This window comes from Rhodococcus sp. IC4_135 (assembly GCF_011602025.1).
In the GTDB taxonomy this organism is placed as follows: domain Bacteria; phylum Actinomycetota; class Actinomycetes; order Mycobacteriales; family Mycobacteriaceae; genus Rhodococcus_F; species Rhodococcus_F baikonurensis.
The window spans coordinates 1-57,671 of record NZ_JAAOLG010000022.1 but is presented as its reverse complement, the minus strand read 5'-3'; the positions used below and the strand labels follow the sequence as shown (position 1 = coordinate 57,671).

Sequence of the window (57,671 nt, the reverse complement as noted above, 5' to 3'; positions counted from 1 at the left end):
GAGCGAGTGCCGTACTGAACAACACATTGTCGGCGGCGGTGATCGTGCGGCCCCAGTGGTGAGCGAAGACCTTTCCTGGCTCGAATTTCTCGAAGTAGGCACCGCGTCGACGTACTGGGAACTCTGCGAGGTTCGGCGTGCTTGAAGTGTCGGTCATGGACTTCTCCTGACGGTGGGCTTCATACCCACCATACAATGTTAGTAGTTAACTACCAACTATCATGGTGTAGGTGGAATTTACGTCGTGGCACCGACGTCCCGGAGGTCGACATCGTCGGTCCGGGGCAGGCGGAAGACGCAGTAACCCGCCAGCAAGCAGAAGACCACCAGCATGATGAGCACTGCCCTCAGTCCCAAACCGTTGGCGATGAGCAACGACGCCGCGACAGGGCCGAGTCCGCCACCGATCAGGGAAGAGAACTGATAGCTCATTCCTACGCCGGTGTAGCGAACAGCCGTGGGGAACAACTCCGAGTACAGCGCACCGATCGGCGCAAGGCAGAGTGAGTGGAACGTGTACACCAACGCGTACGCCAAGATGACGCCGGTGGTGGTGGCGCTGGTGAACAGCGGTACTAGAAGTAGCAGGTTCAAGGTGGCGAGTGTGACACCCGTAGCCAGGACGCGGCGGCGGCCGAATTTGTCGGCGAGTAGCCCCCCGATGGGAATGCCGATAAACGAGCACGCGATTCCGATGATCGATGCATTAAGTAGGAACGATCGACTCATTCCGAGTTCGGTTACACCGTAGGAGATGAAGAAGGTGCTCATGAGGGACTGAATCATGAACGGTCCGGCAAATACGCCCGCGGCGAGCGCGACACGTTTACCGTGCTGGCTGAACACGACCGTAATCGGCGGTTTGGTCGACTGTGCATTGTTTTCGACAGCCTCTACCATTACCGGACTTTCGGTGATCCGGAGCCGCATATAGATTGCCAGACCGAACAGGACGACTGTTGCAAGAAACGGCAGTCTCCAGCCCCAGGTGAGGAAATTCTCACCAGTTAGGGAAACGACGAGGGAGAATGCCGCAGATCCGAGGAGCACGCCGAATGCTGAGCCCATGGCGGTGGCACTTCCCATGAATGATCGGCGTTTCGTCGACGAGTGCTCGGTCGTCATCACCACCGCTCCGCCCCATTCGCCTCCGACCGAAAGGCCCTGCACAACACGCAGTGTCACCAGCAGAATCGGAGCAAGTGCTCCTACGCTCGCGTACGTGGGCAGCACTCCGATGAGTGTGGTGGCAACACCCATGAGGACGACTGTCGTGATAAGGGTGGTCTTGCGGCCGATCTTGTCACCGAAGTGCCCGAAGACCATCGCGCCGATCGGTCGGGCGACGTATCCTGCCGCCAGAGTGAGGAACGATAGGACCACTCCCACGGATGCTTGTGCCGGGCTGAAGAACAACGGGCCGAAAACCAACGCCGCCGCGGTCGCGTAGATGCTGAAGTCGTAATATTCGATGGCCGCGCCGATAAAGCTGGAGAACCAGACGCGCTTGGGTTGCCTTGCCGGCGGTGATGATTGTTCTACGATCTCGTTCGTGATCTCGGACATCAGGGCTCTTTCGCTGGGAGGAAATGTCGACCCGCCGCGGGAAGCGATGGCGTCGTTTCGGCGTATGAGGATCGACACGCCGGTTAGTTGTTAACTACCAACTTTTTCGGTGAGGCTGGAACCTTCGGCAGTTCAGGGTTGTGGTTGCGCCTCAGGCCGCGTAGCGGATTATCGATTCGGCGATGCACACCGCCTTCGTGGAAGAGTTCGAACGAACAGTAACTTCGACAACGGCGTCGACTGCTCCGGGCCGATCCACGATGTCAAGGATTCGCCCCTCGGCATGTAAGGCCGAATTCGAGGGCACCGCTGCAGGGAAGCGAACCCGATTGAGTCCGTAGTTGATCGATGCCGAGGCGCCGTGTACTTCGATCAGATCCGCCAAGAACGGCGCGAGCAGCGACAGTGTGAGAAAACCGTGTGCGATGGTGGTCCCGAAGGGCCCGGACGCTGCCTTGTAGGTGTCGACATGAATCCACTGACGGTCTTCGGTGACCGCGGCGAATTTGTCGATGCGGGCTTGCGATACTTCGATCGTGCGCGAAGTACCCAAGTCTGCGCCCTTTGATGCCTTGAGATGATCGACGGATGAAAAGACGGCCACCGCGTGGACTCCAATCTGTATCAACGACAGGTCCTGTTGGACGTGCCAGCTAGCAATAGGTGGTAGTGGAATGAAGATGGACCGCAGCGCGTGGAGCGCTGTTTGACCTGTAATTCGTCGGACGGCTCGCGTCTCGGCAATGTGCCCTAACATGCAACAAATCCGTGTTGGCGAGTGCTCTACGTGTCGTCCAGACGTAGTTCCAAGTGTGTGGACGGTTCGGGAGTCGCCAAAGGCGTGATCAATGAATTTCGCACTGCTTGCAGAAACAATTCTGAGGAGTTGGTCTTCCAGACGAAGTCTCGGGCTCCGGCGGCTTGCGCGTGACGTGCATCGTCTTGCCTGACTCCCAACGCCACAACATGATTGACGTCGATCCGTCGTATCAGCTCACAGCTGCTGGCGAGGTCAGGCAATCGCATGTCTACCAAGATCAGGTCGAACTGTGTCGTTCGTGCCTTGTTGAGTGCTGTTGCCACGTCGGACACTTCGACAACGGATGCGTGTGCGTGGCTTGCTTCGATAATTCGTGTGAGTGCTGAACGTGTTCTCCTGTCCGAATCGACAACCATGATCGAAGGCCCGGCAACCGGATCACATGTCACGAATTCAGCTGGCATAGCCATGAAATCCCCTGTCTCGGTGCGCTCATTTCATCCAAGCAGGTGTGATGCCAGTCACGTAGAGTCTCGGGACGCGAAACCGTCGAGTCAAATGTCTCGTCCTGCGGCGATCCTGCTGATTGACTGTTCCTCAACTTTGTTTCTGGCTAGGCTTGCAGCACTGAGTGATTGCGCTCGTACCTCTTTCGACTGTGTGTGCAACCGGTCGTCGCTGATCTGAATCGAAGGTGAAATCTCTGATGGCCCGTACTTTTCGTCCACGCCGGTCGTGCCTGGCAGTCCCAGGTAGCAATCCGAAGATGCTGACCAAAGCGCAGGGACTGGCAGTCGACGAGGTTTTCCTTGACCTCGAGGATTCCGTGGCACCGTCGGCCAAGGTCACCGCCCGCGCCAATATTCTTGCCGCTCTGCACGAAGGCGATTGGAGCGGAAAGGTTGTCGCCGTTCGAATCAACGACGCCGAAACACGTTGGGCCTATGACGATGTCATCGAGATCGTCCGAGGAGCCGGCAGCAAAATAGATTGCATCATGCTACCCAAGGTGGAAAAACTCGCGCACATTCACTGGCTCGATGTCCTCCTCGGGCAGCTCGAACGAGACCTCGACCTTCCCGAGGGCAGGATCGGCATCGAAGTGCAGATCGAGGGCCCATCGGGTCTCAGTATCGTCGATGACATCGCCGCGTCATCTGATCGAGTGGAGACACTTATCTTCGGTCCAGGAGATTTCATGGCCGCCATGCAGATCCCTACCCTGGTGATCGGCGAGAACAGCTATGCCGGACACAATCCGATCGACCCCGTTTTCATGACTCTGGCAGTGACGGCCCGCAAGTACGGATTGCAGGTAATCGATGGTCCCTACGCCGTGATCGGGGACACGGAAGGATTCGGCCGGGCAGCGGTGCATGCGGCCGCATTCGGATTCGACGGCAAATGGGTGCTTCATCCCACTCAGGTCGACGCGGCGAACTCGGTGTTCTCTCCCGCCCAGGAAGCCTATGACAAGGCCGAAACCATCCTTGAAGCCTACGACTACCATCGCTCTGCCGACGGAGGGGGACGGGGCGCGGCCATGCTCAACGGCGAAATGATCGACGAGGCAAGTCGCAAACTCGCCCTCGTCACCGCAGAAAAAGGACGGCGAGCGGGTCTGAAGCGAACAGCTGAGCTCGCTCGATGAGCGCAGATGATGGACATGCGCCCCTCACACAAGTGGCAACCGCAGCTGCCGAGCTTCAATTCGAGGACCTGCCAGAAGACGTGATCGAGGCTGCCAGCCGCAACATCCTCGACACGGTCGGTGTCGCATTGGCAGGAGCTGACGAACCTGTGACCGTAGTTGCCTGCAAAGCCTTGTCGGTGCAGGGCGCCGCCGGGACGGGCCGGTCCCGGGTCTGGGGAACAACTTCGACGGCCTCGGCCGTCGATGCGGCAACTATCAACGGCATCGCCGCGCACGCTTTGGATTTCGACGACTGGGCGCCAGGATCGGGAGTTCATCCCTCAGCTCCCATCCTGCCCGCTGTCCTCGCAGTGGCCGACGAAATTGGCAGCAGTGGCGCCGATGTGATCGCAGCGTATGTCGCCGGCTACGAGCTCCAGGAACGAATTGGGTTGGCTGTCGGGCCGAGCCACTACGAACTCGGCTTTCACACCACAGGGACAATAGGAACATTCGGTGCCGCTGCAGCTGTGGCGAATTTGCTCGGAGCCGATTCCACCCAGATGCTGACAGCTTTGCGCACGGCCGCAACGCAGGCAGCGGGACTCAAAGCGATGTTCGGTTCGATGGGTAAACCCCTGCACGCCGGCCGCGCCGCCGCCGCCGGCATTTTGGCAGCAAAGCTGGCTGTGAACGGTTTCGTAGCATCGAGTGATTCGGTCTTGGGAGAACAGGGGTTCGTCGCCACCCACACCAGGAGTGTCGATGAAACCTGGCTGCAGGCCCGATTCGGCGAGCCCTGGTTCGTTCTCAGTGCCCGGATAAAAAGCTACGCAGCATGTTTCGGGACCCATGGAGCCATCGGAGCAGCACTGCATTTACGTGCCGATCCATTCTTCGATATCGGGACGATCGAACGCATCGACCTCGACATTCCTCGGATCTGCGTCGGAGTGTGCACCATCCCGGAAGCGACCACGGTGCTGGAAGCCAAGTTCAGTGTTGCCTTCGTGGTTGCAGCGGCTCTCGTCCATGGATCTGCCGGCGTGCGGCAATTCACCCCGGCGTCCCTCTCAGATCCCGTCGTTCAGCGCTTGGCGCAACTTGTCCACCTCAATCCCAACGATTGGATGGACAAAACCAGGACGGATGTCGGTCTTTCGTGTGCAGACGGTCGTCACGTGTCGGCCTCGGCCGATGCCGGGCAACTCTGGACCGACTTGTCCGATTCGGAACGATTTCATCAGGTACGGAGCAAGTTTGACACTCTCGTCGCGCCTATCGTCACCTCGTCGGGTGCTGATCGGCTTGCCGACGTGATCTTGCACCTAGCGCAATGCCCAGACATCAGCGCTGTGACCGCTGCGCTGGTTCCGCAGCCGAGCGTATAAGGCCATGGGCCAGGCCCATATCCCGCCGCGCGTCACGAGTGACGGGATATGGGCCTTTGATGTCGAGGTCGACGCACGCGGCGATGGTAGGCGAGTTCGCAGCATGGGCCGTCGTCAGTCGACAGCCTGGCAGATCCATGGACGCGCGTATCTCTTCTACGGCTGCGGTATGATCGTTCTTCATTGGTAGACAGAGAAATTGGAGCTTTCGCGTCGACCTAGTCAGTCCGAGATACATGTAAAGCAGCGTCCGTGACGGGAGAATATCGTTCAACCAGTCGTGGCGGTCGAACCTTCGTCTCGATCCAGTTTCACACCGGTAGCGACTGATCAGAACCCCTAAACAGCGGCAATTTAGTCGATTTCGAGGCCTCACCGTGAAATTGGCTCCGCGATCTAGTGTACCGAGGGGCAAAGGGATGCAAGTCGAAACCCGTTGTTATGCATGTTCTCAAGACATCGGGGGCGTGGCCGATCAGTGTGTGATATTGCACGAGTCGTGTGTTTCGCAGTAGGTGGTAGCAGTCGATTCCGTCGGAGGGCGAAGTTCATCGCGGACTGCGCGAAGAGCCGATGCGATCACCAATCGTTGGGTAGCTACTGGCCCGAGATCGGCATTGGACGACTCCCCGGTTTTGCAGCGCTCGAACCTGGAAAGTTGGGCATCGCTGGCCGGTGAATTGCCGGCGTAACCTAAGGCAACAGCGGAACCCCACGCTCCCGGCGCGCCGCATGGGCGTCGCCAAGGGAGGGCGGGGTCTCGAGACACGAGTTACGAGCCACGAAGGGTGTTAACTCCGTCGATTCGACGGCGGGTCAACGGGGAGGACGCGGCAGTATCCGGTCGCTGATAATTTTCTGTTGAATTTGACTGGTGCCTTCGAAAATTGTGGTCAAACGTGCATCTCTCCAGTACCTTTCGATGGCGTGCTCACGTGTGTAGCCGTTCCCTCCGTGGAGCTGTAGTGCCAGGCCAGTGACTTCGACTGCCATTTCCGTCGCAAGGAGCTTCGTCATCGCGGCTTCCTGTTCGCATGCGACCCCGTTGTCCATCAATGTCGCGACATACTGATAAAAGGCGCGCGCTTGAGCAACCTTTGCGGCCATGTCGGCGACAGTGAATCGAAGGGCTTGGAAGTCGCCCAACGGGGAGCCGAATTGCACTCGTGTCTGCAGGTACTCGACTGTGTCTTCGAGAGCTCCCCGGGCGAGTCCCACAGCACGTGCAGCGGTCTGGACACGAGCAATATTCAGCCCGTTCTCCACGGCCTTGAAGCCCTTGCCTTCCGCCCCGGAGAACCCGAACGGTTCGACGAGGTCGGCACTAGTTGCGCGCACATCATCGAACGTGAGATTCCAACTGACGATCCCGTGGTATCCGATCTTGTCGATCGGTTCTCCGGTGATTCCTGCGGGAAAACTGTTGCGCGGCTTCTCCAAGACGAAAGTCCGAATCGTGCCGGGGTCATCCTCGGCCTCCTGTAACCGGCACATGACCAAAATGAAGTCGCCCTCATATGCGTTCCCGCACCACCTCTTGTGGCCATTGATGACATAGCCGTCGCCGACGCGACGAGCCACCGTCTGAATCGAGCCTAGATCCGATCCGGAGTCCGGCTCGGAGAATGCCGCCGCGCCGATCCATTCACCTCGTGCACTGCGTTTGGACGATGCGACTCGGCGGTTCGGATCGTCGAAACGCGTTCCGAGGCCCTGAGCGCGGGCAATGATCGAGGCCACGCTCATCCACGACCGTGATAATTCCTCCGAGATCATGGAGTACTCGAACACTCCCAGGCCGAGACCGCCGTATTCTTTTGGCACAGTGATCCCGAAGTAGCCTAGTTCGGCGAGTCGGTTCATCAATTCGGCTGGAATTGCCTTCTCGGTTCGGTCATGAGTATTCGCAACGGGTAGTACCTCGGTACTACTAAATGTTCGGACGGTGGACAACAGCTCAGCACGTCCGGGAGTGAACCAGGGCGGTTGCAGTTGCGGCGGTTGCACTGCAACGAGAACATCCTGACTCTGGTTTCGATTCTCTGACAACAATTTTGACTCACTTCCGATAGAGCTTCAGGATTTTTAGTGATGCGGTCACAAGGCCGGATCGGAGGCACAGAGCGACCTGTCGTCGCGGCTGACAGCCCGCGCGACGAACGCGTTCAGGTACCTCAGCGCTCGTTGTGACTCGGGGACCTTGGAGGCAAAGAAGGGAAAGATATGAATCATCTCCGGCCATACGTCGAGGTCGACGATGCCACCTGCATCCCGCAGCTTGCGTGCGAGGCGGAGCGAATCGTCGAGCAGTAGCTCGGCGGTCCCGCACTGAATCAGTATCGGCGGCAGCGAGCGTAGGTCCGCATATAACGGCGAAGCCAGGGGATTGGTGAGGTCCCCGTCTTCTCCGAGGTAGCGAACACCGTAGGAATGACTGCCTTCCGGGGTGACGATCGGATCTATGTAGGCCTTTTCGTGCACCGTTGCTCCGGTATGCGCAAGGTCGACAAGAGGGGAAATGCACACTGCCGCAGCGGGTAGCGCGATGGTGGCGTCGCGGAGCGCCACCAAGGTCGCCATGGTCATTCCGCCGCCAGCAGAGTCGCCGGCGATCACAATTCGGTCTGCCCGTATGCCCGTGTCGAGGAGCCATCGATAGGCGGTGACCGCGTCATCGAGGGCAGCGGGGAACCGGTGTTCAGGTGCCAGTCGGTAGCCCACTGACAGGACGGCCGAACGGGAACCTTCGGAGATGCGTGCGCAGAAGTCGCGATAGGCCGCGATTGACCCGATAGAGTAGCCGCCGCCGTGCAGGTACAGCACGACCCGCGAGTGATCGCATCCGGGCGCTCGTGTCCACTCGACATCGACGCCATTCGCGTTATCGGGTACGAATTCGGCGGCCGGTGGGTCGAAGAAGGACGCCGCGAACTTTTCAAAGTTTTCGCGTAGCTCGGGCACGGTCGTGGTATCAGCGCGAAACGGAGCCTGCCGTAGTCGTTCGACCAGCTCGGTGAATTCCGGACTGACCTCAAATGCCGTCATCCTACGGTTCCGTTGGTAGAGGCCGCCCGGACTTCGGTGCGCAAGGCGTCACCGTGCTCGTCAAGTTGAGGGGCTCGCACTCCCACGGTTGACGGAGTTCTACTGAACTTGATGGGTTGGCCGGCAACGATGGCCGTCTGGGTAGCGCCAGGATTTTCGATTTCGACAAGCATGTCGCGCGCCCATGCGTGAGGGTCTTCGAAGATGTCGCGGATGTCGTTGACGGGTCCGAAGGGAACCTTTCCACCCAGCTTTTCGCGGAGCTCCGCACGGGTGAGCGCACGCGTCCAGGTATCGAGTATCTGACGAATCTCGGAGCGGTGTTCAACACGGCGCCCTTCGTCTCGGAACCGAGGTGAGGTAATGAGTTCCGGCATTTCCATTATCCGACAGAGCGCTTCCCACCGCAGTTGGGTCGTGGCAGCTATCGCGATCCAACCGTCTTTGGCCTCGAGCACGTCGAACGGAGTGAGTATCGGGTGCGTGTTTCCGATGGGTTTGGGTACTTGGCCGGTATAGGAGTACTGGTACACCATTCGTTCACAAAGCGAGAGCATGGCATCGAACATCGACACGTCGATCTGTTGTCCCTCGCCGGTCTTCTGCGCCTCCCACAGTGCGGCTAGGACGCCTATCGTCAACATTGTTCCCGGGAAAATGTCACCGATGCCGGGGCCGATTTTGACTGGCTTCCCGTCCTCCGTGCCCGTGATGCTCAGGGCCCCTGCCATGGCCTGAATGGTGATGTCCATTGCGGGCCAATTGATGTAAGGGCTTTCGCCCGACCACGCTGCACCGAAACCTGTCAACGAGCCGTACACCAAGCGCGGGTTGGTTTTGCGTAGTTCCTCATACGAGATGTTCAGTCGTTCTACTACCCCTGGGCCGAAGTTTTCGACCACGACGTCGGCAGTGCGAACCAATTCCATGAGGTCCGCGTGCCCCTCCGGGGACTTGAGATCGAGAACGATGCTGCGTTTTCCGCGGTTGATGCTCTGAAAGTAGCCGCCGAGTGTTTGTTGCCCGCCGTCACTGGGCGGGTACGGTCCAACCCTGCGCGTGACCTCGCCTCCTGGGGGTTCGACTTTGATGATGTCGGCGCCTAAGTCGGCAAGAATCATGGTGCCGTACGGGCCGGCGAGCGCGGCGGTCAAGTCGATGACACGCACACCCGTAAGCGGGCCAGTCATAGCGTTCTCCTTTGTGAGCTGTCACTGTGGGCGACGGGATGCAGTCGCACAGTTTTAAACAGCTCTTTGATGAAGTGGCAGGATCGAAAGTTGCGAGCCAAAAAGTTCGTCTGGTGTGCGAACTATTCCCTCAGTTCAGTCAAGTCGTATGGCGCACCTCACAAAAGGGTCCGTGGACGCGTCTCGATCGAGACATCTGTCGTATCCACAACATCGCTGTGCTCCAGGTGGTACCCGCGCGCCAACGTCCCTGGACGGCGGTGGACTCGGGTTTGGGTGTCGGCGAAACATGGTCAGAGATGTTGAGCGGCCGGGTCGTCCTTGGAGAAAGCTTCCTGAAGGAACCGACGCCAGACAAGGTGTCGACCGCAAAGTTGCGGGGAGATCCTACGAGCAGTCGGAGTCAGGTCTTCGTCTTCAGCGGCTATTTGATCACGTCTCTTATTGGCAGTGGTCCCGGGGCAGATTTGCCCTGACCTCGCACATTGAAGTGTCGGATAGCGCATGCTTGCGGCATCAGTCTCGGGTGAACTGCAACACGCTTCTAGCTCGCTTTCGTGGAAACTGTTGTACGGCAGCATCTTACCGAGGGTTGGTGACGCTTCGTAGGTAGCTGGCGTGCCGAACTCGTCCGCATCGCGTTCGTTTGCGACGTGGAACTAGTCGGCTGCCGCAACAAGTTGGCAGTCCACCGCAACGGGATTCAATCCAGGTGTGTTCGCCGCACGGGTAGGGGAGTCTCGACTGATCGGTCAGAGGAGGTTCTTCTTGTGCTGCAAGAGATACCGACATTTGCAGAACCATAGAAGTGTGCTTGCCGGGTTCGATCAGTGTCCGATCTCGAATGCTGGGTGGTTTCGGTTTAGTGCCAGAAGGGGGCGCGTTGAAGTGCGGTGAGGGTTATGGAAGCGGTCGTCCGTTAATAGGTAATGGATGACTTCGAGTGGCGTCACGACACTTGGACCAGGCCTTCCCGTATCGCCCAGAGCGCCGCTTGGATCCGTGATGCCAACCCCAGCTTGGAAATAATGTGACTGACATGGGTTCGAGCAGTCCGCTCGCTGATGAACAGGGTGTCGGCGATTTCCTGGTTAGAGCTGCCCCGGGCAACCAAGACAAGTACTTCCCGCTCTCGTGCAGAAAGGACAACGCCATGACCGACCCGCATCGAATGCGCCAAGACTCGTGCCACAGCGGGATCCAAGTGAACTTGATCTTGCCTTGCCGAACGGATTGCCGCAGAAATCTCTGACGGATCCGAATTTTTCAGCAGATACCCCGTGGCACCTGCTTGCAAGGCGGCGTGCACGCGTTCTGTTTCGGAAAAGCTCGACAGAACCACAATCTTCAGATCCGGAAGGTCTTTGCGCAACGCAGTGATCGCCCCGACACCGTCCAGGTCAGGCATCATCAAGTCCATAAGCACGACGTCGGGAAGAGTCTGCATGGTTGCGCGAGCACGGAGTTCTGCGACGGCCTGTTTTCCGTTTTCAGCTTCACCGATGACCACGACGTCCTTCTGCGTATTCAGAAAGGCGCGCAGACCGTGTCGGACGAGGGCGTGGTCGTCAACGATGAAGACGGTGGTCTCGTTCATCCGTGTGATCCTTGTGATCTGGGTTCGGTTGCGATGACGCGGGCGGCAGGGGGCGAATAAGGAACTGTTGCGCAGACGGTGGTCCCGTGGTGGGGGTGACCTACTGGTTTTGAGTGGACAGAGAGATATCCGCCGTGCGCTTTCACCCGATCGTTCATCGACACCAATCCGAACGACTGATGATCGCTTTTGCTCTCGGTGATGCCGATTCCGTTGTCGATGACCGACAGACGGACAGCGGACTTGTCCAGCTGTCGGGTTATCTGAACTATCGCGCTGGTCGCGTGGGCATGCTTAACGACGTTGTGAATCGCTTCACTGACCACCATGAACAAATCTTCATCCAACGCTTCACCGAATTCGTAGAACTCGTCGTCACTTTCGACTGACAGGTCGATTGCTTCGCGGGCTGCGATTGCGGCGAGATGTTTCCGGATGGAGGGAATCAGCCCTTCTTCGCCCAGGGGCGCAGGCCGACGGTGCATGATCAGTGCTCGCATCTCGGCTTGCGCTCCGCACACCAACTCATGGAGCTGCTTCAGTTGTTCGACGAGTTCGAGTTTGTCGGCAGAATCGACACCGAGTTCGAGCGCTTTGGTTCGAAGCGACAAGGAGAAGAGCGCCTGAGTGACTGAATCGTGCATGTCTCTGGCCAACTTTCGCCGCTCTTCACGGGCGGCCTGGATCTCCAAACGGGCGAACATCCGTGCATTGGTCACCGCTACTGCGGCCTGATCGCCCATGGCCGCGATGAAGCGAATGTCATCTCGTCCAGGATCATGATCAATGTACCCGCCAAGGGCTCCGATCACCTTGTCTCGCGCTATCAACGGGACAACAACGTACGTATCCCAGTCAACTGTTCGGAGGATGGACTGAATCGGCGCAAATCGGGGATCAGTCAACATCTGCTCCCGCCATTTCAAGGCAACCACTACGCGGCGTTCGTTAATCGCCGTCATAGTGACCAGCGGTGCTCCGAGTTGACGGCAGGTTTCGAGTCGATGGGCGTAGTCGTCGGGAAGGCCGGCCTTACCGACGTGGTTCAACGCCCCAGTGATTTCGTCGACCAAGATAACGGCACACGTGGCCATTTCGACGGTTTCACGTACTTCAGCCGCCAGCTGGTCCAGGACGATGTCTAGCCGGGTCTCGCACGCCACTGCTGAAGCGGCTCGCGTGAATGCGGCGAGCTTACGGCGGTTCCGCACTGTGAGGTCGGCGAGCCTAAATCGCAATGCCCAACCTTTGGATTGCCCGGCGCACTTCAGGTGGCGCATTTCGAACTCCACTTCGGAGGTCCCGATCCACATGGAACCGCCGTGAGAGTGATTGCCGGACGGCGGGGCGACTTTCGCGACGAAAATTGAGCGCTGCCCTAGGATTTCGGATTCGTTGCAGCCGAGAATTGCACACCCGGCGGGGTTCACCGATAAATACCGACTGTCGGCGTCCAATACCGCCAAGCCTTCTCCGCTGAACTTTACGAGGGCGCTGTCCGGTGATGCCTCACCTGTGGTTGTCCACCTAGTAGTCATGGTTGTCTTCGTTCTTCCGGATCGCCCAGCAAGGTGAGCTGACGAGCAAGGCTGGCCAATCCGGCGGCGAAGTCGACCCGATCCTCATCGAGCATCCACCTATATGCCAGACCTCGCAGCGCATTAACTGCAAGTTCAGTGATCTCCGCCGGATCGACGCCATCACGGAGTCGTCCAGTTTGCAGTCCGTCGGCTACCTGCTGAGTGAGGCTACTGATGTAGTCGGCATGAAGATCAGCGACGAAGCCGTGCAGCGCGGGGATCGGTTTGAGGCCTTCGAACAGCAACGCGTAGAAGCCTCGCATCGACTGCGTGGAGTTGGCGGCGTCTTTTCCTATTTCTTCGATCACGGCTAAGAGCGCATCAATGCCGGTGCGGTGAGAAAGGGTTTCGGGTAGTTGGCCGTGACCGAACCTTTCGCTGAGCCGAGTGATGAGGGCTTCTACCAGGGCGGACTTACTGCCAAATCGTCGACTCACCATGCCGTGGCTGTATCCGGCACGTTTGCCGATCTCTGCCAATGTCGTCCGGTCGTAGCCGACTTCGGCGATGAGTTCGGATGTGGCTTGGAGGAGACGTCGAGTGGACAACCGTGAGCGTCTCGTCTGCTTGTTTTCCGCATGATCAAGTTCGGTCACTCCGTCGCCTTCCCCACAAGTTGGTTGCTACCTAACAACCATAGCTGTATTAGTCCCCGATCGGTCTAGGCGTCAGATATCGGCAGTCATTGACGGGAGGCTGCCACTGAGATCGCCGCAGGCGCCACACGGCACTCGACAGCAAAGTGTCCGCTATCTTCCCTGACGTACGCTCCGCGTGCTTGCGGATGCCACCGACGTGGTTGGACTTAACACGGGCCGGCCGGGCGCAGCAACGTCGCTTCGAACGCCAAACGCTAGCGGTCACTGTCGCCATCAAGCGCTGGCGGATCGGGACTCCCGTACCGGCGAGACGAGGTCAGCAGAGGCGCTACGGGAGCCTGTAAGAGGGTGGCTCTGGGTCTGCGAAAAATACTCCACGAAGGAAGGCTGAATCGCATGTAAGTGTTTGTAGTGGCCGGCCCGGGGCTGGCTGGCAGGATAGGTGTCGTCGCTACAACGCCGTGTGACTCATGAATCGCTTTGCTCTTTTTCGGATGCACTGGCCGGGGTTTGTCCACTCTGTTGTGGCGGCGACGGAAGGTCCGGTCCTGCTTCGGTGGCTTGATTAGAAGCCTGCCCGACCCCGTTGCCGCGAGGTCGTGGCCCGTTACAGGCCTGCCTCGAAGTGCTCTTTCCGGGCTGACGGGCGACAACGACGTCGCCCATCGGAAAGGACATCCGTCGCTATGCCTATCGCCCGTAGATAATTACGAGATCGTCATCGGTGTAGATACCCACGCTGCCGCCCATGCGCTGTGTGTTGTGGCCGCTGTAACCGGTGCTGTGCAGGACAAAGCAAGTTTTCCAGCAAGTCCAGCGGGTCTCGATCGGGCCCGCACGTGGATTACCGCACAGAGCAGGTCAACAAGCCGCCCTCGTCGTCATCGAAGGCATCGGCTCCTACGGAGCCGGACTCTCCGAGCGCGTTCTTGCGGCGGGACTCCCGGTAGCCGAACCCTCCGTGATGGGTTCGGCGGATCGGAGAGGAGTCGGTAAGACCGACGATCTCGACGCCGCTCGGATCGCCCGGTCGGTTCTGTCCGTCGACATCGATCGACTGCGCCGACCACGTGCGGATGGATCGCGAGTGGCGATGCGCATCTCTCGTGGTCGCTCGTGAGCAGATGACGTGCGAACGGACGCGGGCGGTCAATGCGTTGACGGCTCTGGTTCGTACCGTCGAACTTGGCGTAGATGCACGAAAATCAGTGACATACAGTCAGATAAGGGAGATCGCAACGTGGCGATCTCGGTCCGAGGACGCCACCACTGCGACGTGCCGAGCAGAGGTCGTGCGACTAGCCAAGAGGATTCGGGCGCTCGACTGAAGAGCTGATTGACAATCGAAGTCTCTCTAAGCATTGGCGGCGACCAATGCGCCAGAACTTCACTGCCGCGGTCGGGGTCGGCGCGGTGGTTTGCAGCGACTGTCCTGATCGCGTGGTCACATGCAGGTCGGGTGCGTTCGACAGGCTGCGTTCGCCTCGCTCGCCGGGACCTGCCCGGTCCCGGCTTCATCAGGTAACACGGTGCGCTACAGGCTCAATCGCGGCGGTGACCGCCGTCTGAACAGAGCACTGACCACCATCATCCGTCGTGAGGATGCGGGTTGATCCCCAAACTCGCGCCTATGTCGAACGTCGACGAACCGAAGGTCGCACAACCAAGGAGATCATGCGATCCCTCAAGCGTTACGTCACCCGGCAGCTGTTCCGGACACTCGCCACTGCACACCCAATCTTGGTGTCTTGACAGATATAGAAGCATCCCGGCGAGTCCGGAGATGATGTACCCCGAGTTTTCCGGAATTCGTTTGTTTTACTTCAGGCATTGATGCACCCGAGAGAGGTGGCGGTTTCAACCGGTCATCGCAACACGAGGTCGGTTTAGTTGGTAGTCAGTAGATCACGCAGGCGTTCGGCTGGGGTATCCCAGTCGAGCGTTTCGCGTGGCCGGCCGTTGAGTTGTTGGGCGACATGTTCGAGGTCGGCTGCGCCGTGGACGGACAGATCAATTCCTTTGGGAAAGTACTGGCGCAGTAATGGAATGGACCCCAAAAGTTGGACACCGAATCTAGGTATCCTTCTTCAGGGAGTAGTCAGATGTACTCGAAAAGCACGTTAAGCCACACCGACGCCGTGTCGGCGCTCGAACTGTTCGAGCAGGGCTACACGGCCAAGTCCGTGGCCATTTCGCTTGACCTCGCCCTGTCCAAATGTTGTATCAACGATGGCAACTACGGGGAGCAGGTGCGCTGGTGACGAGAGACCGAAGACAGTACGACTTCGAGACCAAACTCGAGATCGTGCGTCGCCACGTCAACGGAGAGTCCGGAAGGGCTCTGGCCGAAGAGTGCGACTTACCCTCGCCCACAATGGTAGCGAACTGGACTGTCATCTACCGACGCGACGGTGAGGACGGGTTACGCCCGAAGAGGCGCGGCAGGCCTCCAACCGATCGCGGGGATTCCCCTCCGAAAAGCGAGCTCGAGACACTGCGCACCGAGAACGAACGACTTCGCGCCGAAGTCGCGTACTTGGGAAAATTGCGGGCCTTGAGGTCGCAGGAACGACGCTGAAAGTTCAAGCTGTCGACGATCTCAAGGCGCAATTTCCGCTGGCACTCTTACTGGGAGATCGCGCACCTCCCCAAATCGACGTTCTATGACCATCGGAATCGACTCCGTCGCGCGGACCGCCATGCTGAGCTCAAAGGAGCCATTCGTGAAACCTTCGAAGATGCGAAGGGCGCCTACGGGCACCGACGCATCCTCGCTATCCTTCGACGGCAGGGACGGAGGGTGTCGAAGAAAACCGTGCTCACATTGATGCGCACCCTCGGACTGCAATGCCTGGTGCGTCGTCGCAAACGGTACAACTCCTTCCGAGGAGAAGTCGGCGAGGCAGCCGAGAACGTGTTGAACCGCCAGTTCGCGGCAGAGACGGCGCACACCACATGGGCAACGGACGTAACCGAGTTCAACATCGGCAGTTCCAAGGTCTACCTTTCGCCCATCCTCGATCTCCATGACAACCGAATCATCTCAGTGACGGCCGGGCCCTCTCCGAGCGTGAAGATGGTCACCGACAGCCTCCGCATGGCAATCGACACCCTCAACGCTGGCGAAAAACCACTTGTGCACTCCGACCAAGGATTTCAGTACCGTCACACCCTCTGGAGGGACACGTTGCGCGAAGCAGGGCTCACCCAGTCAATGTCCCGCAAAGGCACGTGCCTCGACAACGCGCGGATTCAACGACCCGGCCGAACGACGGTGGCGACGCCGAAAGGCGCCGCGGCTGATCTGGTTGGAAATCGGGGGCGACCACCGCCGGTGCCCATCCTCCGCGATCCCTCTCCCCGCCACACATGCGGCCACCGAGGACTTCTGGCCCACGACCCTCGTGGAGGGTTCGGAGACGCCCGTGTCGATCGGGGCGATCGCCGGAGGCTGTGTCGGTGGCAACCCCGGCCTCTCCCTGTGGAACGGGGCAGGGGCACGCGCCCGTGACTTGTTCTCAGGTGCAGGGAAATCGAACACGGATGGTGGCGGCAGGAACCAAGTCGACCCGACTGGCTGGATCGACGGCAGCGACATCGCGGGCGATGCAGAACGCCCACTCTGCGGACTACCTGTCGACCCCGATCGCCGCGATACCGGCGAATCTCGCGAACCCCTTCACCTCGACGTCGTGGAATGAGACAGGCGGAAATTCGTCGGCGAGCAGCTGAGAAGATGGACAGTCATCGGCATCTCGGCATAGGAGAATTTCGTGCAGCAGGGCGACCAAGTAAGAATCGGGACCGAAGGCGTCTCGGTGTTCACGATCGTCAGCGTCGACGAGGACGCTGACTCCGCAATCATTGAGTCCAGCGTGGATGCCCCCGGCAAGTACCCGTTTCCGGCGAAGCTGTACATTCTCGTGCCGGTTGCCTGACGGTACTGTCTGATCCAAGTAGTAGAGGATGCCGCCCGCTCACTACGTCTGCACAGTGCTGAGCGCGTCGAATACCTTGGGGTCGACCAGGGTTGAGGTGTCTCCGAGGTCGCGGCCTTCGGCGACGTCGCGCAGGAGTCGGCGCATGATCTTGCCGGATCGGGTTTTCGGCAGTTCCGGCACGATCGTGATCTGACGAGGCTTGGCGATGGGGCTGATGTCGGTGGAGACCTGAGCCTTGAGCTCGGCGATCAGAACCTCACCGGTGTTCTCGACGCCTTCGCGCAGGATGACGAACGCGACGATGCCCTGTCCGGTGGTCTCGTCCGCGGCACCGACGACGGCAGCTTCGGCGACTCCGTGATGGTTGACCAGTGCCGATTCCACTTCGGAGGTGGAGATGCGGTGACCGGAGACGTTCATGACGTCGTCGACGCGGCCGAGGACCCAGAGGGCGCCGTCGTCGTCGTACTTGGCGCCGTCACCGGCGAAGTACCAGCCTTCTTCGGCGTAGCGGGACCAGTAGGTGTCGCGGTAGCGGTCCATGTCGCCCCAGATGCCGCGGAGCATCGCCGGCCACGGCTCGTCGAGGACGAGGTAACCGTTGCCGCCGGGGCCGAGGGGCTTGGCGTCGTCGTCGACGATCTTCGCGGAGATACCGGGCAGCGGTGCCATCGCGGATCCGGGCTTGGTGGCGGTGATACCGGGCAGCGGGGAGATCATGATCGCACCGGTTTCGGTCTGCCACCAGGTGTCGACGATGGGGGCTTTGTTGCCGCCGATGACGTCGCGGAACCAGCGCCACGCTTCGGGGTTGATGGGCTCGCCCACAGATCCGAGCAAACGGATCGAGGACAGGTCGTGGGCGTCGGGGATTTCCCGGCCCCACTTCATGAACGTCCGCACGAGGGTGGGGGCGGTGTAGTAGATGGAGACGCCGTACTTCTCGATGATGTCGAAGTGGCGGTGCTCGTTCGGGGAGTTGGGGGTGCCTTCGTAGACGACCTGGGTGACACCGTTGGAGAGGGGTCCGTAGACGATGTAGGAGTGTCCGGTGACCCAGCCGATGTCGGCGGTGCACCAGTAGACGTCTTGTCCCGCTTTGTGATCGAAGACGTTGTGGTGGGTGTACGACGCCTGGGTGAGGTAGCCGCCGGAGGTGTGGATGATGCCCTTGGGCTTTCCGGTGGTGCCGGAGGTGTAGAGGATGAACAGGGGATGTTCGGCGTCGAAGGCCTGCGCTTCGTGCTCGGGCGAGGCCGCCGCGACGGTCTCGTGCCACCACAGGTCGCGGCCGTCGGTCCACTCGACGTCGATGCCGGTCCGGTTGACCACCAACACGTTCTGGACGGAGTCGGCGCCGGCGACGGATTCGTCGACCGCTGTTTTGATGGGTGCTGCGGCGCCGCGTCGCCACTGGCCGTCGACGGTGACGACGAGCTTGGCTTGGGCGTCGTCGATGCGCGAGCGTAGGGCGGTGGCGGAGAATCCGGCGAAGACGACCGAGTGGGTCAGGCCGAGGCGGGCGCAGGCGAGCATGGTGACGATCGCTTCGGGGATCATCGGCATGTAGATCGCGACGCGGTCACCGGCGACGAGGCCGAGGTCGGTGAAAGTGTTTGCGGCGCGGCTGACTTCGGCGAGGAGGTCGTTGTAGGTCAGGTCGCGGGAGTCGCCGGGTTCGCCTTCGAAGTGAATGGCGACGCGGTCGCCGTTGCCGGCGAGGACGTGGCGGTCGACGCAGTTGTAGGCGACGTTGAGTTTTCCGCCGACGAACCACTTGGCGACGGGGGCGTCGGTCCAGTCGAGGACGTCGGTCCATTTCTGGTGCCAGTGCAGGCGCTCAGCCTGATTCGCCCAGAAAGCCAGGCGATCCTTGTCGGCATCGGCGTACAGATCCGCCGTTGCGTTCGCCTGTGCTGCGAACTCGTCTGTCGGCGAGTGAGAATCGGGAAAGGGGCACATAGGATTCACTTTCGAAGGACGGGTCGAGGGGCCGCATTACTGTTCATGTCCCTCTCGGGGCATGCAGGATCAGCGCGTCGCCCCGCCAGCCTCCGCCGCACGGTGCGTGTCGAGACGCCGTTGATCGCGGAGATGTCCTCGAGTGTCCGTCCTTTGGTGCGTTCTCCGAAAACTCCGATGGTGACCGCGGCGAGGCCGGACGCCGCGGCCAAGAATACGAACACTGAGGTGAAGCCCAATTGGCCGAGGATTGCGCCGATTGCGAACATGCAGACGACTGTGGCGAGCCGTCCGACGCTACTCGGAATTCCTGTCCCCAAGGCGCGCAACTGAGTTGGGAAGATTTCAGGAATATAGGTATAAATGACCGCAGTGTTGCAGTAGAGCAACAGGCTGATAGCGACTCCGGACACAGCGAAGACCACGTTGGAATCGGTGGTGCCGAACACTACTAGCAGTACCGCCGTCAACAGATAAATGACCATGATGGCGGTACGACGTTCAACCCGTTCGATGAACAGAAACGCGAGAAGCGCTCCAGGGCAGGCTGCGACGGCGAGGATTGAGGTGTAGGTCAAGCTGCTGCCGGTGCTGAATCCGTGCTCGGTGAGAAGAATCGGCATCCATGAGTTGTAGCCGTAGAACGCAGAGGTCGCGAAGGCGAGCGTCAGAGACATGACCACCGCTCGCTTGAGATAGCCACTGCGCACCAGGTCGCGGGCGGTACCGGCTGGAACTGCCTGCGCGGTGACCGGAGCGGGAAGTTCGGCCCCTGTGATCCGAACCGACTGGCGTTCGATGGCGTCGACGATGTCTGCGCTTCGCGCGTCGACCGCTACGCCGGGATGTTGCTCGATCCATCGAACCGATTCCGGCAACAATCGTGAGGCAACCAGCGCGACGATCAACCCGCTGCCGCCGGCGACGAACACCCAGCGCCATCCATTGTCGCCCATCGGCACGACCCAGCGACTCAGCCAGGACATCAACGGGATTCCCAGCAACGCGACAGCCAACAACAGTGACTGCACCTTGCCTCGATGATTCCGTGGGAACATCTCGGCAACGTAGGCCAGTGCCGCAACTGTCACGGCGTACAGGCCCGCTCCGATGAAGAATCTGTACGCCGCGAGTTGCATGGGGCCGGTGGATGTCGCGGACAGTATCGACAGAACCGAGTAGAAAACCGTTCCCCACACCAACAAGCGTTTGCGACCGAAGCGATCAGCGAGAATTCCGCCGACCACTGCGCCGAGCGACATTCCGAGAAAGGCACTTGCGCTGATGAGCGCGACGACATCGACCGACAGCCCCCACTGCGCACGTAGCGTCGGGGCGACATAGGCAAAGGCGTTCAGGTCCGCCATCTCGAACACCAGCAGACCGGCGATGATCGCGCCCCAAATCTTATGGCGCTTCGTGAGAACCGGAATGCGGTTCAATCGTTCTGTGAGCGTGTACTCCGAGGTAGTCATTACCCGGCTCGACTTTCTGCCTGAGGAACTCGATGAAGGAGAGTTGAACTTGAAGGGATGACCCCATGGGCGATCATGTGCATGGGGTGAGCGCAGCAAGGTGTACGCACCGATCTCCGCGAAATCCGTCGAGGTTGTCGGGCCGAGGTCGCAGCCTCGGTCGGGCACGTGCTCGGGAGGCTCGCTGGGATCACTGTAGGACGAGATCAGCCGTATCTGTACAGGGGTGTAAAGTAGCTTCACTTGACATATAAGTCAAGAATTCAGCGCTTGTTGAAACCCTTCTCAGTCGTTTCTGCGTCCACTTTCAATCTTCTCGACTTCGTGTGGTTGTCGGTGGGGCAGTCTCAGCTCCCTGGATCGGAAAGTCGGCGATAGGTGCAAACCGGTGCTGGGTAATCAACCCTCAAATTGACGGTCTCTACCGTCGACGTTCGCCGCAGCGTGATCGTGGGGTTTGCCATTGCTGGTCTAGGCCAGACAGTGCACCGAACGCTGGGGCGATGAATTGCTTGGAATCCACGTTCTCAATTTTTACTGACTAGAGAGTCATCTTGCACGGCAAGTTGCTCCCGGTGATGAAACTGGAATCGTTGCTTACCAAGAACACGACAGCCTGTGAGATCTCATCAGGTTCCCTCATACGTGGAACGCTCTGGTAACGACCGAGTCATTGATTGTTTTTGCGGCGTCTACGTTCGACTCCATCGCCTGGCGCAGCATGACGGCGCCCGGTGGATGGCGTTGACGCGCACGCCGTACTTGCCGTAGTCGATTGCTGCGGTCATGGTCGGGCCGTTGATGTCGGCTTTCGTCGAGCAGTAGACGGAGAAATTCTCGTAGCCGATCAGCCCTGCGGCAGATCCGATATTGACGATCGAACCGCGATCATGTCCGGGATTACGGCCATTATTCCCAGGAAGCGCCCTTTCAGGTTGACGCCGATGATCCAGTCGAACTGCTCGGAGGTCACCTCGTGGAGCGGTGCTGGCAAACTCGACGCCCGCATTGTTCACAAGCTATATAACGGGACCGAATTTGCTCCGGGCGGACTCGGCCGCCTCGTTCCACGAGTCTTCCGCTGTCCATCGGAAGTGTCAGTCGAGGAAATTTTCGGGGTGGAGCGAGCGAGATTCGGCACGAACTCCAGATTCGAATGCGCCATCGGGTGTGCTCAATCGATTTCGGCGGGTCGACGTGACGTTTCGTGCGCTGTCGCTCGCTGTGCGAGGTCAAGTTGCCCACATCGGGCTGTGGTGTGCGAACCTGAATGCGTGGTCACTCCGTTATCGAACTCTTCGCGCCGCGCCGCAGAGCCTTCCGTCCTGCCACCGGACACAGCGGTGGCCCAACCGACAACTCCCCGCGGCCGACGCACGCGTAACGCTTTGGTGCACGCAGCACGCGAAGTATTCGAGGAACAGGGCTTTCACTCCACCAAGATCGCTGACATACCGCGGCGAGCGGCCATGGCCCACGGTACTTTCTACACGTACTTCGACTCGAAACACGCGATTTTCCGCGAGGTCGTCAATGCTGCGATGGGAGACCTGTTTCAGGCCACACGTTCGGGGTTGGGTGACGGCGGATCGCCGGTCGAACGCATCCGAGCAGCGAACACTCGATACTTCGCAGCCTACGCGCGCAACGCTGGTGTTCTCAGAGCCATCGAAGAGGCGTCGTTTCGCGATCCCTACTTCCACGACCTGCTGGCGCAGATACGTGCGGTTTTCGTGGACCGAATTACGATCGGCATCCGGCGTCTCCAAGATCAGGGGCTTGCCGACCCGAAGTTGGACGCCGAACGGGCCGCTGCGAGCTTGGGCGGTATGGCGGAACAGGCCGCGCGCCATGCCTTTCTATTCGGTGACTCGTTTGTAGAAGATCTGACCGTGGATACGCTCACACGGCTGTGGGCGCGCGGTATCGGGCTTGATCCTGATTCACACGACTGACGCTTGTTCGGCGCGATTGGTCCGCGCGCTCCACGGGCGAGTGGTCAGATATCGGGGTTCGAGTGCACGAGCGAATTCATGGCACCGAGCCAGCGGTCGGTATCGGTCGCACGGTTTATGTAGAAGCGATGCACGTCGGGGTGGGGCAGAATAAGGAATCGGTTGTCTAGAATTCCCTGATACGCCTGCTCGGCGACCTCTTCCGGGCTCAGAGTGCCTGTGCGTTCAGCGACCTCCGCGAGCGCGCCCAGTCCTCCCAGCATTTGGGTTCGCACTGCTTGTGGGCAGATAGCCTGCACCAGGATGCCGCGGTGACGATACGTCATGGACAGCCATTCGGCGAACGCGACCGCGGCGTGCTTCGATGCAGCGTAGGGCGCCGCCCCGGGCATGGTGAGCAACCCGGCGGCCGAGGCGGTGATGACAAACCGGCCGCCTCCGTTGTTGAGCCACAAGGGGACCAGCAGGCGAGCAGCTCGAACGTGTGCCATGACGTTGACATCCAGTGCCAATCGCCAGTCCTCCTCAGACGCATCTATATCGCCGACGCCAGAAACTCCGGCATTTGCGATGAATACGTCGACCTGACCGTATTCCCGAGTCGCACCGCCTAACAGTGCTGCGATCCCGTCTTCCGACGCGCAGTCGGCTGTCACTGCAATTCCACCTATCTCGAGCGCTACTGCGTGTGCGCCCGCAGCGTCGAGATCGTTGACGGTGATGTTTGCGCCGGCAGCGGCAAGTCTCACTGCCAACGCACGACCGATTCCACCTGCAGCCCCGGTGACGACGACGGATTTACCTGCCAAGGGGTTCGGCTGGGGCTCTGTGGGCATAAGGCATCTCCAAGTTTGTACGAGTTGGCTGAGTACAGACACTTCCACAGTCGACATAAGAGTCAATAATCGAACCGAGTTGCGTTGGTGCGAGACCGCGAGTGTTGCCCAGCGTGTGGACTTTGTCGAGCTTGTGGCTCCATGAGAATTTCCCGTAGATATTGACAAAGCAGTCATGTTAGTGATGCGATGTGATGGTCGTCACCGCCAAAGCTGCACAGATGCTCGGCGAGATCGGTGGCACCCGATTCACCAGCGGCCAGCGCCACGATGTGTGCGCGGCAGAACAGGAGCAACCAGCCATGACTGTGGACCATGGGACGAGACCAGCGGGCTCAGAGAACGGCGATCGAACGTCGAACAACGCAGAGACAACGGTCGACGCCGTCATCGTCGGGGCGGGGTTCGGAGGACTGCGCGCCCTGCACGAGATGCGCGGCCTCGGCCTCTCGTCGATCGTCATCGAGGCGGCCGACAACGTAGGTGGCACGTGGTTCTGGAATCGCTATCCCGGTGCCCGTACCGACAGCGAAAGCTGGGTGTACGCATTCCCGTTCCCGGAGATCCAGGACGAATGGGACTGGACCGAACGATTCCCAACGCAATCCGAGGCTCTCGGTTACTTGAACTTTGTCGCCGACCGCCTCGATATGCGTCGAAATATTCAGTTCGAGACCCGAGTCACGTCAGCCGAGTACGACGAGCAGCGCACCGAGTGGATCGTCCGCACGAATACCGGCGATACGTTCCGGTGCACGTACTTCGTCCCGGCCGCCGGTCCACTATCGGTGCCCTACAAGCCGGACTTCGCCGGCCTGGACGACTTCCGCGGGGAATGGCACGTGACCGGACGCTGGCCACACGAGGGGGTCGATTTCTCAGGCAAGAGGGTCGCAGTAATCGGCACCGGTGCCACCGGCGTGCAACTGATACCTATCGTCGCCCACACGAGCGCCGAGGTGACCGTATTCCAGCGGACGCCGAACTTTGTTCTCCCAGCCCGCAATTACACGCTCACTGCGGAGGAGCGACAGGGTATCCGCGCGAACTACGACGGAATCTGGGAAAAGAGCAGGAAGCATTTCTTCGGCTTCCCGATGGACCTCGCAGGGCGAACAATCAACGACGTGACCCCGGACGAGGCTCAGAAGATCCTGGAGTGGGGATGGGAGATCGGCGGATTCCATTTCGTCTTCGAGACGTTCGACGACATTATGGTCGATGAGAAGTCCAACGAGGTCGTCGCAAACTTCGTTCGCGACAAAATTCGATCCATCGTCAAGGACCCCCAGACCGCAGACCTGCTCTGCCCGGACGGGTACCCCTTTGCGGGCAAGCGCCCCCCGCTAGGTCATTTCTATTACGAAACTTTCAACCGCGACAACGTCAATCTCGTGGACGTCAGCGAGACTGCGATCACCGGTATCACCGAGAATGGTGTCAGAGTCGGCGACCGCGAATACGAGGTCGACATCATCGTCTTCGCCACCGGGTTCGACGCGGTGACCGGTAGCTACAAGGGTCTCGACATCAAAGGCCGAGACGGCAGGACGTTGGCCGACGCCTGGACCGACGGCCCGCGCACTCAACTCGGCATCAGCGTCGAGGGATTCCCCAATATGTTCATGATCGGTGGTCCGCAGACACCGTTCGCGAACATTCCAGTGGTCATCGACGGTGTCGCGGAGTGGATCGGTAATGCAATCCGGTTCATGCGCGACAAGGATGTCGCGACCATGGAGCCGACTGCGGCATCAGTCGAAATTTGGCGTCAAACCGTCAACGCCATCGTCGACGCGACGGTTCTGTCGCAGGGCCCGCATTCCTGGTTCCTCGGCGACAACATACCGGGCAAGCCGAGGGCAGCGCTGTTCTACTTCGGTGGAGTCGGTGCTTTTCGAGAGGCGTGCGAGCAGGTCGCGCTTGGCGGGTACGACTCGTATGTCTTCGAGCCCGCACGCCCTGTCGCCATCAACAACTAAGTCCGATTCACTGAAGGAGCCTGCATCATGGGAATAGCTCAGCCGAACGCTCTCTACGACCTCTACAGCCAGATGGGGGTCCGGATGGCCGCCGAGCCGCCGATGGATCTTCCTACCCTCAGGGACATGCTCGAAGGTGTTGCGGTTCTTGCAGCCGAGCCCGCCAATGTCACGTACGAGGACGTCGACGCCGACGGCGTCCACGCTATTTTGATCACGCCGGCGGGTGCACAGACCGATCGCGTGATCGTGTACGCACACGGAGGAGGCTGCGTCACCGGCTCGTCGGCCAGTCACCGAAAGCTCGCCGCACACCTGGCCAAAGCTGCTGGAACCCGCGCGATCGTGCCGGACTACCGATTGGCTCCTGAGAATCCGTTCCCGGCGCAGATCGAGGATCTGATCACCGTGCACCGTTGGTTGCGCGATCAGGGTTACGCGCCGGGATCGACAGCTGTCGCGGGGGACTCGGCCGGCGGCAACCTGTCCATCAGCACGGTGCTTCAGCTGCGAGAGCTCGGTGAACCGCTGCCGGCGGCGATCGTCGCGTTCTCACCGTGGCTCGACATGGAAGTTTCCGGTGAGACGATGAAGACCAACGCCGACAGTGATGCCCTGATTTCGCCCGAGGTCAGCGGGATGATGGCAGGCATGTATTTGGGCGAGACCGGACCCACTACCGCGCTGGCGAATCCGCTTTACGCCGATCTCACCGGTCTGCCGCCGCTTTTCGCGTCCGTGGGTGACGCGGAGACCTTGTTGGACAATGCGCAGCGCATCGTCGAGCAGGCTCGTGAAGCCGGCGTCGAGGCGACATTGGAGGAGCAGCCCGGGCAGCAACACGTTTACGTATTCATGGCTGGCCGATCCAAAGAAGCGGACGAGACCATTAACAACGCCGGGGAATGGTTGAAAGCCCGGCTCAGTCGCTGAGCTCGGTGACACCCACATCTGTGGGTGTCACCGCTTTCGTGGCTGACCTGGCAGCTTGATCGTCTTGATGGGTCCGCGTCACCCAGACATCCACAGCTCACATTCGAAAACTCTGAGGGATCATTATGCAATTCACATCTGAGCACGACGCGTTCCGCAAGATGGTCCGTGATGTCGTCGAACGGGACATCGCTCCCCATCTCGACGAGTGGGAGAAGGCGGGCTCCTTCCCGGCCCACGAACTGTTTCCCAAACTCGGTGACCTCGGTCTGTTGGGCCTCGAATACGACCCGGAGTACGGCGGCCAGGGCGCTGAACACTCCTTCACTGTGGTTCTGTGCGAGGAACTCTATCGCGCAGGCGCAGCGGGGGTGCCCCTTGCGATAGGAGTGCAGGCCATGATGGCGACACCCTCTCTCGCTGAGTTCGGTACTGATGACCTCAAGCGTCGATACCTTGCCCCGGCTATTGCAGGAACTCAGGTCTGCTCGGTCGCGGTGACCGAGGCGGCTGCTGGGTCCGATGTCGCCGGTATCCGAACTCGTGCTGTTCGGGACGGCAACGACTGGGTCATCAACGGAAGCAAGCTGTACATCACCAACGGAACCCAGGCCGACTGGCTGTGCCTGCTGGCCCGCACTTCTGATGAGGGCGGCTACCGCGGTATGAGTCAGATCATCGTCGAGACGAAGACCCCGGGTTTTTCCGTCTCCAAGAAGCTGGACAAACTGGGGAACCGGTCGTCCGATACAGCTGAGCTCTACTTCGAAAATGTCCGCGTACCGGTGAGCAATACAATCGGCGAGATCGGGCGTGGATTCCAACAGCAGATGGCGCAGTTCGTGATCGAGCGGATGTTCGGCGCATACGGCGTCGTGGGGGCTTGCCAATGGGCTCTGGAACGAACCCGTGAATTCGTTCGGGAGCGAAAAGCGTTCGGGAAGTCTCTTGCCGACAATCAGTACATCGCCTTTCGCCTGACGGAACTCGCCGCGAAAGTCGATGTGCTGCAGTCGCACAACTATCAGTCGGCCGACGCATACATAGCTGGCGAGGACATCATCCGACAAGCGACCGTAGCCAAGCTCATGGCGGGTCGACTCGCGCGAGAAGTTGCCGACGTCTGCCTCCAGTTCCATGGCGGCATGGGCTATATGGAGGAGACGTGGACCGCTCGTTTCCTGCGCGACAGTCGACTCCATTCCATCGGTGGGGGAGCTGACGAGGTCATGCTTCAGGTGCTCGCCCGCAGGGACGGACTGATTGCATGACGAGTGATGCGTCGAGCCCGATTCTGCTGGTGAATATGACCGATGTTCGAACCAAAATCGTATTTTTACAGACGTGAGTGGAATGATGAAGCAGGCGAACATAGTTCAGAATGAAGGCGGTACTCATGCGTCCTGATGTTTCTCAGGTAGGTCAGTTGGACATGAACCTCGCCACGCGGATGTCGGTAGGCGACCTCCTGACTCGCAGTGCCCGCCTGTTCGGGCGTCGAACGGCTGTCGCCGATTCCCACGAGGAAGTGACCTACTCCCAACTCGACAGCGCAGCCGCAGCCTTCGGCCGTGGATTGCTCGATTCCGGTGTCCGCCGCCAGGAGCCAGTAGCCTTTCTGCTCGGCAACTCCTGGCGCTTCCTGGCCAGCTTCTTCGGCTGTGCAAAGGCCGGAATCGTTGCGTTGCCGATGAATCTCATGCTCTCGACCGACGACGTCGCGTGGATCCTGCAGGACTCGGGCACCACGACGGTCGTAGTCGATTCGGCCTACGTTCCGTTGTTGGAAGCAGCGCTGTCGTCCGTGCCTGCGGTCACGAGAATCGTGCTCATCGGTGACGAAGTTCCATCCACTATCTGTGGTCGCGAGGTCGTTCGCTGGGACGACGTCGCGGCCGACCCCAGCCCTCTCGAAGTGGTCGTGGACGATCGCGACACGATGCACTGCCTCTACACCTCGGGAACAACGGCACGCCCCAAAGGCGTACTGACGAGCCATGTGTCCGTATACGTCGCGCTGATGAGCAACGCTTTACAACTCGAGCATCGCCGCGGCGACGAGTTCAGCGTCTTTCCCGTCGTACTGCCTCTGTTCCACACAACGGCGTTGGACACTCTGACGTTGCCGATTCTGCTGACCGGCGGAACTGTTCTTCTCCCAGCGGGTTTCGAGGCGGAGTCGTTCTTGGATCTGGCCGAGAGTCGCGCCGCTACACACGTCATGCTGCTGCCCACCATGTTCAGCGCGGTGCTCGACTCGCCGAGTCTGGCGACGCGAAATTTGTCGTCGGTACGTATGTGCATCTATGCCATGGCCCCGATGCCGGAAGAGCGAATCGCCCTACTTGCCGCGGCGTTCCCCAACGCGAAGATCCTGTTGGGTTCAGGCCAGACGGAGGTCGTTCCAGCCACGGTGTTCCAATTCCCATCGCACCAGAAAACGAAGTCTGCGTCGTGGGGTCCCCCGGTTGTCACGGTCGATGCCCAGATCATGGACCATTCGGGTCGGCTACTTCCTGCAGGCGAAACCGGTGAAATCGTCTACCGAGGCCCGCATGTCATGTCGGGCTACTGGAACAACTCGCCCGCGAATGCAGCGGCATTCGAGCACGGATGGTTCCACAGCGGCGACGTCGGGTATGTCGATGAAGACGGCGTGATCTGGTTCACCGATCGTGTCAAAGACATCGTCAAGACCGGCGGTGAGAACGTCTCCTCCGTCGAGGTGGAGCGTGTATTGCTGAGCTGCCACGACGTCCTCGAAGCCGCCGTGATCGGCGTCCCGGACGACCGTTGGGGCGAATCTGTCACCGGTGTCGTCGTACCGGTCGATCCCGATATGGACGCCGAGGACCTCGCCGGTCGTCTGCTGGCTCATTGCAAGCAGCACCTCGCCGGATTCCAGGTTCCGAAGCGAATCGATGTGGTGTCGGGTCTGCCGAAAACAGCTACAGGCAAGATCCAGAAAGCTGTGTTGCGCGACAGCTTCCGCATCTGATCGGGCGGAATCGGTTCAACAAGAAGCTCGTAGGTGCGCCGGGCGTCGCGTCAACCGGCGCCCGGCCTCGATGTTGAGCCGATGTTGCTCCAACGCAACCTAATACAATAGCCAGGGTGCTGGCGCGCCAGCACGACGAGAAGGTCGATTGCCATGATTGTTGCCCACAGTACGTATTCGCGTCGCCTCGCCGACGAGGACAAGAGCCTGATCACAGAGCACCTTGCGTTTATCAAGCAAGGATTCGACGAGGGAACATTCGTCGCCGCTGGCCCCCGAAAATCCTCGATCGGCGGGGTCGTCGTCGCTCGCGGGATTTCCGAAGATGACCTCCGCGCGCTGATGCAGCAAGACCCGTTCGTCCGTGCCGGCCTCGTCGGCGAGTACGAGATGATGACGTTCGCCGTTTCGATGGCGTCGGTCGATGGACTGTTGGAGAAATAAGTCGGTTCTCGACGACAGACAGAGTAATGAGAACATTCGTGTCCGACGGATCGAACGGCCTTTTTCAGCCGATGAAAATCGGTGAAATCCCCGTGGGCAATCGCGTGATCATGGCTCCTTCGACGCGGCTGCGCGCCGAGCCGGATGGCCGGCCGGGGGAAATCGTTGCGCAGTACTACGCCCAGCGCGCCAGTATGGGGCTGATCGTATCGGAGGGCACTTTTCCCACCGAGGCGTCGCGCGGCTACTTGGGGCAGCCAGGTTTGGTCGACGATGTCCATCAGGCCGCCTGGGCTCGGGTTGCGTCGGCCGTCCATGATTCCGGTGGAAAGATCGTGGTGCAGTTGATGCACGCGGGCCGTCTCACGCATCCGGGCATAACGGGAGGCCGTGAGGTACAGGCACCGAGTGCGATAGCGGCCCCTGGTACCGCGCGAACCGAGGCGGGTAAGGAACGCTTTCCTGTGCCTGCGGCACTGACAACGGGGGCGGCGGCGGGTATTGCTGATCAGTTCGCCAGGGCGGCAAAGCGGGCCGTGGCCGCGGGTTTGGACGGGGTGGAGATCCACGCGGCAAACGGATATCTGCTTCACCAATTCCTCGCGCCGAACTCCAACCAGCGCACGGACAGATATGGCGGCTCACCGCGAAATCGAGCCCGACTGGTCGAGGAGGTTATCGACGCCGTCGGATGTGCAATCGGCCCAGGCCGGGTGGGACTCCGTATCTCACCGGGGCACGACGTGCAGGGAACGCTTGAGGTGGATCCGGCCGATGTGGTGGAAACCTACGGAACGCTCGTCGATCACGTGAGTCGCGCGGGCCTGGCGTATCTGTCGATTTTGCACGATGATCCAGAAGGAAGACTGGTCCAGGGACTGCGTCACCGTTTTGCAGGACCACTCGTTCTGAACAATGGATTCACTTCGGTCACAACGCTGTCCGATGCCTGTGACATGCTTCTCTTCGCGGGTGCCGATGCAGTAGCTGTCGGTCGCGCTGCGATAGCCAACCCTGACCTCGTCGAGCGGTGGCGCTACGGATGTAAGTTGAATGTTCCACGCCCCCAGACCTTTTACGTTGGCGGTCCCGAGGGGTACGTCGACTATCCGCGTCGTTGAGTGGACGCCGAGAACGAGGCCCGCACGATCACCGTGCGGGCATTCTCATGCCTCCGTCCAAACGAACGGTCTCGCCGTTCATGTAGTCGTTTGTCAACACCTCGTGTGCCAGTCGGGCGAATTCCTGGGCGTACCCGGCACGCTTGGGATAGACCGCACTTCTCGCCAACCTGTTCTTGTAGGCGTCGCCTTGCGGCAAGGAGTCGAAGATCGGCGTATCGAACAATCCTGGCGCGATCGAGTTGACTCGAATGCCGAATTCGGCGAGATCCCGCGCCATCGGCAACGTCATTCCGACTACGCCTCCTTTGGCTGCAGCGTACGGTGTCTGTCCGACCTGCCCCTCGAAGGCTGCAATAGAGGCCGTGTGCAGGATCGACCCACGCGTCGCTCCATCGGACGTCGGTTCGGACTTCGCCATGGCCGCGGCAGCGAGTCGAGCGCAGTTGTAGGCCCCGATGAGATTGACCTGAACTTCTCTCGCGAAGAAATCGAGCGGCAACGGGTCGAAGTTGGCAGATACGGTCCGGCGCTCTTGGCCGAAGCCGGCAGCGTTGACCAATGCTCGTAGAGGGCCCATCGTCACCGCGGTCTCGACTGCGGCCGCGACGGAGCGCTCGTCCGTGACGTCAGCTCGGCAGAAGCGGCCGCCGATGTCGCCGGCCACCGCCTCCCCCCGATCGGTTTGGAGGTCGAGAATGACCACCCGAGCCCCATGGTGCGCCAGCAACCTGGCTGTTGCCTCACCAAGGCCGGAAGCGCCTCCGGTGACAATGGCGGAAGATTCGCTGAGATCCATGACGCACGCCTCTCGATCAGTCAATGTAAGGCCAACTCTACGATCAACCTGACAGAAAAATCAACTATTTTTGTCAGAGGTTGCAAGCTGACATGCGGAGAGTAGACAGATTGGATAATCCATCGCGAATATTATGACTAAACAGTCAAGTTTCAACGCGGACGAGCCCTCGGAGTACTCGCTCGACTCGTACCCCTCGGATCGGTCTAGGGCGAGGCGAATCAGGTCTGCGATGCCGACGTGCTCGCGTCGGTGGAGGGTGAGACTCCGATTGCGCGCGCCCAGAGCTTTGTCAACGTGGTGACAGCACTCTCTTCGTCGTATTCGACACCGTGCACGAACCACAGGAGCGTGAAGTTTTCGACCATCCCACCCAGAATGCTCGCTGTGAGATCTGCGTCGAGGTCAGGGTCTGCGATTCCGCGTGACTGCAAGGATCGGATACCCGCTGCGTTCCTTCTCAGGAACGGCTCGCGTATCTGAAGTTTCAAGTCTCGAAAGTACGGCTCTCTGATAGCCATTTCCTCGATGACCGCAATCAATCGAGCGTTGCGCCTGGCGACGGCCAGATAGGTTCGATTGGCTTCCAGGATTCGGCTGTAGGGATCTGACGCGACATCGACGGAAGGCCTGGAGGCAGTGAACATTTCACCGGTGATGACGGTAAAGATTTCTCCGAGAATCTCTTCTTTCGTCTTGAAGTAGTGGTAGAACACCCCGTAGGACGTACCTGCCTGGGCGGCGATGTCCGAGATGCGGGCATCTCGAAAGCCCATCTGCTCGAACGTTTCACGTGCAGCATGGATCAACGCCGAACGGGTACGTCGGCCGCGAGCTGTGGACGGCGTTTGAACCGACGACGTCGACTGCCTACGGCTGACGATGGGCGACGGTAGCGGGGGAGAGCCGATTCGACGTGCCACTGAGCTCCTTCGGTTCGCGGCCCGTGGGTGTCATAATCGGCGTCGACGGGCGGGGTGGGCCGGTGTGAATGCTGCTGTCGATCCTAGGGTGTCGATAGTCGGGGCAGGACCACAAAGAGGGGGTCGTTCAGACGATCTCGAACAATCCGGCTGCCCCCATGCCGCCACCGACGCACATCGATACAACAACGTAGCGCGCGTTCCTGCGCCTACCCTCGATGAGAGCGTGACCGACCAAACGAGCGCCGGTCATTCCATAGGGATGCCCGACGGAAATAGCGCCGCCGTCGACGTTGTACAAGTCGGGGTCGATGCCTAGTCGATCGCGGCAATACACCGCCTGAGAGGCGAAGGCTTCGTTGAGTTCCCACAACCCGATGTCGTCGACGGAAAGGCCGTGCAAATCGAGCAGTTTCGGGATGGCCAGCACAGGCCCGATTCCCATTTCATCCGGTTTGCATCCGGCGACGGCGATACCGCGGTAGACACCGAGCGGTTCGATTCCTCGTCGCTGGGCCTCGTTCGCCTCCATCAGCACCGCTGCCGACGCGCCGTCCGAGAGTTGAGAGGAATTTCCGGCGGTCACTGTCGAGGTGGATGAGATCAAGCCGTTGGGGGTTACCGGTGCCAAGGCGGACAGTCCGGCTAAGGTGGTCGATGGTCTGTTGCCCTCGTCTCCGGTCAACGTGACTCGCTTTCGCTCGACAGCGCCCGATGACTTGTCAGCCAACATTTTGACCGAATCGAGCGGAACGATCTCCGCGTCGAAGCGGCCGTGCTCCTGTGCGTACGCGGTTCGCTGTTGGGACAGCAAGGCAAACTCGTCTTGTCGATCTCTGCTGACGGAGTACCGATCGGCGACTGTCTCGGCGGTATGCACCATGGGCATATAGATGTCCGGTGTGTGTTCTTCGAGCCAGGGATCTGTCGCACGGTAGAAGTTCTGGTGTGTGTTCTGTGCGAGTGAGATCGATTCGACCCCGCCCCCGACGGTGATCGTCATTCCATCGTGGAGTATTTGTTTGGCCGCAGTCGCGATAGCCATCAGTCCCGATGAACACTGGCGGTCGAGTGTCATTCCGGGAACGGAGTCAGGTAAGCCCGCACGAAGTATCGCTTGCCGTGCAACATTGCCGCCGGTGCTGCCTTGCTGTACTGCACACCCGAGGATGACATCGTCTATTTCGCCGCCGTGGACACCGGCGCGGTCGATAGCGTGAGTCAGCACGTGAGCAGCGAGATGCTGTCCCTGAGTGTCATTGAAGGCGCCGCGGTAGGCCTTGCCGATGGGTGTCCGTGCTGTCGAGACGACTACGGCTTCTCGCATGTTCTGAGCTCGCTTCTCTGGATGTGGCTCGATCGGTGGGCGTTCAGGCGTGGTAGCTGGTCGTGCCGGATCTCCCGACCACGATTTTCGGTACGACGGCGCGGGAAGAGAGTCGAAGCAGCATGTCCACCATCTCGACGATGTCGTTGACCCGAATCATCGATTCAGGAGGTATCCGGTCGTGCACCCAATTCGCCATATCGGTGTCCACGAATGCCGGTGCAATGGCGGTTGCCGTAACTCCGTTTCCCGACTCCTCGGCGTTGAAGGTCTCGACCAACGAGATCAACGCAGCCTTGGTTGCCCCGTAGACAGCCAGGCCGGCTTCGGCGTAGAGGCCGGTGATCGACGACAGCGCAACAACTTTGCTACCCCGATCGGGATTCGAGGCTGCCGCGGCGCGCAACGACGGCAGCGCGTGCTGAAGCATGGTCAATGGGGCACGCAGATTTATATCCAGGGTCTTGTTCAATCGCCTGAGCGGATACGAGTCGATGGTTCCGGACGAACCGAACCCGGCATTTAAAATGAGGGTATCGAGCGTCCCGAAATGCTCGGTATGGGTGATAACGACGTTGCTGGCGGCCTCGGGGTCTGCCAAGTCCCCGGCGGCGGCTACCACTGCATCGGCTCCCGCCGCGCGTAATTCCCGGGCGACCGAGTCGAGGTGTTCGGGATCGCGCGCGTTGATGGTGAGCCTGTGCCCTTGTTGTGCAAGGCGAGTGGCGATTCCAAGACCGATGCCGCGTGTGGCTCCGGTGACCAAGGCTGTGCGAATCATGATGATGACCCCTTCAGTGCGTGGAGTCCAGCAGCGATGAACTCGGGAACCGACTCCCCGGCTTTGTCGAAACCGTCGCCGATGGTCGCGCCCACCAAGAAACGGTGGTGGATGCCTTCGGCAATGACGGCGAGTTTCAGGTAGGCGAGCGCCATATAAAAGTTCCAGTGTGCGAGGTCACGGCCCGAGGCCAGTGAATAGCGTTGCGCGAGATCGTCTATCGACGGCATCCGGTTACTGGTCCACGCTGCCGGCTCGCCGATGACGAGGTCGAACGACGGGTTGCGATAGACACACATCGTGGCCACATCGGACAGCGGATCCCCGAGCGTCGACAGTTCCCAATCCACTACCGCGGCCACCCGTCCGACGTCGTCGAGACCGAGGATGGTGTTGTCGATTCTGTAGTCGCCGTGCACGATCGACGCTTCGGATTGCTGCGGGATGGAGTCGGCGACCGCTGTGTGCAAACGACTCAGATCCGTGCTCTCACGTGTCTTGACCCGTTCCCATTGCTTGGCCCACAGAGCAACCTGGCGAGTGAGGTATCCGTCCGGGCGACCGAACTGGCGGAGGCCGACGGTGTCGATGTCTACCTGGTGGAGCGCCCCGAGAATTCTCACCAACTCATCAACACACTTGTCGAGATCGATATCGGAGACATCGACGAGATCTGCTGTTGTCCGAACAACGCGGCCGTCGATACGCTCTACCAGGGTGAACGGCGCGCCGAGGATGGACACGTCCTCGCACAAGACGACCGTTCCAGCGACGGGTACATCAGTGTTCTGCAGCGCCGAGGTGATTGTGTACTCGCGGGCGACGTCGTGTGCGGACGGCGTCAGCCCTGCGGTAGGTGGGCGGCGCAGTACCCACCGCGAGGCGTCGTCGGAAAGGAAGTATGTCAGATTGGATTTGCCGCCCGAGATGAGTTCGGCCCGCAAATCGCCTCGCAGTGGCACATCGGAGTCGTTCAGGTACGTGCGCAATTTATGGAGGTCGAGTCCGCGATGTTCCGTGTCGCTCAAGAGGATGCACCGACCTTCTGGGCTGCTCCGATGGCGCGCCGTGCTATTGCCCAGCGGTGCACCTCCGATGCGCCGTCGTAGATTCGGAAACCACGCACCTCTTGCGCCAGCCGTGCCAGGGGCAGATCCCCGGACACCCCGAGGCCACCGCACATTTGAATCGAGCGATCGACAATTCGGAATACTGCCTCCGCGCCGAATGTTTTCGCGATCGAGGTCTCGTCGCCTGCATGCTCGCCCTGATCGAGTGCCCAGCACGCACGAATCAGCAGAGCTCGGGTTGCCGCGATGTCGATCTCGTTGTCGGCGACCATTTGCTGAATCATGCCGAGGCCACCGAGCTTGCCGCCGAACGCTTCTCGATGGGCAACGCGTTCGACAGCGATGTCGTGAGCGCGGCGTGCGGCCCCCAGCCACCGCATCACATGGGTCATCCGGGCCGGCCCCAGCCTGACCTGGACGTAACGGAACCCCTGGTCGACCTCACCGAGAACGCCGCTGTCGGGGACGAACAGGTCATCGAAGAACACCTCGCAATGGCCACCGATCATGGATTTGTCGGGGGTTTCGATGTGGCGCCCAACGGTCAGTCCGGCTACTACGGAGGGAGTGATGAACATGGTGGCGCCGCCGCGGTCCCCGGGGACACCAGCGGTGCGCGCAAAGATGATGAAGAAGCCGGCTCCCTCAGCGCCGGTGATGAAGTACTTGTGCCCGTTGATCTTCCATCCGCCGGGCACCTTGTCTGCGCGGGTGGTCAACGCGCTCGGGTCGGAGCCAGCTCCGGGGGCCGGTTCGGTCATGGCAAATGCCGAGCGCATCTCTCCGCGAGCAAGTGGCGCGAGGAAGCGCTCTTTCTGCTCTTTGTTCGCGATGTGATCGAGCATGTGTACGTTGCCCTCGTCGGGTGCGGCAATGTTCAACGCGACCGGACCGAACAGCGAGTATCCGCCTTCCTCAAAGACCGGTGCGCGCTCGACCATGTTCAGACCGTGTCCACCGTACTCGAGGGGGACGTGTGGACCGAAGACGCCGGCGTCCCGGGCCGCGGCTTGCAGTTTTTCGCGCAGTTCGTCGCCACCCGCAGCAGCGATGTCGCCGCGGTGAAAATCCTCGACAGGCAGCACAGTGCTTCGGGTGAATTCTCGGGTCTTCTCGACCAGTGAACTGACCTCGGGTGACATCGAGAAATCGGTCATGGTTGAACCTCCATCAACGGGATGCGACTCGCTGGACCTTTGTTGCGCAGCGAGCGCGAGAACATGTATTGCACGTGCTTTGGTGACGGTCAGGTTGTGGAGTCGGCACCGGACACAGCCCAGTACGGTGGCCTTTTCTCGGAAAAGGCGAGCATGCCTTCCTGCGCCTCCGGGGAAGCGAAGTAGGACGATGTCAGACTCAGCATTCGGTCGAATTGCTCTGCTAAGGCCGCCGCCGAGGGCCGCAGCATCTCCTTGACTCCGGCAATGGCGCCTGGAGAACCGAGCCCGATTGCGTCGGTGAGCCGGCCGACCGCGATATCGAGATCGTCAGCTGCGGTGACCTCGCTGATCAGCCCGATCCGAGCCGCGTGGTGGGCATCGAAAGTCTCACCGGTCAGGAACAGTCGATGCAGGTCTGCGGATGCCACGCGCAATCGAAGTGGCACGGAGATGACGGCGGGAACCACTCCGATCCTCGTCTCGCTGAAACCGAGCGTGACGGTGTCCACGGCGACCGCGAAGTCGCATGCCGCTACGAGCCCGATGCCTCCGGCACGAGCCGGGCCTCTCAGTCGAGCGATCACCGGCTTGGGGGAGGTCAACAGCATCGTGAGCAGATCGACGAGCTCCTGCCCGGACCGCGAGGTGTCGCCGGTTCGGGTCTCCTTCAGGTCTGCGCCGGCGCAGAACACCGAACCGGTGTGTGTGAGCACCACTGCGCGGGTGGCTTCGTCGTCGATGGCCGCGCGCAGGTGGCCGAGCAGATCGGCTCGAAGTTGTGCCGAGAGTGCGTTCCGGTTGTTCGGCGAGTTCAGAGTGACGACGGAGACTCCGCCTTCGGTCGCGAGGTGTACCAGTTCAGAATTTTGCCCAGGTGCGCTCATTGCGACGCCCTCTTGTCTTCCGAGGGAGCAGCATGGGGCGCGGACGGCGGATTGTCGATGAAGACCGCGGGGATGTCGTGATGGCGCGCGCGGACGAACTCGCCGAGGCCCTTCCCTTGCGAGTCGAGATTCAGGTTCGCCGCGACCCCTCGGCCGAGTAGTCCGACGATGGTCACTCCGCACGCGCGCAGATGCGGCAATTCCCACATACGTAGCGAGCACTGCGCCGCTTCTGGGATCAGAGCACGAATCGCGTCTTCGGTCCACCAGGATCTGAGCCAGCGGTGCCCCTGATCGTCGCGGGCCCACAACCCGAGGGTGGCGTTGCCGGCTTTGTCTCCGGACCGTGCCCCTAGGACAGTGCCCAGAGGACGGCGCACGGTCGGACCGAATGCAGTCACTTCCTCTTCACCAGCAGGCGCTTCGATCGCTTCTGCTGGCGGTGCGGTGGGTGCCGGTAGAACATTGAATTGCTTGTCTCCCAGCGTTACTCGCTGGCGGAAGGTATCGGCAGGCATCAGTGTCGGCCAGAATACGGTGACTTCGCTGCCTGCCGCCGGCGGAGCGGTGAAGTACAGGCCTGGATAGCTCGCGAGCCCAGTCTCGATCGCTGCCCTGGGGAATGCGCGTACCTTCTCCGGGGAGGCGTCCGTGACCGAGATGGTGAGCAGCGCAACGGCTTCGTTCATGCTCGCCGGATCGGACTTGTCGGCTCGGAGGAGTCGGACAGTGACTTTCTCGAAGGCGTCTTCGCCGCCAGCGATGTTGGCCCACATCGCGCGTTGGGCAAGCTCCGCCTTGGCCTCGATGTTCGCGCCGGTGAGCACGAACGTCACCTCGTTGCGCCATCCACCGGAGACCAGTGCGCCCACCTTGATCGTTGCGGGAGCCGCTTCGCCGCGTACTCCCGAGATCTGTACGCGGTCCGTGTCGAGCTGGGTGAGCCGGGCGGTGTCTAGCCGGGTGATGACGTCGGGGTTGGCGTATCGCGGTCCGTCGATCTCGTAAAGCAGCTGCGCAGTCACCGTTTCCACAGTCACTGCGCCTCCTGTGCCCGGGTGTTTGGTGATGACGCAGGAGCCGTCGGCGGCAATCTCGGCGATCGGGAATCCAATGTGGGCCATTCCGTCCAACTCGGAGAAGAACGAGAAGTTTCCGCCGGTGGCCTGGGCCCCGCACTCGATGACGTGTCCCGCGGTAACGGCTCCGGCCAACGCATCCCAGTCGGTCCTCGACCAGCCGAAGTGCCACGCGGCCGGGCCTACGATGATGGCTGCGTCGGTGACTCGGCCGGTGACGACGACATCGGCTCCGGCATCGAGCGCCTCCTTGATTCCCCAGGCTCCGAGGTATGCGCTGACGACGTCGGGTTCGCGGTCGATGTCGGCGAATGATTGCCCGCTATCGAGGTGTGGTGCGTCCCAGCCATTTCTGCGGGCAAGTGCGAAGGCGTCGGTGGCGTCGTCACCGTCGACGACGGCGACCCGGACGGTTCGGCCGGCGCTTTCGGCAATGCGCGTTATCTGCTCGGCGCAGGCGTGCGGGTCGAGACCGCCGGCGTTGGAGACGATCTTGATGTTCTGGTCCAGGCAGGTGACGAGCACGTCCTCCAGTTGCCGGACGAACGTGCGTGCAAATCCGGCGCCGGGGGAGCGTTTGCGTTGCTTGACGAGAACGCCCATGGTCAATTCGGCCAGCCAGTCACCGGTGAGGACATCGATGGGCCCGCCGTCGACGATCTCGCGTGCCGCGGCGAGGCGGTCGCCGAAGAAGCCGGAGCAGTTGGCTATCCGCAGGGGACGTGATGCGTTCATGAGGGATCCACCGCCGACAGTGTCACCAGAACGGTGTGAGCCTCGACGTATTGGCCTACCTCAACGTGGATGTGTTCGACGGTTCCGTCCACTGCCGCTGCTGCTGGGTGTTCCATCTTCATCGCTTCGACCGTGACCAGTTTCTGTCCAGCGGTGACGACGTCGCCGATCTCTACGGCGATGGCAACGACTGTCCCGGGAATGTCGTTCACTGGACCCAGCGCGGTTGCCGCTCCGGAATCGGGATCAGGGAGGCGAGGAGAACGCCGCCAGCCGGACTGGCTGCTCGAATCGTTGACCCAGATCGACTCGTCGGGATGGATGACGACTGTGCAGGGGTAATCGACACCGTCGTACTGCACTCGTACCGAGTCGGACGTGAGATCGAGGAGGCGAAACTCGTGCCGTGTCCCGTCTATCTCGACTTCGAGGTCGGCGTCCCCCGACCAACCATTCTGGTGGTAACCGATCTCGATGGCAGTGTCGTCTCCGAGACGGTGCCAGGTGGCGTGCGTGAGCGTCCGGGCGGCGAGCGTTCGGAATCCGGGACGGGCATGACCCCGCATCGGATCGTGCGCGGCGCGTCTCGAGGTGGACACCGCCACCGCCGCTGCGAGGTGAACCCTCTCGGCAGTTCTGGCTGCCGGATTCAGCAGGTAGGGATGACCGTCGAGAAAGTCGGTACGGGTGGCGCCGTCGAGGAAATCCGGATCGCGGAGCAGCGATGCCAGGAAGCTGCGATTGGTCGTGACACCGTGCACGTGAGTGGCGTCTATGGCTGAGGCGAGCGCGAAGGCAGCGTCGGTTCTGTTCCCGGCGTGAGCGACGATCTTGGCGATCATCGGGTCGTAGAACGGGGAAATCTCCGCCGGAGCGACGATTCCGTCCTCGTATCGAAGACCTATGCGGTCGGGATGGGTATAACGGTGCAACTGTCCGGGGGTCGGGAGGTAGTCGTTCGCAGGGTCCTCGGCGTAGAGTCGCACTTCGATTGCGTGCCCGTCGATTCGGACATCGCTCTGCTCGAATCCCAGAGTCTCACCACGCGCCACCCGCAACTGCAGTGCGACCAAGTCCATTCCAGTTACTTCCTCGGTGACGGGATGCTCCACTTGGAGGCGGGTGTTCATCTCGAGAAAGTAGAATCCCCCCGTCTCGTCGTCGTAGAGGTACTCCACAGTGCCGGCACCGACATAGCCGAGCTCACGAACCAGCGACACTGCGGTTGAACCCATTCGTTCGCGCGCGTCGGGTCCGATGACGGGCGAGGGTGCTTCTTCGAGCACCTTCTGATGGCGACGCTGAATGGAACACTCGCGTTCACCGAGATGCACGGCGTTGCCGTGCTTGTCGCCGAAGACCTGGATCTCGATGTGTCGTGAATACCGCAGGTACTTCTCAAGGAACACGGTCGAGTTGCCGAACAGATTCGCGCCTTCGCGGCGGGACGATGCCACACTGTCGACAAGGTCCTCGGAACGTTCGATCAGGCGCATGCCCTTACCTCCGCCTCCTGCTACGGCTTTGGCCAGCAATGGATACCCCACTTCGGCTGCTGCGCTCTCCCATTCAGAGGTGTCGTCCCCGGTGATAACCGCATCGGGCAGGACTGGCACGTCCGCTTTACGCGCCCATTCCTTCGCGCGGTCCTTGAGACCCATCACCCGCATCGATTGTGCGCTCGGGCCGACGAAGTTGATGCCGGCGGCTTCGCATGCCTCGGCGAATTCGGGATTCTCCGAGAGAAACCCGTAGCCGGGGTGAACGGCGTCGGCACCGGTGCGCCGTGCAGCGTCGAGAATCTTGTCGACTTTCAGATAGGAGTCGGCGCTGCTGGACCCGCCGATTGCGACGGCGAAATCGGCGTCAGTGACGTGCGGGGATCGCGCGTCCGGATCCGAGTAGACCGCAACGGTGCGAATTCCCATAGCGCGGGCGGTGCGAATGACACGCCGTGCGATCTCGCCGCGGTTGGCGACGAGCAATGTATTGATCGGTGTGTGGTTCACGGAAGTCTCACAATCGGAACGTAGCGAACCGGGACGTCCCGGTCACCGGTGCGGAATGTACGGCGGACAGGGCGAGGCCGAGAACGGCGCGGGTATCGCGAGGATCAATGATTCCGTCGTCCCACAGTCGTCCGGTGGCGTACACAGCACCGGACTGACTCTCGATCAAGTCTTCGATCTCGCGGCGCACCCGGGCGTCGTCGGCGTCGCTGAACTCGGTGCCGGCACGCTGGGCTGCTGTCTTCTTGATGATGGACATGACTCCGCCGAGCTGTGCGCCGCCCATGACTGCGATGCGGTGGTTGGGCCAGGTGAAGACGAATCGGGGATCGTAGGCGCGGCCGGACATCGCATAGTTTCCAGCACCGTACGAAGCGCCGATCATCAAAGTCACGTGGGGGACAGTGGAATTGGAGACAGCATTGATCAGTTTCGAGCCGTCCTTGATGATCCCACCGCGTTCGGCTGCCGAGCCGACCATGAAGCCGGTGATGTTCTGGATGAAGAGCAACGGGATGTCGCGTGCGTTCGCCAGCTGAATGAAGTGCGCCCCTTTGTTCGCTTCATCAGAGAACAAAATGCCGTTGTTGGCGATGACACCTACCGGGAATCCCGCAATCGAGCCCCATCCGGTGACCAACTGAGTACCGAACAGTGGTTTGAACTCGTCGAAACGCGAGCCGTCCAACACGCGAGCAAGGATCTCTCGCACCTCCACCGATCGCTTCGAGTCCGCTGCAGCGCACGCAAGCAACTCGCTCTGATCGTGAATTGGGGGGTCGGCGGGCAGCGTGGCCCCCGGGCCGGCTTTGGTCCATTGCAGATCCGCCACGATCTGACGGCCTAAACGCAGGGCGTCGCGCTCATCCTCGGCGAGGTAGTCTGCCAACCCGGACACACGGGCGTGCATCTCGGCCCCACCGAGCGACTCATCGTCGATCTCTTCGTTGATCGCCATCTTCACCAGAGGTGGCCCGCCGAGGTAGACCGTGGCAGCTTCCTTGACGAGAACCGTGTATTGGCTCATGCCGGGCACGTAGGCACCACCGGCGGTCGAGCTTCCGAACACCAACGAGATGGTGGGAATGCCCGATGCTGTGAGACGGGTGATTTCGCGAAAGCTGCGCCCGCCGTTCACGAATATGTCTGCTTGCTTGGGTAGATCTGCTCCGCCGGATTCAACGAGCGTAATCACCGGTAGTCGGTTCCGGGCCGCGATGTCGAGTGCTCGGAGTTGTTTCGCCACCGCGTCGGGGTTGAGTGAGCCACCTTTGACCGTCGGCTGGTTGGCGATGATCATGCACTCGACTCCGCTGACAGGTCCGATGCCGGTGATGAGTCGGCCGCCGGGCTGTTCGTTCGGGTCGTGTGCCCCTGCGTAGCTGGATAGCTCGAGGAACGGGGCGTCTTCGTCGAGCAGGAGATCGACGCGCTCGCGTGCGAGCAGTTTGCCGCGGCTGCGGTGGCGCTGCACGGCCTTCTCTCCACCTGACGCAAGGACGCGATCGGTGAGAGCGGTCAGAGGTTCCAGGGCGTCCAGCATCGCGGAACGGTCGAGCAGGAACTGCTCCGACCTGATGTCGAATCGTGTGGGTATGACCGTCATTGGTGCACCTCGATGAAGTCGGGGAATAAGGTCGGCAGCTCCCGGTCAACCGGATAATTTCGGCACCCGCGCGGGCAAACAGCGAAGAACTGACCGCGGTCGGCTCGGTGAGCTACGTCCAACTATTTCCACCCAACACCAAGTTGACTCATAAATCAAGTGTCGACGACAGTTTTTAGGCTTTTGACAGGCTCATATAAAGTGAACGATCCATGCCGAGTCCTTGATATTGATCAAATAGTCAACTTTGGTCACGGCAGGGCGTCATGGGACCGAAACTTCGGCAGTAGCGCGGCGTGATGGTCGTCGACCCGCAGAAGCTGCATGATCGATGACCAGCGAGGCAACTCGGAGGAAATGATTGCGGACGAATGGCGCGAAGTGCCCTGCGTCCGAGTCCTGATGAACGGGCGGCTCGTGTGCCGACCAGCGCGCACGGTCGCAACCTGGCGCAGTTTACGGCGAGCCAGTTCGGTACTTGGAACTTCGGTCGAGACGGCTACCTTGCTCGCCCCTATCCTATTGACTGATGTGATTCGTGCTGGCCAACTTGATTTTTTTGTCGAGTGAAAGCGACGGTCATGTGAGGGGTGCTGGCGGTGCTGTCTGGCGTGGTCGCAACTCGCCTTCGCTTCCTGTCGTGCGATGCCGAAGGCTGGATCGGGATCAGGCTCTTCGTTCGTCGTGGCCACTGGGCACTCTCGGTCCGGACAGTTGTCCGCGGCTTCGTGGTCCGAGGCGGGGCGGTCCAGCGAAGGGCAGTCTAATGCTCATCCCGATAGTCGCTTGTTGATAATCGCAGTTCATGAGCTCTTCTTCTGGGGTTGCGCCGATGCGCTTGCGCGGGCCGGGCGCTAGCTGCGTCGGGTCAACCTCAGCATCCGGTCTCCGCGCCTAAGAGTGTGACGCCGTCAAGTGGTGCGAGGTGAGGGAAGCTGCCGTTCGCAATCTCGGGCGCCGTCAGGCTCTGTCGGCGGTCGCATGCTCACTCCTTGTGTCGCTCCAGCCGCTTTCCGCATGCAATTTCTCGCCTCATTCTGGGTCCAATCCATCCCGCTATTGACTAGCCAGTCAAGTAGTGGTGGAGTGTGGTGCAGATCGCATCTCGGCGAAGCGAGGATGACCTGGTAGTGAACCTCGGTTACAGGAACGCGCTCATCGCCGTCTGCACACACAGGACGAGGCCAGCCGCTTTTCTGTGCGGCGTCATCGTGGTGGGACGCGTTTGAGCGAGCTCTGTAGACCTGGCCAGCAGTGGGAGAGCTCCCGAAATGGGAGCTCTTTCGCAAACCATTTCTTCTACTCCGTCGATAGGGCGGCGACGCGGACGACGCCTCTCGCGGTCGCAACGTACATGCCCCGGCGCCTAGGACAAGACGCGAACGTACGCGATCAAATAGATACAACGGCATGGTTATGTTCGATTCGGAACTAAGACAGGGAGTTAATTATGGGACGTTTGGATGGAAAAGTTGCGTTCATAACCGGAGCTGGGCGGGGCCAGGGTCGCGCGCACGCTATCAGACTGGCCGAGGAGGGGGCTGATATCGTGGCGCTCGATTGTCCGAGTCAGGGAAATATCCCGCATCCTCTAGCCACCGAGGACGATCTGAACGAGACGGTCACGTGCGTCGAAAAGCTTGGCAGGCGGATTCTTGGCTTCGTCGGGGACGTTCGAAGCCAGTCCAGTCTGGATTCCGCTGTTGCCGCCGGCATCGCCGAATTCGGTCATATCGACGTGGTTGTCGCCAATGCTGGTGCCTGGAGCGTGGGACCATTCTGGGAAATACCCGAAGAAGAGTGGAAAGACGTAGTCGATATTGACCTCCTCGGCGTTATGAGAACGTTGAAAGCGGTTACGCCGCACATGATTGAGCGCGGGTCGGGCTCGATGATTGTTATCGCGTCGGTCAACGGAAAGGAACCGGGTGTCAACTATGCGCATTACGTCAGTTCTAAGCATGGGGCGCTCGGACTGATGAAAGCAGTGGCTCTCGAACTCGGCCCGCTCGGTATCCGCTGCAACGCTGTTTTGCCCGGTGTCGTCAGGACACCCATCCTTGATTGGCAGGGGGGCTGGGATCTGATGGCTGGTGGGCCAGGCTTGGGCACGCAGGACCATATGGAGTCCGGAGGTAAGGCTTATGCGTTGCTGAAGGGCGTTGGAATGCTGCCCCCTGAGGCGACTAGTGAGGGCGTGCTGTGGTTGGCATCCGACGAATCACGATACGTCTCCGGCCAGGAATTGGTGATCGATGGTGGTCACATGCTGTTGCCGGGTCTCAACATGGCCAACATTGCAGAAGCGGCGGCAGAGGCAGCATCCAAGGGCTGACATGCCCGTAGGCTGATGGCTGGTCCGATGCAATGCGCATAGGCCAGCATCTTGCGGTGCGCCACCTGGTAGCTGGCGAGCTTGTCGGTGACGATCACCCGCGGCACATACTCCAGACTTTTGAGTAGCCGGCGGAAGAATCGTTTGGCGGCGTTACCGTTTCGGCGCGACTCGACCAGGACGTCGAGTACGGTGTCGTGCTGGTCGACCCGCGCCACAGGTAATACAGTTTGCCGTTGATGCGGATGAAGACCTCGCCGAGGTGCCACTTGTCACCGGGCCGGGCGTGCCGTACGCGCAGCTGATCGGCGTAGGCCTGCCCGAACTTGGTACACCACCGGCAGATTGTTTGTAACTCACCACGGCACCGCGTTCGAGCATCATCTCCTCGACCTCACGGAAGCTGAGCGGGAACCGGAAGTAACCACACGCAGTGGTTGATGATCTCGACCGACTAGCGATGGCCTTTGTACGAAAGGCAGTGCGGTGCTCACGCAACATTCTCCCAGTTGCCGGGTTCAACAACGTGACAGTGCCGACCGACTAGTCGAAGCCTGTAACGGCGCTGCCAGTCTTAGTCGCGGAACCGCCGAGGAAGCCGTGCCCTTCGATCTGTGTGGCATTGGCCTTACGGCCGAAGTCGACGGTCTTGGGCATATGAATGCCCTCCCCTCCGGCATTCCGAGGCCAGTTCCCGTGTGCCCTCGGACCAATCGATCGTCGCCGGGCCATCATCGCCCTGGCGTCGGTTCATCGTGGGCAGGGGCGATGCACCAAAGCCGGGACTTCTTTTTGTGTGTGAGGCAACGCAATCAACTTGATATTAACGATGGTACGAGTTGACTATTGGGTCGAGTTTGAGATCATCCATAGTAGGAATGACTAGCGATCAGCATAGTTAACACGCCTAGTTCCCCCCCGTATGTGAGCCAAAAATATTGACTGATCTGTCAAGTTATGATTCTCTAGGTGACGATCATCACGCCATGACGGCCGGTAGAACGATGCATCCCCGCTTCGGCGGCCGGCTGGTTGTCCTCTGCGCGTCAGCAGTCAATAAAGATCCCGCAAGGGTGACATGAAGGAGTCGTACCAAAAATGCCGAATCTCGATAGCAAGATCGTCCTGGTCACAGGCGGTGCGCGCGGTATGGGCGCGTGCCATGCTCGAAACTTTGTCGACGCCGGTGCACGCGTCGTCATCGCAGACGTTCTCGATGACGAAGGGCGCTCGACAGCGTCTGAACTTGGTGAAAACGCACTTTTCGTTCATCTCGACGTGTCCTCGGAGCAATCGTGGACGGACGCGATCGAGGCGGCACGCTCGCACTTCGGATCCGTGACCTCGTTGGTCAACAATGCAGGTATCGAACTCGCCGCCCCGTTGCATGAAACACCTGTTGAGCAGTGGGACAAGGTGATCGACGTCAACCTCAAAGGTGTCTTCTTGGGCATCAAGGCAGTTATTCCCGATATGCTCAGTGCAAAGTCGGGGTCCATCGTCAATATCGGTTCAGGCGCAGGCCTGATCGGCTACGAAAACATGTCGGCCTATACCAGCACCAAAGCCGGAATCAACGGTCTCACAAAGACGGCTGCGATCGAATACGGAAAGCATGGGATCCGCGTGAACGCGTTGCACCCCGGCATTGTTCAGACGCCCATGCTCAAGGACACGATGGACTCGAACGCCGATCTCAAGCAAATCTTAAACGATTCGGTCAAGTTCCAGGCAATTGGGCGCATGGGGGAGACCAATGAGATTTCGGAGGTCATTTCTTTTCTCCTAAGTGATCGCGCCAGCTTTGTGACCGGGGTCAGTCTGCCGGTGGACGGTGGCTTGATCCTCGGTAGGGCCACGCCACTGGCATAGCTACAGGGGCTTGTAACGTTTGGACGTCCTTACGTCGACCGAGGTCATAGGAACCCAGATGTGGTTTTTACCGCAACTGGGTTCCGGCGCTTTTTGGGAAGATGATGTGACCCGAGTTTTTCGGACTTCGTTTATGCCACCTTCGGGCGTTGGTGCACCCGAGAAGGGCTCATGATGCGCCGACGTTATCCGCCCGAGATTGTGTGAATTCAGACCGCTCGGTCGGCGAGGTCGTCGCAGTAACGCCGTGGTCGTGATGCGTGACCAGTCCGTTCAGGTCACTGCTGCGGGTCTGGCCTACTCGACGACGAACTAGCTGGTCATGGTAGGTCCGATGGACCAGCCGAGGATCCGGCGGGCGTAGGCATCGATCACGAATGCCGTGTAGTACCAGCCCGACCACGAGACGTAGGCGAAGCCCGCGGCGCAGAGCCGGTCTGGTGCCAGCGTGCGGATGTTGCGCTCGGCCGGATCGGCCGGCTTTGGTGCCCGAGGTCCCTGACCTGGTCCGCTTGACCTTCCTGCAGGCCGCGCCAGCTAGCTCGAGGTCACCCTTCAGTCGCTCCACGGTGGAGGGGCGATCGGCGGCTTGGTGGCGAGGTGGGGTGGCCAGTCGGCTGAGATTGCCGTTCGCGTTTCATCGCACACCGAAGGCGCATCACTAGTTGAACAAAGTACCAATGACACGTCGGCTACGTCGCCGACTGCTGCGCGGGGAAACGATCCATCGTCGATGACCCCTCCGTGGACGAATACGCGCAATGTTCGAGGATTTCGAATCACTTCGCGCACTTGGTCGTTCATGTGGTCCCCGACGCACTGCGGGGGTCCGCGCGGCGAAGCGTTCGGGCCCGACCCTGACGATACATCCCGTCGGACATGTCGGATCCGTTTCGAGCAAGACTCGACCCCGATGCCTGCCGTGCCTATCGTGCGACGGCCGGGTCTATCTCGCTGATGGTGTTTCGGCTGCTGGATCCGAGCCTGAGCAACGCTGAAGCGCGAAGCTGGAGAGCAGCTGGTTCGAGTGGTGCCGTGGTCCACACATATCGAGAGGCAGGCGCGAAGGCGACGAGTTGGTACGGTCGTCGGTATGACTGGAAGCAAATGCCCTGGACCCGATTTTCCAGGCGTGCAGATCGAGAGCGTCGCAATCGAGGACAGCTAATCGTGCCGAGTCTCGGTGACGTGATCGAAAAGAAGCGCGCGAATCGTCATCGTGTGCGGGTTGCTTCACAAAGCGAAGCGGAAATACACCGGCCATGATTCGCCTCGCCGGTGGGAGTTGAACTAATTGTTGTGCGGTGACGGCCGGGAGTCTTCGAGGTCTTCGTCCGAGTATGAGACGCGTACACGCTCGCAGCAGCGGGCTTCGACGTGATCTGTTCGACTTGTTTCTGAACGCCCTAGGCGCGAACGTCGGTGAGGTGAGACGAGGAAGCCTAGTACGGTGGCAACGCGCTGAGGCCATTCGGCTGAGGTCGTGCGATCGCCATCACGTGGTGTTATGCGATGGGGGTAGTTGGACAACCTGGCTGGGGTAGGCGAGTCCCGCGCCGAAGCCGAGCAGCAGTGCCGTATCACCCGGCGGGCCTTGCCGGACCGGGGGAGCTCTTCCATTGTCAGAAGGATCGACGCGTCGCTGGTGTTGCCGCCTTCGGTGATATCCCGGGCTACGGCGACGGTGTCGGGCAGTCCCAGCGTCCGGATCGGTGCGTCGGTGATGCGACTGTTGGCCTGGTGCGGCACGAATGCATCCAGATCCACGGCTGCGACACCGGCCTTTTTCAGCGCGTCGCGGCACGCCTTCTTCAAAAAGGTTACCGCCCAACGGAACACGGCTTGGCCTTCATTCAGATGTAGGCTCGTTCCGTGTGACCTTCACTGGCTTCTGTTGCCTCGACCTCGGCGAAATACTGTGTGAAGTCTTTGTCCTGCTTGATCCTCGACTCGGTTCGTGTCCAGGGTTGTCGCTCACACCTGAGTGCGATGGCTCAACAGCTGCCGACCACCCCGTCGTTCGATCAATGGCTCGACGAACTGCTCGCCTTCTGGCTCTCGATCCTCTCGAAACCAGCGACTACCGACTGGGCTCGGTCATGATGGCGGCAGCGTTGGACGAATTCGATCCCACGGCCCAGTCTGCGGCCGGCCACGCATTCACCGAGTGGACGGGGTTACTCGCCGTCGGCATCGCCGAGGCCGGACTCGATAATTCGACCGCGCGCTCTATCGGGGGACTGCTCTTGTCTGTCATCGAGGGGACGATCGTCCAGAGTCGCGCACTTCAAGTCCAGCGAAACCTTCGTCGCTGCTCACCTCCAGCTCAGTGGGTTGTTGAGATGTCAACTCGCGCAGGGCTAGTCGGGGGCGTGCATTCGCCGCGTCGTGTCGCTTGTTGTTGACGTGAAAGTTCTGGGGGCAGTCGTCGAGCGCCAGGTTCGAACCGGGTATCGGTGAGCCACACCATCGGAACTGGGGACGCGGTCGGTTTCGCCACGCTGCGCGTGTCCCGGGCGCGAAGCGCTGACAGGAGTCGGAGCCATCGAGGATCTGGCAACGACGCCGCTACAGGATTCTCCACATCGCGGCATTGGGTACGACGAGGCGGACCGTTTCGTCTGCCGGAAACGTCTGGGACGGCCTTTCGAACCGTTTCAAGCAACGGTAAGTCCCATCCGAGCGTTGCAGTAAAGCCGCAAGTGCAATCACTCAATGCCGTCTGGGTATCAGGCAAGAGTGCCCCGACCCCTCTCGCGCGCCCGATCAAGTCGTAGGTGGGCGCTGTCCATCGCAGCCAGAGCGGCACGCGTGAGTCACTTTGCTGGAATCAACTACGAGCGTATCTTTGTAGGATTTGCAACTATTGGAAGCGCACGTTTTCTGCTTAAGGTGAGTGTATGAACAAAACAAGTGCCATCCGAGACCAGCCAGTACTACCCCCTCCATCCAGGAGCGGAATATGGGATTGGCAACGTCGCGCGAGCTGTAGCGGCAGAGACACGCTGGCGTTCTTCGATGCTGCGGATTCAGAAGACGCTTCACCTGAGAGGACCGCCAACGCCAAAGCCATCTGCATACCATGCCCCGTCATCAAGCCATGTCTTTCCTACGCACTCTCTGCAAACGAACCATTCGGAGTATGAGGCGGATTGACCAAACATGAACGCCGTCAATGCAAATGGTTCATCCTCCCAGCCCGCAATTCTGACCGACAATCATAGGAAGCCCTGCCTTCGCATTCACTGCGGGACTCTCCAGCTTTAGCAGTGCCACTGTCTACATGCAGTAGATCGAGAACACCGCCACACAGAACTTCGAAGGATTCGAGTTCCCACGGTGCCCGCCACCGTCCAGGGACACAGATACAGGAACGGATTCACCTATGTTCGTTATCTCCAGCACCTATACCCGGGCCGTCTCACGCGATGAGCCCGTCCGCGCCGAGCACCTCGCGTTCGTCGAACGGTGCTATCAAGAAGGACATTTCATTGCGTCCGGCCCCCGGCAACAGCTCGCCGGCGGCGTCATCATCGCACGCGGTGACGACTTGGAACGAGTACAGGCCCTAATGAGCCAAGACCCCTTCCTGCGCGACGGAGTCGTTTCAGCCTACGACTTCATCCACTTCCGAGCATCCAGAGCAGCACATGCCGACCTGATAGACCAGTAGGCAGATGGACACCGTGGCAACCGGGGTCTATCTCGCTAACGGGGTTTCGGTGGTTTTCCATCAGTAAGTTTCCGTCCGGGCCAACGATCGGCGAACGTGATCGCAAACGCGTTCAGCGCAGGCTTCCACTTCGTTATCCATCGTGCCTGGCCCCTTGCCTGCCGGGTCCAGTGAACGAGTCACCAGATAGAGGCATATTCTGTGCGGCAGCTTCGGTGGGAAGACGCCCACGAGCCTTGCCAGCACGCCGTATCGGGCATTCAGGTCTCAATAGCATTGGTAGAGCACAGCACTCGCGACGGCCTCGGTCGGGGAGTGTAGATCGGTTTGAGGTCATGTTTGAGCGCATTCCAATGCTGACGGGACGACAACCGAAACGTGTGGGGTCGACCCGAGGCGCGGTATCGGGATTGCTCCCGGTCCGTTTCCTCGGGCCGCCCGCTGAACCCGGCGTGCGATTCTCACCGCACCGGGCTCTCCGCAAATGTTGTCGGTACTGTTTTCTGGGCCTGGATCAGCCACGGGTTGGGGGTACGTGCCCGCGGTATCGGTAGCGTTTGATCGTCACCGTCGCGGGTTGAAATAACGTGATCCCGCCCGCTTCCGGCCACCATCGGCCGGAGCCATAGTAGTGGCGAATGATCCAGTACGCCTTCCGGTTCGGATGTTTCTTGCGTAGCCAACGCCAGACCCGCCACCGCAGGTGGTGGTTGAGCAGGCCGAGCGCATGGGCCGGCGCGCCGTGCCGGAAATATAACGCCCAGCAGCGAGTGATCTGTCCCAGAAGTCGGAACATATCTTCCGCGGGGCAAGATGGTGGTCTGTCTGCCGGTCGCTGTCGTGACCTTACGCCGAATGGTGTTCCTCGATTTCTTCGACGGGTAGGTGTGTAGATCAGTTTCCGGTCGCTTCCTTTCTGTCGGTGCCGCTGGATGCGGAAGCCGAGAAAATCGAAGCCCCCGTCGATCCCACCACTTGCGTCTTTTCGGGCGCCAGACGGAGCCCGACCGTCGCAAGCACGGTCTTGATCTCGCCGTAGAGATCCTCGGCTTGCTGCCGGGTGCCGAACGCCATGACCACGAAATCGTCTGCATGGAGGGCGATTCGGTAGGTCGCTGCGCCGCGGAAACAGGAACAAAGGGTGCCGCACAACCCGCGGCCGTTGTCGCGGTCTGTTCGATTCAGTGTTTTGCATCATGGGATCGTGGCCTTCGCATCCATGGCTTCAAGTTTTGAGTGAACATGCATCATGCCCGCGGCCCGACAGTGACGGATCTCAGCGTGGGGTTGGCAGCTTTTCGTCTGTACGACAACGCGATTCCGAATCTCTTGAGCCGATTCAGCACGGCTTGGTGGATGTCGTCGTTGGGGAGATCGAACTTGCTTGGAGCGTTGCTAGCGAGCTTCGGATAGGGGGTCGGCATTACGGCGAGTATCGAGACGACATCTGTGTCGGTGACTGAATCATCAGCGGCCGCCAGAAGTTGGATCAATACTCTTGCGGGGATTTCTGACTCGGCCATGTGTCGTAATGGGATTGTGGTTAGCCGGACCGAATGTCTGATGGCGTGCTCGGCGGCGGCAGTATTTGACTCTCGTATTTGTCTGGGCGCGAAAGTGTTTATGGCGGAGATAATGTGACGTTTGATGGGTTCAGGGACGAGGGCGCTTCGGAACAGTTGAGGTAGGTCGTTTTCGTCGAGCAGCTCCGGGGAGATGAAAGTGGCGAAGTTGTTGGACTTGGCGATGGCTGTTTCGAGTGTGTTCCAGTCGAGTCCGTGGAAGTGGGTGAATAGTGCGATCTCGTCTTTGACGATGTCGTGTTCGAGGAGACCTGTCAGAAGTGGGCCGGGTTCGGGTGTGATGAGGGTGGGGTCGATATGGAAATCGAGTTCCAAACTTTCGGCCAGGGCAATTCGAGTACGAGGTTCGGGGATGGTACTGCTGGAGTTGAGGATGGTGATTGCGAGTGCTTGTCTGTTGTCTTCCGGGTGTCCGGCCGCTTCTGTGATAGCAGAGGTGTGTGTCAGCAGACCGCCTAGCGCGGTGTCGATTTCGGTGAAGTGCTCTATGTATTTCTCAGTGTTGGAGAACGTGGAGGGAAAGCGGTGCTGGCGGGCGAGGATCGGCCACATCGAGGGGGGTACATCGGGCAGGGCGGTGAGGCGGTCCTCCGGTGCCGCTCGGCTGATGATCTTCTCGACGAGGTCGATGTTCTCCTGATCGCCGATGTCGGCGAGGACGGAGCTGAATGAGTCTGGGTGGTCGATGCAGTACGTGGTTTCGGTGTCGACGGCGGAGGTATAGCCGGCGAGGTCGCCGAGGCAGAACCGGTAGACATGATCATTTCGGGCCCGGATCGCATCGAGGGCAAGACTTCCGGTCTCCTGGTCGATGGCGGCATGCAGGTTCGTTGCGGTGAGATCGTAGAGGTTTTCGGCTATCACTCGGCGCCGTAGTTCGGGTGCAAGCACGGTGATGTCGAGGATTGTGACCGCGTAGTGTCGGAGGACCGACATCACCTGTGCGGCATGATCGGATTGCTCCGGATCGGTGAGACAAGGCAGGCCTGCGGCGTGCTCTCTGACGTACTGTCCGATGGTGGGGGCGCCGTCGACGACATCGCCGTAATCGATACTGTCCGAGCCTCCGGTGAGGGCTGCTGAGACCAGCAGCGCGCGGTCTTCCGCGGAGACGGGGGCTGCCCCCACCAGGTATGAGAAGACACCTGACCAGACACCGGAGAGATATGGGACGAATGCACCTCTGTGGGTGCCCTCATTGAGGTAGGTATTCAGGAATTCGCTGTCCTCGTCGTCGAGACGAATGATGTTGGGGATAATCGAATACAGCCTCTCGTCGTCGGCTTGTTCGCTGAGGTGATCGACGAGACTGATGTTGTAGGCGCTGCGATCGGTGAGGAAACTGTCGTCCGTTTCGGCAAGTAGAGCATCGATGTCGGCCGGGTCGGAAAAGGAGAAGTGCATGTCGGCGGTGCCCGTCTGAACGCTACGAACGATGAACGTCATAACGTCAGCACTGACACGGACTCCGTAGTACTGGGAGACGTAAAGCGTGAAGTTACGGTCGATGTGGCCCGATCGGATCAATTCGACAGCGAGCTTCGAACGCACTGCCTTTTCGACGAGTGTGTTGAAGGACATTTCCTGTCCGTCGATGTTGACGGTGAAATCTTCGTCGGTCATCAATTTCGCGAGCTCCCCGTGCCGCACCAGCCGCAACTTGCGTTGAATCTCAGTGCGTTCGAGCCTGAGTCGGCGCTGCCTTTGATTGATCCAATCCTGAGCTTGAAGGCTGTCGTTCAGCGCAGTGCGCAAATCTTCGACACTGAACGTGAGCTGCACCTGGCCGTAGGTGTGGGGGTTCCGGACGAGCACGTCCAACCCGGTCTCGGAGGCATTCAACTTTCGCCAGAACTCGGGTGTACCGAGCTGATCGACGGTGAACGACTGGCCGTTCACCGAGTAGCTCTCCGGATTGTATTGAGGCCCTGTATGTCGCGTGATCCTGTCTATGTAGTCGACGAGTTTGGGTCCGAGTCGGCTCGCACGTTCAGTTTCCCCGCTGCCAGCGGTCTCGTCACTGATCTCACGCTCACGTCTAGTCAGTCGGCCAACGGTCTCATTGACCGTTTTTCTGCTCAGGAGGTAGACGGTGTCGAGGTCGCTGTCTCCGCGGCTGATGCGTTCGAAATCGGAAAGGTGAATGTTCTTGTAGACGATCATCGCGAGAAGGCGATTTGCTTCCAGTCCTGGGACGCCGTTATGTGAACTCAGGAGACGGTCTGCGAAGACGACGAACTCGTTGTGGATGTTCTTGATCAGACGCATGTCGGTGATGTGTTTCGCGACGAGATCGATCAGAGCGCCGTCGATAGCCCTTCCGGGTACTGCGGTGGTGAAGATACGGCTCATGAGATCGCGCGAGTTGCGGTGAGTGATGAACGGGACTACGGGGATCACGAGATCGAAGAACTTTGTGCGGTTGGCTCGCGCTGTCTCGAGTTTCGCGGCGTCGTCGGTCTCTGGAGTACTGGCATCTTCTGCCGCGAGATCGTTGCCGATCTGTTCGAAGATGCTGTCCTTTATGGCGTAGACGAATCGAATCGAGCGCTTTTTCAGCTGAGCTGATGCGTTCAACAGGGTGTTGAGTTCGCGTAGGGCCTCAAAAATGTGGGGGTCGCCGAACCGGTCAATATCTTCGAAAATCACGATGTCGAAGGGCAGTACTTCGAAGAAGTAGACGATTTCATCAAGATGTTTGTCGAAGGACGGCTCGACGCTCGAGAGTGATATCGAGGCGCCGCCGGCGGATACTTCCGAGAGGGACCAGCGGGGGTCGAGGACTCTTTGTATGTAGGTCAGCAAGCCTGTGATCAGGAAGAATAACCCGGCGTACAGGAGCCACCTGGGTATTCGGGTAGGCGCATCTGGCCAGATCGTAGGTAAGAGGCCTGTCAATGCCAGGATCATGCCTACCGCCAGCACCAGAGCGCCGGTCGCGAAGAATTTCGCCCTTACGCGGAACTTGCCTAGTCGCCGGAAGCTCGAGTTGGGGAGCTGGGAGGGAAGTGCTTGGTAGAGGAGCTGTTTGACGATTTCTTTCTGGAGCCGGTTGGTGATGGAGGGACTTTCGATATCAGGGTCATCCGTCCCCGATGCATCGGGCGTTGGATCACCCAATGTGGATATCGACAGGTTCAGAATCTTGGAAGGGTTATTTCTTGTGGCCTCGTCGAGGATGCTTGACTTGCCGATCCCGTAATTTCCGGTGAGGGCAATGTTGTGCAGCTTTTTATTTTTCAGCGCCACCTCTAGATGCCGCAGGTAAACCCCGTGCTGCTCTGTATCGAATCCAGGTGTGAGAGGAAGCAATGCCTGAATGGCCGCTGACTGAGCGGGGTCGGTCTGGGGGTTCGCTGCGTGCATGAATAGCGAGTGTAGAGACAGACCCTCGGGAGGACTTGCAATGCGAAAAAACGTGGAATACAGCCGTGAGTAGCGGAGATGTAGGGCGTCGATGAGTTTGGGCGGGGCAGCCGGGATGGTCGTGCTCTTTGGTGTTGTCGATAGCATGGAATGCCGTTGTAGCAGTCACGCTTTTCGGAGTTCAAGGACGACGTCTTCACCGTGAACGTCGCCGCGCCGGAAGGCTTCGTTCAGGCTGAGCGCCGCGCGATCCGTAGGGCCGTGCAGCGTGCCGCTGAATGGAATGCAGAGAACGCCGGTGCGAACCTGCCGCACCGTCCGGAGAGCAAGAGCGACTACCGGGTTGTGTCGATCGGTTTGACTGTCTGAGCGAAAGGTCCGGCCCGCAGCAACCGGGCCGGACCTTTCCAGTTTGTGTGGTCCAAGAAAGCCCCTCACCGTCAGGTGAGGGGCTTTCTGGTTTCTGTGGTGGTGAATGAGGTCTGGAAGGGGCTGGGGCCGATTCGCCGGATTGATCAGCAGGTAGCCGTATCGCGCCGCTGCTCGGCTTATGGTGCGTGGGTGACGACATACGGGAGAGCTGCGCAGTGGGCCCGGTGGGGGCTTCGTGTCGTTTTGGGTGTCGTGTGTGTTCTCACGCTGGTTACCTGCGCCTTCGTGCTGTTCTCTGATCGGTTTGTGCCGTCGTGGCTTCCGTGGGGGGAGACCGTTGTGATTGTGGGGTTAATGGCGGTGTTGGCGTATGGGGAGCGGCGGGTTTCACGTTCACGTTGAGTGGGTGGTGTCCTCGGGGTGTGCTTGTTTTGTGGTTTTGACCTGCGGTGATGACACGTCCCCGGTTCGCGTTGGGTGGTGGATGTCGGTGTGGGTGGGTTCGGTGTTGGTGTTTTAGGGTTGACCTGCGGTGATGACATGTCCCTGGGGTGGTTGTTGGGGTGTGTGGGGCGCCGGCGTTTTTGGGTGCCGGCGGGGTGTTCGGGTTGGGTGGTGTGGGGAGTGGTGCCGGTTCGGGTGGGGGTGTTGTGCGGCTGCTTTTTGGCGGTTTTTGAATGTTGTTGTGTGTCAGTAGGTTTCGGTATTCGGTTGGTGTTGGGTGGATTTCGGGGGTTATGCACGGTGATGTTTTCTTTAATGTCGAATGTTGTTGTGGTGGTGAGTGTTTCGGTGTTTCGTGTTTTCGGGTTGTTTTGCGATTTGGTGGGTGGGGTGTATGATTGGGAGCATGATGATGACGAGGCAATGGACGCGAGACGGGGGCGCTTTTCGTGACCCTTCCTCTCCTCCCCAGCCTCGTTCGGGTGTCGGGTACCGGTTCAGACGTTGCGATGAATTCGGTTGGTGAGAAACAAGATTCGGAATTTAGAGGAGCGAAGCGACTCGATCGACGGCAACGGCACTCGACTCACTGCGAGCCGCGCAGCGGGTCCCTGGCGGGGAGCGCAGCGACTCGCTCCCGTCTCC

Annotated in this window: 44 protein-coding genes and 5 pseudogenes (1 of these 49 running past the window's edge); 19 read left to right on the top strand and 30 right to left on the bottom strand. The window is 60.2% G+C overall.

Features of this window, described 5'->3' with window-relative positions; translation table 11 throughout:
* The 4 genes from G8767_RS27330 to G8767_RS27315 all read right to left on the bottom strand — a co-directional run.
* On the bottom strand, positions 1 to 157 hold the start of the coding sequence (locus G8767_RS27330; protein ID WP_166812897.1) for a MaoC family dehydratase. It extends 344 nt beyond the left edge of the window; the window shows 157 of its 501 coding nt (coding positions 1–157); it begins with the start codon at positions 155 to 157; its stop codon lies beyond the left edge, outside the window.
* 80 nt (positions 158 to 237) lie between these two features.
* Positions 238 to 1,566 carry an MFS transporter gene (locus tag G8767_RS27325; RefSeq protein WP_166812895.1) on the bottom strand — a complete coding sequence of 443 codons (1,329 nt, stop codon included), beginning with the start codon at positions 1,564 to 1,566 and terminating at the stop codon, positions 238 to 240.
* A 151-nt stretch (positions 1,567 to 1,717) separates the two neighbouring features.
* Entirely contained in the window at positions 1,718 to 2,170 is a 453-nt protein-coding gene (locus G8767_RS27320; RefSeq protein ID WP_166812893.1) for a MaoC family dehydratase, read from the bottom strand.
* Between the two features lie 179 nt (positions 2,171 to 2,349).
* Entirely contained in the window at positions 2,350 to 2,796 is a 447-nt protein-coding gene (locus G8767_RS27315; protein WP_166812891.1) for a response regulator, read from the bottom strand.
* Between the two features lie 236 nt (positions 2,797 to 3,032).
* On the opposite strand from G8767_RS27315, the gene G8767_RS27310 reads away from it, so the two are divergent.
* A complete protein-coding gene (locus G8767_RS27310) occupies positions 3,033 to 3,977 on the top strand; it encodes a CoA ester lyase (RefSeq protein WP_166812889.1) in 945 nt (314 codons plus the stop codon).
* Positions 3,974 to 5,350, top strand: a complete 1,377-nt coding sequence (locus tag G8767_RS27305; protein ID WP_166812887.1) for an MmgE/PrpD family protein — start codon at positions 3,974 to 3,976, stop codon at positions 5,348 to 5,350. Before G8767_RS27310 ends, G8767_RS27305 begins: the two co-directional genes overlap by 4 nt.
* 816 nt (positions 5,351 to 6,166) lie before the next feature.
* Here the strand turns inward: G8767_RS27305 and G8767_RS27300 are convergent.
* From G8767_RS27300 to G8767_RS27275, 6 genes are all read right to left on the bottom strand, one after another.
* On the bottom strand, positions 6,167 to 7,357 hold the full coding sequence (locus tag G8767_RS27300) for an acyl-CoA dehydrogenase family protein (RefSeq protein WP_346843045.1): 1,191 nt from the start codon (positions 7,355 to 7,357) through the stop codon (positions 6,167 to 6,169).
* A gap of 90 nt (positions 7,358 to 7,447) precedes the next feature.
* Positions 7,448 to 8,395, bottom strand: a complete 948-nt coding sequence (locus G8767_RS27295) for an alpha/beta hydrolase (RefSeq protein WP_166812883.1) — start codon at positions 8,393 to 8,395, stop codon at positions 7,448 to 7,450.
* Positions 8,392 to 9,585 carry a CoA transferase gene (locus tag G8767_RS27290; RefSeq protein WP_166812881.1) on the bottom strand — a complete coding sequence of 398 codons (1,194 nt, stop codon included), beginning with the start codon at positions 9,583 to 9,585 and terminating at the stop codon, positions 8,392 to 8,394. Before G8767_RS27290 ends, G8767_RS27295 begins: the two co-directional genes overlap by 4 nt.
* A gap of 949 nt (positions 9,586 to 10,534) precedes the next feature.
* Positions 10,535 to 11,182, bottom strand: coding sequence for a response regulator transcription factor (locus tag G8767_RS27285; RefSeq protein ID WP_166812879.1), 648 nt, complete (start codon positions 11,180 to 11,182; stop codon positions 10,535 to 10,537).
* Positions 11,179 to 12,462 (bottom strand): GAF domain-containing sensor histidine kinase, encoded by a 1,284-nt coding sequence (locus tag G8767_RS27280; RefSeq protein WP_166812877.1) that lies wholly within the window; start codon positions 12,460 to 12,462, stop codon positions 11,179 to 11,181. The genes G8767_RS27285 and G8767_RS27280 overlap by 4 nt, the downstream gene beginning before the upstream one ends.
* A gap of 254 nt (positions 12,463 to 12,716) precedes the next feature.
* Positions 12,717 to 13,358: a TetR/AcrR family transcriptional regulator gene (locus tag G8767_RS27275; RefSeq protein WP_166812875.1), complete on the bottom strand. Its 642-nt coding sequence runs from the start codon at positions 13,356 to 13,358 to the stop codon at positions 12,717 to 12,719.
* 717 nt (positions 13,359 to 14,075) lie between these two features.
* On the opposite strand from G8767_RS27275, the pseudogene G8767_RS27270 reads away from it, so the two are divergent.
* Positions 14,076 to 15,113 (top strand): annotated as a pseudogene (locus G8767_RS27270) (transposase).
* 134 nt (positions 15,114 to 15,247) lie between these two features.
* Here G8767_RS27270 and G8767_RS27265 read toward each other — a convergent pair.
* A pseudogene (locus G8767_RS27265) lies at positions 15,248 to 15,403 on the bottom strand (IS30 family transposase); the annotation flags it as partial.
* 60 nt (positions 15,404 to 15,463) lie between these two features.
* Between G8767_RS27265 and G8767_RS27260 the strand changes: the two are divergent.
* The 3 genes from G8767_RS27260 to G8767_RS27240 all read left to right on the top strand — a co-directional run bounded on the left by G8767_RS27260 (position 15,464) and on the right by G8767_RS27240 (position 17,299).
* Entirely contained in the window at positions 15,464 to 15,622 is a 159-nt protein-coding gene (locus G8767_RS27260) for a hypothetical protein (protein ID WP_166812873.1), read from the top strand.
* Between the two features lie 1,164 nt (positions 15,623 to 16,786).
* Positions 16,787 to 17,062: a hypothetical protein gene (locus G8767_RS27245; protein ID WP_166812869.1), complete on the top strand. Its 276-nt coding sequence runs from the start codon at positions 16,787 to 16,789 to the stop codon at positions 17,060 to 17,062.
* Positions 17,063 to 17,134: 72 nt separating this feature from the next.
* Positions 17,135 to 17,299, top strand: coding sequence for a hypothetical protein (locus G8767_RS27240; protein WP_166812867.1), 165 nt, complete (start codon positions 17,135 to 17,137; stop codon positions 17,297 to 17,299).
* Between the two features lie 42 nt (positions 17,300 to 17,341).
* On the opposite strand, the gene acs is transcribed toward G8767_RS27240, so the two are convergent.
* The 3 genes from acs to G8767_RS35975 all read right to left on the bottom strand — a co-directional run bounded on the left by acs (position 17,342) and on the right by G8767_RS35975 (position 21,748).
* Positions 17,342 to 19,264, bottom strand: coding sequence for an acetate--CoA ligase (gene acs / locus G8767_RS27235; protein ID WP_166812865.1), 1,923 nt, complete (start codon positions 19,262 to 19,264; stop codon positions 17,342 to 17,344).
* 5 nt (positions 19,265 to 19,269) lie between these two features.
* On the bottom strand, positions 19,270 to 20,739 hold the full coding sequence (locus G8767_RS27230; RefSeq protein WP_166812863.1) for an MFS transporter: 1,470 nt from the start codon (positions 20,737 to 20,739) through the stop codon (positions 19,270 to 19,272).
* 847 nt (positions 20,740 to 21,586) lie between these two features.
* Entirely contained in the window at positions 21,587 to 21,748 is a 162-nt protein-coding gene (locus G8767_RS35975; protein ID WP_240952853.1) for a hypothetical protein, read from the bottom strand.
* A gap of 265 nt (positions 21,749 to 22,013) precedes the next feature.
* On the opposite strand from G8767_RS35975, the gene G8767_RS27220 reads away from it, so the two are divergent.
* A complete protein-coding gene (locus tag G8767_RS27220; RefSeq protein WP_346843044.1) occupies positions 22,014 to 22,694 on the top strand; it encodes a TetR/AcrR family transcriptional regulator in 681 nt (226 codons plus the stop codon).
* A 44-nt stretch (positions 22,695 to 22,738) separates the two neighbouring features.
* Here the strand turns inward: G8767_RS27220 and G8767_RS27215 are convergent, their stop codons facing one another.
* Complete coding sequence (locus G8767_RS27215; protein ID WP_166812859.1) at positions 22,739 to 23,530, bottom strand: SDR family oxidoreductase; 792 nt, start codon at positions 23,528 to 23,530, stop codon at positions 22,739 to 22,741.
* Positions 23,531 to 23,724: 194 nt separating this feature from the next.
* On the opposite strand from G8767_RS27215, the gene G8767_RS27210 reads away from it, so the two are divergent.
* The 6 genes from G8767_RS27210 to G8767_RS27185 all read left to right on the top strand — a co-directional run bounded on the left by G8767_RS27210 (position 23,725) and on the right by G8767_RS27185 (position 31,008).
* Positions 23,725 to 25,512, top strand: a complete 1,788-nt coding sequence (locus G8767_RS27210; protein ID WP_240952861.1) for an NAD(P)/FAD-dependent oxidoreductase — start codon at positions 23,725 to 23,727, stop codon at positions 25,510 to 25,512.
* 27 nt (positions 25,513 to 25,539) lie between these two features.
* Positions 25,540 to 26,445, top strand: a complete 906-nt coding sequence (locus G8767_RS27205; RefSeq protein WP_166812857.1) for an alpha/beta hydrolase — start codon at positions 25,540 to 25,542, stop codon at positions 26,443 to 26,445.
* A gap of 125 nt (positions 26,446 to 26,570) precedes the next feature.
* Entirely contained in the window at positions 26,571 to 27,716 is a 1,146-nt protein-coding gene (locus tag G8767_RS27200) for an acyl-CoA dehydrogenase family protein (protein WP_166812855.1), read from the top strand.
* A gap of 125 nt (positions 27,717 to 27,841) precedes the next feature.
* Complete coding sequence (locus G8767_RS27195) at positions 27,842 to 29,443, top strand: AMP-binding protein (RefSeq protein WP_240952852.1); 1,602 nt, start codon at positions 27,842 to 27,844, stop codon at positions 29,441 to 29,443.
* 153 nt (positions 29,444 to 29,596) lie between these two features.
* Positions 29,597 to 29,887: a YciI family protein gene (locus G8767_RS27190; protein WP_166812851.1), complete on the top strand. Its 291-nt coding sequence runs from the start codon at positions 29,597 to 29,599 to the stop codon at positions 29,885 to 29,887.
* Positions 29,888 to 29,958: 71 nt separating this feature from the next.
* Positions 29,959 to 31,008, top strand: coding sequence for an alkene reductase (locus tag G8767_RS27185; RefSeq protein WP_166812941.1), 1,050 nt, complete (start codon positions 29,959 to 29,961; stop codon positions 31,006 to 31,008).
* Positions 31,009 to 31,036: 28 nt separating this feature from the next.
* On the opposite strand, the gene G8767_RS27180 is transcribed toward G8767_RS27185, so the two are convergent.
* The 10 genes from G8767_RS27180 to G8767_RS27135 form a co-directional block, all read right to left on the bottom strand.
* Positions 31,037 to 31,807 (bottom strand): SDR family oxidoreductase, encoded by a 771-nt coding sequence (locus G8767_RS27180; RefSeq protein WP_166812849.1) that lies wholly within the window; start codon positions 31,805 to 31,807, stop codon positions 31,037 to 31,039.
* 221 nt (positions 31,808 to 32,028) lie between these two features.
* Positions 32,029 to 32,730: a TetR/AcrR family transcriptional regulator gene (locus G8767_RS27175; protein WP_166812847.1), complete on the bottom strand. Its 702-nt coding sequence runs from the start codon at positions 32,728 to 32,730 to the stop codon at positions 32,029 to 32,031.
* A 127-nt stretch (positions 32,731 to 32,857) separates the two neighbouring features.
* Positions 32,858 to 34,057: an acetyl-CoA C-acyltransferase gene (locus tag G8767_RS27170; RefSeq protein ID WP_166812845.1), complete on the bottom strand. Its 1,200-nt coding sequence runs from the start codon at positions 34,055 to 34,057 to the stop codon at positions 32,858 to 32,860.
* A gap of 43 nt (positions 34,058 to 34,100) precedes the next feature.
* Positions 34,101 to 34,838, bottom strand: a complete 738-nt coding sequence (locus G8767_RS27165; protein ID WP_166812843.1) for an SDR family oxidoreductase — start codon at positions 34,836 to 34,838, stop codon at positions 34,101 to 34,103.
* On the bottom strand, positions 34,835 to 35,866 hold the full coding sequence (locus G8767_RS27160) for a phosphotransferase family protein (RefSeq protein ID WP_166812841.1): 1,032 nt from the start codon (positions 35,864 to 35,866) through the stop codon (positions 34,835 to 34,837). The genes G8767_RS27165 and G8767_RS27160 overlap by 4 nt, the downstream gene beginning before the upstream one ends.
* Positions 35,863 to 37,065, bottom strand: a complete 1,203-nt coding sequence (locus G8767_RS27155; protein WP_166812839.1) for an acyl-CoA dehydrogenase family protein — start codon at positions 37,063 to 37,065, stop codon at positions 35,863 to 35,865. The genes G8767_RS27160 and G8767_RS27155 overlap by 4 nt, the downstream gene beginning before the upstream one ends.
* An 89-nt stretch (positions 37,066 to 37,154) precedes the next feature.
* Positions 37,155 to 37,952 (bottom strand): enoyl-CoA hydratase-related protein, encoded by a 798-nt coding sequence (locus G8767_RS27150; RefSeq protein ID WP_166812837.1) that lies wholly within the window; start codon positions 37,950 to 37,952, stop codon positions 37,155 to 37,157.
* Positions 37,949 to 39,766 carry an acyclic terpene utilization AtuA family protein gene (locus tag G8767_RS27145; protein ID WP_166812835.1) on the bottom strand — a complete coding sequence of 606 codons (1,818 nt, stop codon included), beginning with the start codon at positions 39,764 to 39,766 and terminating at the stop codon, positions 37,949 to 37,951. Before G8767_RS27145 ends, G8767_RS27150 begins: the two co-directional genes overlap by 4 nt.
* Complete coding sequence (locus G8767_RS27140) at positions 39,763 to 41,775, bottom strand: biotin carboxylase N-terminal domain-containing protein (RefSeq protein ID WP_206029838.1); 2,013 nt, start codon at positions 41,773 to 41,775, stop codon at positions 39,763 to 39,765. The genes G8767_RS27145 and G8767_RS27140 overlap by 4 nt, the downstream gene beginning before the upstream one ends.
* A 7-nt stretch (positions 41,776 to 41,782) precedes the next feature.
* Positions 41,783 to 43,381 carry a carboxyl transferase domain-containing protein gene (locus G8767_RS27135; RefSeq protein ID WP_166812833.1) on the bottom strand — a complete coding sequence of 533 codons (1,599 nt, stop codon included), beginning with the start codon at positions 43,379 to 43,381 and terminating at the stop codon, positions 41,783 to 41,785.
* A gap of 1,450 nt (positions 43,382 to 44,831) precedes the next feature.
* On the opposite strand from G8767_RS27135, the gene G8767_RS27130 reads away from it, so the two are divergent.
* Positions 44,832 to 45,716 carry a mycofactocin-coupled SDR family oxidoreductase gene (locus G8767_RS27130; RefSeq protein ID WP_166812831.1) on the top strand — a complete coding sequence of 295 codons (885 nt, stop codon included), beginning with the start codon at positions 44,832 to 44,834 and terminating at the stop codon, positions 45,714 to 45,716.
* Between the two features lie 41 nt (positions 45,717 to 45,757).
* Here the strand turns inward: G8767_RS27130 and G8767_RS27125 are convergent.
* Positions 45,758 to 46,161 (bottom strand): annotated as a pseudogene (locus tag G8767_RS27125) (IS6 family transposase); the annotation flags it as partial.
* 653 nt (positions 46,162 to 46,814) lie between these two features.
* Between G8767_RS27125 and G8767_RS27120 the strand changes: the two are divergent.
* Positions 46,815 to 47,588 carry a glucose 1-dehydrogenase gene (locus tag G8767_RS27120; protein ID WP_166812829.1) on the top strand — a complete coding sequence of 258 codons (774 nt, stop codon included), beginning with the start codon at positions 46,815 to 46,817 and terminating at the stop codon, positions 47,586 to 47,588.
* Between the two features lie 1,495 nt (positions 47,589 to 49,083).
* On the opposite strand, the pseudogene G8767_RS27115 reads toward G8767_RS27120, so the two are convergent.
* Positions 49,084 to 49,537 (bottom strand): annotated as a pseudogene (locus G8767_RS27115) (3-oxoacyl-[acyl-carrier-protein] synthase III C-terminal domain-containing protein); the annotation flags it as partial.
* Positions 49,538 to 49,615: 78 nt separating this feature from the next.
* Here G8767_RS27115 and G8767_RS27110 point away from each other — a divergent pair.
* The 3 genes from G8767_RS27110 to G8767_RS27100 all read left to right on the top strand — a co-directional run bounded on the left by G8767_RS27110 (position 49,616) and on the right by G8767_RS27100 (position 51,261).
* The gene (locus G8767_RS27110) at positions 49,616 to 49,993 is read left to right on the top strand and encodes a hypothetical protein (RefSeq protein ID WP_166812827.1); all 378 of its coding nucleotides are present in this window, start codon (positions 49,616 to 49,618) and stop codon (positions 49,991 to 49,993) included.
* A 495-nt stretch (positions 49,994 to 50,488) separates the two neighbouring features.
* Complete coding sequence (locus G8767_RS27105) at positions 50,489 to 50,734, top strand: WhiB family transcriptional regulator (RefSeq protein WP_166812825.1); 246 nt, start codon at positions 50,489 to 50,491, stop codon at positions 50,732 to 50,734.
* Between the two features lie 239 nt (positions 50,735 to 50,973).
* Positions 50,974 to 51,261 carry a YciI family protein gene (locus tag G8767_RS27100; RefSeq protein WP_166812823.1) on the top strand — a complete coding sequence of 96 codons (288 nt, stop codon included), beginning with the start codon at positions 50,974 to 50,976 and terminating at the stop codon, positions 51,259 to 51,261.
* 35 nt (positions 51,262 to 51,296) lie between these two features.
* Here the strand turns inward: G8767_RS27100 and G8767_RS35970 are convergent.
* The 3 genes and pseudogenes from G8767_RS35970 to G8767_RS27080 all read right to left on the bottom strand — a co-directional run.
* Positions 51,297 to 51,644, bottom strand: a pseudogene (locus tag G8767_RS35970) (transposase); the annotation flags it as partial.
* Positions 51,645 to 52,155: 511 nt separating this feature from the next.
* Positions 52,156 to 52,335 carry a hypothetical protein gene (locus G8767_RS27085; protein WP_166812819.1) on the bottom strand — a complete coding sequence of 60 codons (180 nt, stop codon included), beginning with the start codon at positions 52,333 to 52,335 and terminating at the stop codon, positions 52,156 to 52,158.
* A gap of 173 nt (positions 52,336 to 52,508) precedes the next feature.
* Positions 52,509 to 56,210, bottom strand: coding sequence for a hypothetical protein (locus G8767_RS27080; RefSeq protein WP_166812817.1), 3,702 nt, complete (start codon positions 56,208 to 56,210; stop codon positions 52,509 to 52,511).
* Between the two features lie 201 nt (positions 56,211 to 56,411).
* On the opposite strand from G8767_RS27080, the gene G8767_RS27075 reads away from it, so the two are divergent.
* Entirely contained in the window at positions 56,412 to 56,579 is a 168-nt protein-coding gene (locus G8767_RS27075) for a hypothetical protein (RefSeq protein WP_166812815.1), read from the top strand.
* Positions 56,580 to 57,671 lie beyond the last annotated feature (1,092 nt).

Excerpts from the sequence above, each read along its gene's own strand:
- G8767_RS27150 (WP_166812837.1), bottom strand. The coding sequence starts at position 37,952 with ATGAGCGCACCTGGGCAAAATTCTGAACTGGTACACCTCGCGACCGAA.
- G8767_RS27290 (WP_166812881.1), bottom strand. The coding sequence starts at position 9,585 with ATGACTGGCCCGCTTACGGGTGTGCGTGTCATCGACTTGACCGCCGCG.
- G8767_RS27230 (WP_166812863.1), bottom strand. The coding sequence starts at position 20,739 with ATGACTACCTCGGAGTACACGCTCACAGAACGATTGAACCGCATTCCG.
- G8767_RS27325 (WP_166812895.1), bottom strand. The coding sequence starts at position 1,566 with ATGTCCGAGATCACGAACGAGATCGTAGAACAATCATCACCGCCGGCA.
- G8767_RS27130 (WP_166812831.1), top strand. The coding sequence starts at position 44,832 with ATGGGACGTTTGGATGGAAAAGTTGCGTTCATAACCGGAGCTGGGCGG.
- G8767_RS27135 (WP_166812833.1), bottom strand. The coding sequence starts at position 43,381 with ATGACGGTCATACCCACACGATTCGACATCAGGTCGGAGCAGTTCCTG.
- G8767_RS27170 (WP_166812845.1), bottom strand. The coding sequence starts at position 34,057 with ATGCGAGAAGCCGTAGTCGTCTCGACAGCACGGACACCCATCGGCAAG.
- G8767_RS27155 (WP_166812839.1), bottom strand. The coding sequence starts at position 37,065 with ATGACCGATTTCTCGATGTCACCCGAGGTCAGTTCACTGGTCGAGAAG.
- G8767_RS27120 (WP_166812829.1), top strand. The coding sequence starts at position 46,815 with ATGCCGAATCTCGATAGCAAGATCGTCCTGGTCACAGGCGGTGCGCGC.
- G8767_RS27295 (WP_166812883.1), bottom strand. The coding sequence starts at position 8,395 with ATGACGGCATTTGAGGTCAGTCCGGAATTCACCGAGCTGGTCGAACGA.
- G8767_RS27200 (WP_166812855.1), top strand. The coding sequence starts at position 26,571 with ATGCAATTCACATCTGAGCACGACGCGTTCCGCAAGATGGTCCGTGAT.
- G8767_RS27205 (WP_166812857.1), top strand. The coding sequence starts at position 25,540 with ATGGGAATAGCTCAGCCGAACGCTCTCTACGACCTCTACAGCCAGATG.
- G8767_RS27085 (WP_166812819.1), bottom strand. The coding sequence starts at position 52,335 with ATGGCGTTCGGCACCCGGCAGCAAGCCGAGGATCTCTACGGCGAGATC.
- G8767_RS27180 (WP_166812849.1), bottom strand. The coding sequence starts at position 31,807 with ATGGATCTCAGCGAATCTTCCGCCATTGTCACCGGAGGCGCTTCCGGC.
- G8767_RS27145 (WP_166812835.1), bottom strand. The coding sequence starts at position 39,766 with ATGAACGCATCACGTCCCCTGCGGATAGCCAACTGCTCCGGCTTCTTC.
- G8767_RS27280 (WP_166812877.1), bottom strand. The coding sequence starts at position 12,462 with ATGCGCCACCTGAAGTGCGCCGGGCAATCCAAAGGTTGGGCATTGCGA.
- G8767_RS27215 (WP_166812859.1), bottom strand. The coding sequence starts at position 23,530 with ATGCCCACAGAGCCCCAGCCGAACCCCTTGGCAGGTAAATCCGTCGTC.
- G8767_RS27195 (WP_240952852.1), top strand. The coding sequence starts at position 27,842 with ATGCGTCCTGATGTTTCTCAGGTAGGTCAGTTGGACATGAACCTCGCC.
- acs (WP_166812865.1), bottom strand. The coding sequence starts at position 19,264 with ATGTGCCCCTTTCCCGATTCTCACTCGCCGACAGACGAGTTCGCAGCA.
- G8767_RS35975 (WP_240952853.1), bottom strand. The coding sequence starts at position 21,748 with ATGCGGGCGTCGAGTTTGCCAGCACCGCTCCACGAGGTGACCTCCGAG.
- G8767_RS27310 (WP_166812889.1), top strand. The coding sequence starts at position 3,033 with ATGGCCCGTACTTTTCGTCCACGCCGGTCGTGCCTGGCAGTCCCAGGT.
- G8767_RS27190 (WP_166812851.1), top strand. The coding sequence starts at position 29,597 with ATGATTGTTGCCCACAGTACGTATTCGCGTCGCCTCGCCGACGAGGAC.
- G8767_RS27285 (WP_166812879.1), bottom strand. The coding sequence starts at position 11,182 with ATGAACGAGACCACCGTCTTCATCGTTGACGACCACGCCCTCGTCCGA.
- G8767_RS27165 (WP_166812843.1), bottom strand. The coding sequence starts at position 34,838 with ATGATTCGCACAGCCTTGGTCACCGGAGCCACACGCGGCATCGGTCTT.
- G8767_RS27260 (WP_166812873.1), top strand. The coding sequence starts at position 15,464 with ATGTACTCGAAAAGCACGTTAAGCCACACCGACGCCGTGTCGGCGCTC.
- G8767_RS27100 (WP_166812823.1), top strand. The coding sequence starts at position 50,974 with ATGTTCGTTATCTCCAGCACCTATACCCGGGCCGTCTCACGCGATGAG.
- G8767_RS27315 (WP_166812891.1), bottom strand. The coding sequence starts at position 2,796 with ATGGCTATGCCAGCTGAATTCGTGACATGTGATCCGGTTGCCGGGCCT.
- G8767_RS27305 (WP_166812887.1), top strand. The coding sequence starts at position 3,974 with ATGAGCGCAGATGATGGACATGCGCCCCTCACACAAGTGGCAACCGCA.
- G8767_RS27210 (WP_240952861.1), top strand. The coding sequence starts at position 23,725 with ATGGTCGTCACCGCCAAAGCTGCACAGATGCTCGGCGAGATCGGTGGC.
- G8767_RS27080 (WP_166812817.1), bottom strand. The coding sequence starts at position 56,210 with ATGCACGCAGCGAACCCCCAGACCGACCCCGCTCAGTCAGCGGCCATT.
- G8767_RS27105 (WP_166812825.1), top strand. The coding sequence starts at position 50,489 with ATGAACAAAACAAGTGCCATCCGAGACCAGCCAGTACTACCCCCTCCA.
- G8767_RS27110 (WP_166812827.1), top strand. The coding sequence starts at position 49,616 with ATGGCTCGACGAACTGCTCGCCTTCTGGCTCTCGATCCTCTCGAAACC.
- G8767_RS27185 (WP_166812941.1), top strand. The coding sequence starts at position 29,959 with ATGAAAATCGGTGAAATCCCCGTGGGCAATCGCGTGATCATGGCTCCT.